The sequence below is a fragment of the Paenibacillus paridis genome (genome assembly GCF_006345825.1).
In the GTDB taxonomy this organism is placed as follows: domain Bacteria; phylum Bacillota; class Bacilli; order Paenibacillales; family Paenibacillaceae; genus Pristimantibacillus; species Pristimantibacillus paridis.
Genome location: NZ_VCIX01000053.1, coordinates 1 through 57,671, shown reverse-complemented (window position 1 = coordinate 57,671; position 57,671 = coordinate 1). Strand labels below are relative to the sequence as shown.

Here is a 57,671-nt window from a genome sequence, read left to right as displayed (position 1 = left end):
TGGAAGAGTGCTGGTGCCCATTAGAGGAATTTTCGAAGCTTTAGGAGCCGATCTGAAATGGGACAATGCCGCCAAAACGATTACAGCCATCAAGGATAATCGCATCATTGTGCTGACCATCGGAAGCAGTACAGCTTACGTAAACGGAGTGGCGGTTACCTTAGAAGCTGCACCAACGATCTTAAATGCAAGAACAGTCGTACCCCTTCGTTTTATTGCTGACAGCTTGAATAAAGAAACGAATTGGAATTCAGCTACTTCGACGGTAACGATCAACAGTGCTGCATAAGCAATGGATATGCAAATAGAGGCTTTCCTCAAATCAATCGCGGTTCGTTCCGATTGGTTGGGGAAGCCTCTTTTACTTAATAATGAGCTCTGAAATCTAGAAATTAGCAAAGTTGACCTTGAGGCCTTTAGGCACGGACAGCGTCAACTGCATCTCTATCCGATCCGAGGCGAAACCTCCATCTCTGTGATCAGGCGAGCCAATCATCACATACATCGTAGTGCCAACGATTTCGGTTTTCATTATACGGTTATCCTGCCGCTCCAGCTTGTCCGGTGACCAATAACGAATTTGGCCGAGCAGTTGCAGTTCCTTCGTGTCCGCCTCGGAAATCTTCACCTGAGAGAGCGCATGCACGCTAATCTGCTCAATGCCAGCAGGCACCTTCACAGCCTTTGTCTCGATAAAAGCGGAGCGCTGCGTCATTTTCAGTTCCCGTTGCAGCTCATCGTATAAACCCGTTGACATTAAGAAAGCAAGCCCGAGACTGGCCATACCTATCACTCCGACAAAAAAGACGCTCAGCCAATCGTAGCGCACGATCGCCTTTTCGCTTTTTGAAAACTTAAGATACAACAGCAGCTCAAGACCCAGCATGATGAAAACGATGGGCGCGACCCATAACAGCACCTCATAAGCATTAAAATCCTGCCAAAGCGATACAGCAAGCGCGGTACCGATGAGAAGCAGCGTAATGCCCATCGATATGGAGCCCACGCGCCAGGTTCTCACAACAAGCGGACGGTTATCTGCCAAGCTAGTAGTCATACCGGCATTGTTCAACGAGGCTCCTCCTCACGCTTGGCTAAGAGCGTTGGAGGCAGCTCTGGCGGTTTGCCCCTTCTCTCTCCCACCGATGACTTGCTTCCAAAGGCCAGCCGCAAACCGACAATAATCATAATAAAAGCAACAACCGCGGTTGGAATCATATATTTGACCTGCATGTACTGGGAGTAAAGCTCCCTGGAAAAATGTGAAGTGACCTCGGCTGCAACCCGGTCCAGCAAATAATAAACCCCAAAACCAAGCAAACCAATGCCAAACCAGCGCTGATAGGGAACCAGCTGCGTCAATACAGGCTCATCGGTAAGCGTCTGATTCTCGTAACGGGAGGTCTGCTGCACCGCATCAAAAAAGGCAAAGCACCAAAACAGCGGCAGTAGAAAAAAGAACAGGGATAAGCGCATATTGTCCAATATGAAGATAGCTAGGAGAAAGCCGCCCATGAGCTGCAAGCCTCGCTTCTGCAAGCCCAAATACAGATGGCCTGCGCCTGGGAATATTGATAAAGCGATCGCCAGTACCTTGCTTTTTTTCCCGGAGCCGATAAACGTTTCCATGTCCTCAAAGATAGCCCGGTCCTCAAGCCGCTCTCCGCGCTGCTTGGCATGGAGCTGACTGATCACATCAAACATGCTGTAGATCCAAATCACAGGCAGCACAAACAAAAAGACAAGCATCTCGGCACGGTGAATGATTGCGCTCAAGAAGATAACAATCGCCATCCAGCCAATAAAGGAAATGAGAATGGTAATGCCGCGCTGCATTAATCCAAGGCTCATATGCCCAAGTCCGGGTACAAGCGAGAACATAATCGTTCTTGTTTTTTCCCGCTGATGCTCCATTTGTAAAGGCACAAAGCCTGGGCCAAAATGGTCTGGCGGCTGGTCGAATGGGTGATGCGGATTAGGATAGGGGTTCAAGTTTTTCCCTAACAGCAGCGTAAAAACCATATCAACCATGTTGATAATCCCCGACATAGCGGCGACAAACAACAGAAACATGACAAGCCCATCCTCAACATAGCCGCTAAATATGGATATTACTATTAATAAGCCTATGGGGCCAAAGAACGCTCCCCCGTACAAAATAGTACGGAACGGCCTTCCTAAATAGGCGTGTCCTGCGCCTGGAATAAAGGAAAGCAGAAATGCCACTAATGGGCTTTTGTTCATCGTCGGTTCATTCCTCTCCGATTTTCATTTATTTAAAGCGAGATGCTTTCAGACCGTCCAGCCAGGATCCGGTTTGATCTACGATTTTGTCCGACCACGATATCGAAGGCCTGCCTACAGCTGGCGGCGGGACCGCTACCTGCTCATGTTCACTCAAATCAAGCTGAGCCAGCTTTTGAGAGAAGGAGGCAAAGGTTCCGCTGGCAAGCAGCAGCAGCGTAATAGAAGCTGCGATCGTATAATGGGTAGCCGGATGCTGAAGCCACAAACGCAGGCGGGCAGAATTTTTCCGAGATGCTTGACCTGCTTTCTCCGCTTTCCCTTCTTGCTCAAGCGGCTCTTGCTCGCTTATCAGCTGTGCAACAACTCGTCTCTCCATCTGCGCAAAGTCAGGCTGCGAAGACAACGGCTCATTCTCGGCCGATTCCATCATGCCAATAAACAATTGCAAGCATTCATCGCAAGCCGTCAGCTCCCGCTCCACTTGCTCGCGGTCAGCCTCAGGCAGACGATCCTTCAGGTAAGCAAGCATTTGCACCGGTGACACATGATCATTCCTCATTCAAAATCCTCCCTCCGCCAATGGCGCTTCATCCAGTTTCTAGCTCGGTAAAGCCTGGACTCCACGCTTTTGCGCTCCAGTCCCGTTTCAAGAGAAATCTGTTCATACGACTTGTCTTCCATATAATAAGCAACGACAACCTCGCGATAGTTATTCGGCATTTCATCCACGCGCTCGCGAATCTGCCGCCTATCTGCTTGCTCGATCGCTATCAGCTCGGCCGCCGGGTTAGCTGCAAATTCTTCCTGCAGCTTTTCCGACATCGCCTCGCTATCGGCCAGCTCCTCAGGCCGCCGCGCTTTGCTTCGCTTGAAATCAATTGCTCGATTGACGGCTATGCGGTAAATCCACGTCTTCAGCCCTTCCAAGCGGCAATCCGGGAGGGAGCGATAAATTTGCAGCAGCACTTCCTGCGTAATATCCTCCGCGTCATGCGGCGAATGCAGCACTGCGAAGACCGTTCTATATATATAAGGACCATAGGCCGTTACGAAAGGGCCATAATGCTCGGGCCCGCCCTTCTGTACCGCCTTGATCCAATCCTCTTCTTGAATGTCGCTCCCCTCCTTCCCAACCTAATAGACGTGTGCCCGTCCCTTTTCCCCTGCACCTATTCGAAAAATAATTTTCGCAAGCGCGAAACAACGCCCCATCCACGCGCAAAACCCCATCATTCGTAAAATGAATACGAACGATGAGGCTCTCGTCTACTATTTTCTTTTCTAACTTAAACGCCTGCCGGCATGAAATCCGAAGCTACACGCTTAAGGCTTGCTTAAGCTCTTCAGGCGAGCGGTCCCACCACTCTAGGTTATGCTCAACCAACAGCTTCTGTAGTGCGCCCTTCTCCACTTCGCCAAGCTCACTCAGATTATAGCGTCTCTTCAGTGATTGGTCGAGCTTGTTCACGTGATCAGGTAGAATTTTCCATCCGCGGCGCGCTTCCGAATCAATCAGCATCTCGCATGCGGTCGCTCCTGCATAGAAAGAGCCTTCCTCATTGCGGTCGACGGCTACCCATACGATCCAGCATTGGCGGCCATTCGGCGTATCTTCTTTGTTCGGCGTAAACTTAATGCCGCGTTCCACCTTGCTCTTCGCATGCATTGCGCCTACATCGATATAAGCAACTCCGTCATCAATGATTACACAAGAAACGGCGCTCAAATCGATCGTACCCGCTCCAAAACCTTTATGTTGTTTGCTGCTCACGACATTGAGCGACAGTGATTTCTTTTCTTTCTTTTCCGGCTGAGCCGGCTGTCCTTGTTCTTCCGTCATGCGTCTTCACACCTTCCCCATACAATAATTCCATTTTAGCTAATAATCCTTGAAAAGCAAACATATACATGCTTTAGATGCTTGTCAACGGGAGGGAAACGTTCAATGACTCCACGCTATTTCAAAAGATTTTTGCTCGTAATACTCGCAGTCGTCATGCTCGGCTTGTCTGTGCGGTACGACTTCGGGACTGCTTGGCAATCCCAATATACTTATGCCTTCGCCCCTGCCGCCAATGCCAAGCCAGTGTCTGCCCCTGCTCCAAATTCGGCCAAGCCGCCCGTCGTGCAGGAGCCGAACACGGTAATGACGCCTAAACCGCAAGAGCTCAGCAAACGCGTCGTTGAGTACCATATCAGCGTCCATTTGCTGGACGATGCGAAGCAATTAAACGGCGACCAAACCGTGACCTGGACAAATCCAGGCAAAAAAACAGTATCCGAGCTGTACTTCCACCTCTATCCGAACGCCTTCCATTCGGACAAGACGACCTTTATGAAGGAATCAGGGGGCAAGCTTCGCCAAGACAAAGCAACGATTAACAGCCAAGGGTATATGAAGCTGCTGACGCTGGAGACGCTTAACGGCGAGAGCCTGCTGCCACGCCTGCAATACGTACAGCCGGATGACGGCAATGCCGAAGACTTCAGCCTGGCGAAAATCCGCTTGCCGGAGCCTGTGGCTCCAGGGAAATCTGTCACGCTTCATATGGGCTATGAGGTGAAGCTTCCGGAAGTTTTTGCACGCATGGGCTATTCCGGGAATTTTGTCATGGCAGGCCAATGGTTTCCCAAAATTGCGGTGTACGAAACCGCCGGCACGCGCGGCCGGGCAGCGGAAGGCTGGAACGTCCACCAATATCATGGCAACTCGGAGTTTTACAGCGACTTTGGCATTTACAGCGTTCGGATCAAAGTACCGGAAGCGTATACGGTTGCGGCCACTGGCTTCCAGACCAAACCGATTGAAATGAAAGATCAGGTGAAGGTTTACCAATTTTATGCCGACGACGTGCATGACTTTGCCTGGTCGGCATCGCCGGACTTTGTATATGAAGAGACCGCCTACTCCGATACCGGCATTCCCGGCGTACGCATAAAGCTTTATCTGGACCCGGCACACGCCGCCCTGAAAGACCGTTACATGCATGCTGCCAAGTCAGCACTGTCGAGCTATGCGAAATGGTACGGAGAATATCCATACAGCACGCTTTCTATCGTCGTGCCTCCAAAAGGGGCAAACGGTGCCGGCGGCATGGAATATCCTACGCTCATTACCGCATTCGCGGCCGAGAAGGATAATCCCGGCTATGATCTGGAGCGGACGGTCGTTCATGAGATTGGCCACCAGTACTGGTATGGCATGGTTGCCTCCAATGAGTTCGAGGAAGCTTGGCTCGATGAGGGCTTTACCTCCTATGCGGAGGATAAAGTAATGGAGACTGCTTACGGGTTGGAAGCGAACCTTCGCACGGAAGCCAGCTACATGACTGACCCTGCACCGCTCAAGCAATCGTCATGGACTTATGGCAGCCACTCGCAGTATGCCGAGAATGTTTACATGCGGGCAAAGCTGGTCCTCATTGGCATTGAGAATCAGGTTGGCTCCCGAATGATGCAGAAGATATTGCGCACCTACTTCCAAAAGTATAAGTTCAAGCATCCATCCACCTCGGACTTCCAGCGCGTAGTGGAGCAGGTCACCAAGACTAAATGGCATGACTATTTCAGCCAATATGTATATGACGATCAAATGGCCGACTTCTCCATTGAGTCGATCCATGTGCGCCCGGTCATACAAGACGGGAACTCGCTCTATGAATCGGTCGTCCTTGTCAAGAAAAACGGCGGCAGCAATGGCGAAATTAAAGTCGTCATGCAGTTCACCGACGGCAGCAAAGTAACCAAGCTTTGGGGCGCCGAGGAATCTCATATTCAATATACGCAGGTGCATACCGCTCCGCTTGAATGGGCGGTCGTCGACCCGGATTACAGCAACGTACTCGACAATAAGCTCATTAACAACTATATGCAGGCACAGCTGCCTGAAGAAAAACGTACAAGATGGAGCCTAGGCGCCGTCAAGCTAATCGAAGGGCTTCTCGGTTCGCTTAGCTGGTAAGTAATTGCGTTCAAGGAGCGATAAACCATGAAGATCTATTTGAAGCAAGGCTGGCGGCTAACGGTAAAGCATTTTTATCTGGTTATTTTATTATTTCTCTATCAACTGCTTTGGGGCTTTTTTCTCTATCGTTTCATTGATTCAATCGTATCTCCGCTGCTGCGCCGTTATCCAAGCGCCTATCCTTCCGACACGGCAGCTCAGTCCTTCCTTACGGAAGCCCAGTTCCAGCTGTTCAAGACCGATCTCATTTCCCCTTATGTCTGGATGCTAGGCAGTCTCCTGCTCATCCGAATGCTGCTGACGCCCTTATTTAATGCCGGACTCTTCTACTCGTTAAATCAAACAAGAGCCGACGAGGGAACACGATTCCTGGAGGGGATCCGCAAAACCTGGAAGCCGGTGGTCCTGCTATACTGGATGGAATCCGTTCTTTCCCTAGCTCCCGCTTGGTGGCTGCTCCCGCGCGCGCTCAATTCGCTTTTGGAGAGCAACTCCATTCCCGACCTTTTGCAAAATGTTCTGCCTGGCGCAGCCATATGGCTGGTGTGGGCGACAGTGCTTCATCTGTTATTTTTGGCCATGCAGCTAGGAGCAGCCTCTGGAGAAGGGGTATTCCGCTCCTTATGGCACGCCCTTCGGAACTTCCTCGTGTACGCGGCCATATCGCTTATTATGTGGGGGATTGGAGCTGCTGCGGGGCTTGTGGTCACTAGCTTATCCATGCTTTGGGCGGGCCTCTTCGCGCTCATTCTCCATCAAGGCTATCACCTCGTCCGTACGTTGATGAAGGTATGGACGATTGCAACACAATACGAGCTGCTTCAATCCAAATAAGTACGAGGCAGCCGTCCCCTCTAACCCCCAGCTCGCTGGGGATCAGAGGGGTTTTTTATTTTTAAATAACCGCAACTAAATGAAGGCAGCACTGTATAAATAATTGGTAGAAATTAAACAATGGAGGAAACCTATACATGATGCGTAAAAAACTGATTATTATATCTATGGCCTTGCTCCTATCGGGCGGTTCATTAGTTGCAGCTGACAAATTATTTCAAAAGGTAACATTCGTTTATAATAACAAGACTTCATCTGAAGAAGCTTTATTGGTAGATGATAAGGTCTATATCAACATCCGTTCCCTCAGTGATTCCCTGCAAGCTTTCATTCAATGGAAGAACAGTGAGAAGAAGCTCGTCATCCAAAAGCCAAATGTCCATATGTTTCTAATGAACGAGAAGCGCACGATGTTTGGTCAAGTGGATAAAGGCACCGTCCAGAAGTTTTTGGTGCAAGCGCAAATCGATAATTTAAATGTGGCCTTATCCGAGTTCAAGGTTACTCTTGTCGATCCAAATGACAAAGAAACGACGATTGACAGCCGCAGCCAATCCGATGACGACTTCAAGGAGTTCCTTGAGAAGGACACCTTCTGGTTCAGCTCCAAGGTTATTTCGTATGATTTCAAGTACGCAGGCAAATACAAGCTTCGTTTCTACATGGAACAAAAGAACGGTGATCCGCAGCTGATTTCGGAGAAAGTCATTACTGCTAAGTAAATCATGTCCAATCTGCAGGAGGCCGTTCTCATGAACGGTCTTTTTTGCGACCTCTCTCGTGCAAATAACCTCCAGCATGGCCGGAGGTTATTTGCATGAGAGTTTTTTAATATTTGATGCAAAAGGTTAACCTGCCGCCTTTTATAGGCTTTAAGACGAGCATGCGCAACAAGGCCGCAAAAGGACAAATCGGTATATTTTACATCAAATCCACATAATTAATGAAATTGAGACGTGAATATTAGTCAGAAAGCACTACATACGTGTGTTTATATTACAGAAAAAACGATTAAACGAAGCAAATAGTCAAAAGGTTACATGAGAATTATTAGAATTTGCCAGTAAAGGCAGGAGATCATTGAAAATAATCGAATATTTCTCAAAGCAATAAAAAACAGCCTAATTCCCTATGGGGAAACGGGGGAACCACTTTGGGTGAATTGATTCCGACGTCTGATCATTTGTGCAGCGCCTGAGGAATCATAGGGAGCCTTCAACCGAACCCCACAGCTAACCTCGTCGGCCTTGGAAGGAGTTTCACAATTGAAAAAGGTTACTGCACTACTTCTGGGTCTCGTTCTCGTACTTGCTTTCCAAGCAGGCAGCGCGTTCGCAGATTCCAAACTAAACGGAGTTATTAATGATGTTATTGGTTCTCCGTACAAGAGCGGCGGAACGACAGCAAAAGGCTTTGACTGCTCCGGTTTTACGGGCTTTGTGTTCGAAAAACTAGGCATTGAGCTTCCGCGTACGTCCAGCTCGCAAGCGAAAGCAGGCACGAAGGTCGCTAAAGCCGACCTAATTCCGGGAGATCTTGTGTTCTTTGACACCGTTGGTGGCAATAACAGCACCGTATCCCACGTAGGCATTTACATTGGAGATGGCAAGTTTGCTCATTCGTCCTCCAGCAGAGGCGTTGTAACCGACAAACTGAACTCCTCCTATTATGAAGACCGTTATGTGACTGCTCGTCGCGTCATGGATGACGAGTCTTTCCAAGCACTTGCTAACGGATAATAGAGTGACCTATTCCTTCTCATCAAAGGTTAACAGGTAGACTCATCCAGCAAAGCCGCAGTTTTTTGTCCTGAGACGACAAATGACATGCGGCTTTGCTGTTTCATTTCAAGGCTGCCGCGGTAGTTGAAAGGAGCTTTGCTTGATGTATTTATTTATTCATCGCAAGGATTTGCGTACAGCAGATATGCGAGCGTTTGATTACTTGAAGAAGCAAGACATGCCTGGCATTCACTTGCTCATTATAGATCCAAGGTTGACTGGGGGCAGCAGGCTAAGCAGCCATAGCGGCCGAAACTTTATGGCGCAAGCCGCTTCCTTGCTGCAAAGCTACTCCAATGCGGATAAGGAGCTCCATGTGCTGTATGGCGAGCCCAAACCGATTGTTGAAGCCCTGCTGCAGGCCCACCCCATCGAAGAAGTCGTCGTCCATGCCGATTATACGCCATACGCCCGTGAGCGGGACGGGCAGCTTCAGCAGGTTACCCGCCGATTGGGACGCCGCTGGATGCCAATTGCGGATGCGCCGCTAGCTGATATGGAAGCTTTCCCGGCATTTGCGCGCCGAACGGAGCCCTACAAAGTATTCACGCCGTTCTATCGCATGTGGAGCAGCTACATGCAGCAGTGCTACAGCCCAATGAGCCATATCACCATTCAAGAGCTCTCAACGCTTCATGAACTCAGCAGCAGTATCGCGCAGCAGTTTGCACTGCCTGACTCCGTCTCTTCCGCATTAGGCGAAACAAATGTAGAAGGAACGCCTAAATCGCTGAACAAGCTTGAACGCTTCATCCGCGAGCGCCTCGCCTCTTATGATGATAGCCGCGATGCCTATGCAAAGAACCACACGAGCAATCTTTCCCGCTTCTTAAATACGGGGGCCATCTCATCACGTTATGCGTTCGAGCAAACCCAAGGATTGCCTGGTTCCGAAGCTTGGCATCGCCAGCTCGCTTGGCGTGACTTCTACTTGTACCAAGCCATGTACCATGAAGATTTCTTCCGCTATGAGCATCTAACGGATATGTCGGCCTTGTCGGATGCCCACTTGGAGTCATGGAAAACCGCTGCAACAGGCATTCCGATTATTGATGCGGCTATGACGCAGCTGAATCGGACAGGTGAGCTGCCTAATCGCCTGAGAATGGTCGTTGCGATGTTCTTGACCAAGAACCTGCTTTGCCCCTTCACGCTGGGAGAAGAGCATTTCCGCCATCATCTGAGTGATTATGATAATACGCTTAACCGTGGCGGCTGGCTTTGGTGCTCATCGCTTGGCTACGATGCCGCGCCTTATTTCCGGATCATGAACCCAGCAACGCAGTCTCAAACTCATGATCCCAGCGGAAGCTACATTCGCCGCTGGCTGCCTCATTTGGCCCCGTTGTCCGATAAGGAAATACATCTCCCCCAAAGCGGTGCCATTGTCGATCTAAAAGCCTCGCGCGCTCGTGCGATTGAGGTGTACAAAACCATACTCAAGTAGCACACTTGAACCCTAATTAGAATACGCCTCGTGCAAATGACTTTTTATATTTAGTTACAAGGTGAAACGGCTGTCGCAGTCCTCTGGCGTCGCAGCACGGTTCACTCCGAGAAATATAGAGAAAGGATAACGAAATGATATCCTCTCCTATATTTTAAATAAACCTCGCTAACCGCTTTTGAATCAGCGGACGCGAGGTTTTTTTTACATTATTTATAACATTCTCGTCTTTTACTGGCATATCCGTATAATGTCTCTCTCACGACTGCTGCCTCAGCTGCAATATAGTGATCAGCAGCCTTAAAGCTAAGAAGACTTGTTTAACTTTGCTTAAAAGCTGTGCGCTGACCCTGTCTCCGACCAAGCACAAGCATGGCAACAAGAAGCAGAAGCAGGAGAGCGACGAGCGCACATATGAGCCACAGCGTAGACTGAACATGGTATTGATCCATGAACCAGCCGGTTAGGCGAGGGAAGATTGCACCGCCAAGCCCACCGCATGCAACGAGAAGACTCGTCGTCCTTTCGGTCATTCCCGGGATGAGCTCATTGGCATAGACGAGAGCAATCCCGAAAATACCGGAGAAAAACAACCCGCTTAACGCCACCATAGCCAGCAGCCAGCTCAACTGCCCCAGCATAGCCATGCCTACAAAAATGACAGAAGCTCCTGCAGTTGCGATCAGTAAGTAACGGGCATAACCCATCCGGTCGGCAAGCACACCGGCAAAAAGACGGCCTAGCACCATAGTGCCCCAGAAAAGGCTTAGCGCAGCAGCCGCACTGGATTCTCCGAGTCCCGAACGGGTAGTCAGAATCGCTGGCAAATAATTAGAGAAACTCATTTCCATGCCTACGTAAATCATAAAAAACAACGCCGATAACAGCAAAAAAGGCAGTGCTTTCCGCGGATAACCAAAAAAAGCGGAGACTTTCTCCTTGTCTGCATTAGGCAATGCCTGCGGTGCTGCTGTCCCATTCTGTTCAGCTTTACCGCTCCGTGAGACAAAACCAAGCTGCTCGTCCAGCTCTCCGAAGGACAACGTCAGCCATAAAACAAAGGTGATGCCTGCCATTGCCGCTAATATAGGAAAAGAAACCTGCCAGATTTGATGTTGGATCAGGTAAGCTGCGGCAATCGGGATCAATAACGCACCTACCCCAAAAAAGATTTCCAGCCTACTCATAGCGGAAGCCTTCCCATTCTTAGCCATATCAATAATCATAGCTCCCACTACAGCTTCTGTCATGCCAAAGCCAACCCCCGCGAACGGAGCAATGGCCAGCATCCATCCCCACGGAAGAAGAAGACTGTAAGCTGCCTCACTTACCGTTAGTACGCCAATAGCGAGCAATACAGCACCGCGCTTACCTATTCTGGCTGTAATGGAAGGAGCAAGCAAGACACCGACTAAAAATCCTAAAAACTGATTCATGATCCATTGGCCGCCATCTTTATAAGATAAGCCGTAATGAGCGATCAACTGCTCCAGAATGGACCCGCCCACCACATGAGCAACCCCTATTACCAAGTAGGATAAGCAGCCAATCCAAATTAATTTCTTCATTCTCGTGATTCTCCTTATGAACGCACCATCCACTTGCGTCAATCTGTTATAATAAATCAATTTCATTCGTCTGATACCTAATGATAACCCTACAATATGCGGAGGCTTTTTCTCTATGGACAATAACCAAAGCTCCACCCATTATAATCGAAATCCGCTCGTCATGACCATATGCCCGCTGGAGCTTCATCATGCGGAGGAAATATGCAGTTGGTCCTATCAGGACCTCTATGCTATTTATAATTGGCCTTCATGGGTGCAAATGCAAAAGGACGGAATCGAATTTGGCGATCCCGTCCTGCGCGCTGCGCAATATGCTGCTGTTATCGATGACCAGCACAGGCTGGTCGGTTACGCTCAATTTTTCCCCATTACGGGCGTCACAAGGCTCGGACTTGGACTAAGGCCGGATCTTTGCGGAAGAGGCCTTGGCTCTGCGTTCACCCGCTTAATCGCTGCGGAAGCATTTCTGCGCAAGCCAGAGAACGAGATTGATCTGGAGGTGGTTGCTTGGAATATCAGGGCTGTACGGGCTTATGAACAAGCCGGATTTCAAATTACGGATACGTATACACGCTCTACGCCACAGGGCGAGTCCACATGTCATTGCATGGTCTATGAAGCTAGCAGGAATTAGAGCCGTTGAGCCCCGCGTTCCGTATCCTTTAAATCCATAAATAAAATGAGTCCCGGCGCTACCAACACCGAAACGGTGCGAATCCAGGCATACGAATCCAAATCGGTGTATGCCCGCGAGACGATCGCCCGTCGATTCTCATTCAGCTGTACCAAATTGGGAACAAAGTAAGGACGCCAGCTCCAATTGGCCCCGCGGTACTGCTCTTCTCGCCGCCAGTCCTTATCCGTTTCACGGCAATAGTTGGAGGAGAGCTGAATGCCGTCCTCGTTGCATAGGTAGACCCGAATACAATGATCATAAAGCTCCGGCAGCAGTTTTTCGATCCATTCGTCCTTCTGTTCCGAGCAGCGCGCCTGCTGTACCAGCTCAACGAGCTGCTCCGCCAAGCGCTCGGATTGCCGCTGCCAGTACCGTTCGGTTCCTAAATAATGAAGCAAACGCTGCTCCAGCTCTGCTTCGATTACAAGAGCAAAACAATCCGGCTCCATAAACTCCGGCTCCGCGCGCGCGAACATGAAGCCCTGTACGTAACGTGCCCCGGCTTGAATCGCGCGTGCCAAATCCTCACGCGTCTCGACCCCTTCGACAAGCAGAGAAGCCCCTATTTGCTCAGCCAAGTCGGAGAAGGAGCGCAATACGCCAAAATAACCGTCATGCGTCGCGCTTTTCTTGATCATATGAATATCAATCTTGAGCAGGTTAGGCTGAATTTGCGCAATGCGGTCCGTATTGCTATAACCGCTGCCTACATCGTCAATAGCAATGATGCAGCCTCTGGAGCGATAAATGTCAACAACGGTCCGCAGCCGCTCCATAGAACCAAGGAAAGATTCCTCCGTGATTTCTATGACAATCCGCTTCGGATCAATCCCATATCTATCGAGCAGCGATAAGGTATAAAGCTCGCCGTTCTCCTCATATCGGTATATCCAGGATGGCTTCAAATTAATGAACAGCAGCGGCTGCTCCTGCATGGAGGCCAGCTTGGAGAAGGCTTGTTCGCGCAGCAGCCGATCTACCACAATATGATCCTCTTCCGGAACTTCCTCATTGCAGAAAAAAGGCCCAAGGCTGCGCACGGCATTCCCTTTAACTGCGCGGCCAAGCACCTCATAGCCTATAATGCGTCTCGTATCCATTGCTATGATAGGCTGATAAAATGCGGCTAGTGTTTCACCGTTCAAACCAAGCGTTTTCGGCAGCAGAAACGATGATTGGCACTCCTTCATAGCGGTCTCCTCTATGTTACATATGCGTTAATTTATCTGTCATACTTATTGAGTAATATTGTAATAGAGTCGACATAAATTGTAAAGATCCGACATCTCTACTTCCAATAAAAGAAGGAAATTGTCGAAATTTAGATTAAGCGAATAATTTGTGTCACCTTATCGCCCTGTGAAACTTCAATAATATGATGCTTGTTATTATAGGCAATGACACCTTCGCCCACTTCGATGACCGGGTTCTCGCCCAAACCAAAAAAAACATCGTCAGCCAGCGCTTCCATTACTTCATGACGGTCATCGCTTGGCAATACCGCCCATTCCTCAGGCTCCATCTCAAAAAAAGTATAGCTCCCCTCAATTTCGGCAACTGCAGCTGTCAAATCCTTCAAAATATCCGCGTACTCCCTAGCATGTCTAACTCCCATTTGCCTGTTCCACCTTTATCATCGTCAATTTTTGTACACATCTCTCTACTATTCTACCGCATTTTATCAATTTTTAACGCGATTGCCTTCAAATCATTCCATTTACTCTAACTTCAGAATACCCATCTGACGATAATATAAGAAGTAGAGAAATGTCGAAATCGTATTGGACGGGGTGTATGATGAAAAATTCAACAATTATTGGTCTTGTGCTAGGATTAGTCGCTGTACTAGGAGGCATGGTTTTAAAGGGAGCACACCTCTCATCTCTTGCAAACCCTGCTGCTTTTATGATTATTATTTTGGGAACCATCGCATCGGTTATGATTGCATTCCCAATGTCAGAGCTCTCCAAAGTCGGCAAGCTGTTCAAAATGGTATTCACCGAGCAAAAGCTGCCTCAGCGCGATGAGTTAATTCAGCGCTTTATGGAATGGGCTTCCATTACCCGCCGCGAGGGCTTGCTCGCCCTTGAAGCAAAGGTGGATGAAATCGAAGATACGTTCCTTCGCAACGGTATGCGCATGATTATTGATGGAAACGACCAAGACTTCGTACGCGATGTTCTGCTGGAAGATATTGCAGCAACCGAGGATCGCCACAAAGCAGGCGCTTTGATCTTCACGCAAGCAGGTACATATGCTCCAACGCTAGGGGTACTCGGTGCGGTGGTCGGGCTCGTTGCCGCGCTTGCAGATATGAGCGACATGAACAAGCTTGCCCACGCCATTGCCGGAGCCTTTATCGCTACGCTGCTTGGTATCTTTACAGGTTATGTTCTTTGGCATCCGATTGCCAATAAACTGAAGCGCATGTCCAAGAAAGAGATTCAAATTCGCCTGATGATGGTTGAAGGGCTGCTGTCCATTCAATCCGGCGTATCGACAATCGCCATTAACCAGAAGCTGTCTGTTTTCCTTACGCCTACAGAGAGATTGAAGATGAGGGAGAAGGAGGAAGGCGCCGTTGAGCAAAAAGCATAGGCATGAGGAACATGAGGAGCATGTTGATGAATCTTGGCTGATTCCATATGCTGACTTGCTGACGCTCCTCTTGGCCCTCTTTATCGTGTTATACTCCATGAACTCGGTAGACGTTAAGAAGTTTGAAGAAATGTCCCAAGCCTTCAGTATTGCGCTTAGCACGGGCAGCGGCGTCCTTTCGGAGACCGCAATTGTCAAAACCGGCGAAGACGATGGGAAAAAGCAGGATGACACTGGCGGCGTTATCGACTCGAAGGAGGATCCTACGGACGAGAGCAATGATTTGTCTGCAGAGGAGAAAGCCCGGGAAGAGCTGATGAAGCAGGAGCAGAAGGATCTTGAGGATCTTAAGAAAAAAATCGACTCGTATATTGAGAAAAACGGCCTAACCTCCGATCTGGAAACGAAGCTCAATCTCTCTCAGCTCATGATTACGATTAGCGACAATGCGTTATTTGCACCCGCCCAAGCGTCCGTTAAGCCCGAATCTAAAGAGCTCGCGATCGCGATCGGCAAGATGCTGCAGCAATATCCCGATTACGAGGTCGTCGTATCCGGACATACGGACACCACGCCAATCTCGACCGTTTTCTTCAAGTCCAACTGGGATCTAAGCTCCATGCGGGCCATTCGTTTTATGGATATTTTGCTTGAAAATAAACAGCTGAAGCCTGAACGCTTCAGTGCAATTGGTTACGGCGAATATCGTCCGGTTGCTGATAACAAGACGGTTGCGGGCAAATCCAAAAACCGCCGCGTTGAGGTATCTATCATGCATACCTATGCTGATCCGAAGAGCGCGCAATCGATTTCGGTGAAATAACAAGATCGAACGGATATCGTCTTCTATGACAAAAAAACCTGAGACAGCACGCAAGTAGCGTGTAACCTCAGGTTTTTTTGCTGCTATTTCCAGCCATTATATTTATACCGGCTCGTAGCTTAACGTTTCAAAGAGCTCGTTCTTCTCCGCTTCACTGAGATCCCGCCATTTGCCGACTTGCAATCCGCCTAAATGAATATTCATAATCCGTTGGCGCTGCAGCCTTCTTACGTGAAAGCCAAAAGCTTCACACATCCTGCGGATTTGGCGGTTGCGCCCCTCCGTCAGAATAATCCGGAATACCCGGTCGGTCACTCTCGTCACCAAGCAAGGCAAAGTCATGCTGCCAAGAATATGGACGCCCGTCGCCATCCCTTTCAGGAAGGCTTCTGTTACCGGCTTGTCCACCGTGACCAAATATTCCTTCTCGTGTTTGCCTTCCGAGCGAAGAATCGGATTAACGATATCTCCATCATTGGTTAGCAGGATTAACCCTTCCGAATCCTTATCCAGCCTTCCAATAGGAAAAATCCGCTCCGTATGGCCAACAAAATCGACAATGTTTCCTTTAATATGCAGTTCAGTCGTGCTGGTGATGCCTACTGGTTTATTTAACGCAATATAGACATGGCCCTTCTGCTCGCCAATCTTACGCCCATCGACACGTACATCGTCGCCTGGCTCCGCCTGGCTGCCCAATTGTGCCGTTACTCCGTTAATGGTTACCCGGCCGCTGTCTACCAGCTTATCTGCCTCGCGTCTCGAGCAATATCCTGTTTCGCTAATAAACTTATTGATTCTCAAAGCTGATTCACCCCGTTGTATGTACTGCCAGCTCGGCAATTTTGTCCGATGGATAATACTGAATGGCTGCCGCGCTACCGCCTTCTGCTGATGTTGCTGCTCCTAGAGCTTGGAATGCAGCAAGCCGCATAGCAAAAGCAACTGCCTCCCCCTTGATCGCACGGTATTTGCGCAAAGGACCGACCATGGCGTATTGTAGGCCTTTCGATACCCAAGCACCAAGAGCTTCCCCCGGACGCGCCTCCGAACGCTCACCCAGCAATAGCGAGGGCTGGAACACCTGAATGTGCGGTATGCTTAGCTTAACAAGCTGTTCTTGCAGCTCACCTTTCACCCTGCTATAAAAGAATGCAGAATCCGTAGAGGCCCCCATAGCCGTGACGACGGAAAAAAGCGCAGCATCGGTCCGTTCTGCGAAAAGTGCCAAGGAAAGGGGATATTCGTAATCGACCTTCCGAAATGCTTCTTTTGTTTTGGCAATCTTGATCGTTGTGCCTAGCGTACAGAATACCATATCGGCTTTAACCTGTTCCAATGCAAGCGCCATGTCATCCAAAGATGCAACGATCACCTCTACCTTGGCAAGCTCACTCGGGCGGCCCAATCCTTCCATAGCTACCGGCCTTCGAGATAAAACTGTAATTTTGCTTATCGACGAGTCCGCAATCAGCTGCTTTAACAAAGCCCTGCCAATAAGACCGGTTGCTCCTGCAAGCAAAGAAGTATAACCCGCTGATTCAACGGTCAACGCGCTGCCCTTATGGGCCCGTTCCATCATATCTGGTTCCAATGCCAAGTCTCCTACCCCCTTCCGCTTGCTCAGCAGGCTTCCGATCTTTTCTTATTGTCCTAGTATACCGCTCTCGGGCTCTTCTTTCAAAGCAGGAAGCTGCAAATGCACCGTTGTGCCAACATTAACCTGGCTTTTGATATCCATCGTTCCGCGGTGGCTGTTAATAATACGCTGGCTGACCATGATGCCAAGTCCCGTTCCCGTTTCCTTGCCTGTAAAAAAAGGATCGCCAATCTTCGGAATCATCTCGTCCGGAATTCCCACGCCCTCATCCGTAATCGTAATGGATATATATTCACGTTTGTAAGTGATATAAATATGAATCGTGCCTCCGCTTGGCATAGCTTCAATGGCATTTTTGAGCAGATTAATAAACACCTGCTTCAATTGATTCTCCTCGCAGGAAATAAGACAAGCTTCCTCAGTGAAGGATATCCGAAATTCAATATTGTGGAGCAGCGCTTCGCTGTTCATCAATGCAATAACATCCTGCAGCACATTTCTGACGTCCTTGGCCACAAATCTTGTTGCTTGCGGCTTCGCCAGAATAAGAAACTCGCCTACAATTAGATTAATGCGGTCAAGCTCCGAGAGCATAAGCGTTACATGAGAGAGCGTAAGCTTCTTGCTTTCCTGCTGCAGCTGCAAAAACCCGCGCAGCGTCGTAAGCGGATTGCGAATCTCGTGGGCGACTCCAGCGGCAAGCTGTCCCACTGTAGTCAGCTTCTCTGATCTGCGAAGCAGCTCCTCCATTTTGTTCCGGCTGCGCATATCTCTTGATATGCTTGCGAATGCACGAATGGTCCCGTCCGAATCACGGATCGGCGAGATGGTTACGCTCACCGGAATCAATTCTCCCGTTTTCGTTACGCACATTGTTTCCTGCGCGGGAAGGGCCTTTCCCAGCAAGAGCTGATTCAGCATATGCCTCATCTCCGCGCGATGCGTATCGGGAAGAATCGGGTAAACGAGCCCCGTAGCCTCTTCCTCCTCATATCCAAAGAGCAGCTCAAAGGCGCGGTTAACCTGAATGATTTTCCCATCGAGATCATTCAGATGAATAGCATCGCTTGTATGGTTAATAAAAGACTCCAAATGTTCCTTCATGCGTCGATTTTCCTCGAAGGCACGCCTAAGCTTATTCATATAGATGCTTAAATTTTGCGACATCGCGTTCACTTTAAGCGCCAGCAGGCCAAACTCATCCTTTCGCTTAATACGGATCGGCTGCTGAAACCGTACGGAGGACACCTCGTTGACCTTCCATAAAATATCTTTTAACGGCCTAATCATAACGCCCACCATCCAGTAACTGATGATGAGCACCAGCAGCATGGTTATCCCCGTATAAATCAAGCTGTCATTTCGCTTCTGGCTGATGAGCTGTTTAATGCCGTCACTATCGTACACAATGCTAATAATGTAGTTGTTATCCAGTCCCGTTGCATAATAGCTTCGAAAAAAAGACTGTTCATTTATCTGCATTTTGCGCAACAAAAAGCCCGAACTCTTCACATTCGAGAAAAGAGAATAGTCGCTTTGGGAATCCATATAGGTGTAGGTGCCAAAAGGGATGGCTAACGTATCTTGCTCAAACACGGTAATTTCCTTTATATTGGGGTTTAATGCTTTTACGATATCGAAAAGCTTGTCCGGGCTTAGCTGCTCCCCTTCTATAGACGAAGAGCCTTTCACCGGCTTTCCGCCCAGTGAGGAGAAAAAGCTTGCCACATGCATAGAAGTGTCCTGCATCGAGCGGCGCGCCTGCTCTTTCATGCCCTCGGTCATCGAGTATTCGCTTAAAATATGATGAAAGATAAAAAACGTCAACACGATAAGTGTAATCAAGACGGAAAACTTCATCTTAATCGACAATGAATGACACATCCTTTTGCCCATGAACATTTTATTAACAGCTTATGCACATTATCAACAGAAGCTGTGCACAGCCCTGAATAAAATGTTAGTATTTATGTGCATATCACACGAGTTATCCACAATGTTATCCACTACATGTTAACAACAGAATATTTGTTCGTTGGATATTCATAACCATTCAAAGGAGTTATTAAGCATGATTAGAGAACAAGAAGACCAGAATTGGATGCTGGAAGCCATCGCAGAAGCCAAAAAAGCAGAAGAAATCGGCGAGGTTCCCATCGGTGCCGTTATCGTCAGGCATAATGAAATAATCGGGAGAGGCTACAATTTGAGAGAAACGCAGTTCGATCCGACCGCGCATGCTGAAATGGTGGCCATACGCGACGCTTGCGATCGCATCGGCGCTTGGAGATTGCTTGATTGTACGTTGTATGTCACATTGGAGCCTTGTCCGATGTGTGCCGGGGCTATCGTTCAATCCCGAGTGAAACGTGTTGTTTATGGAACAACGGATCCAAAAGCCGGTTGTGCCGGAACACTCATGAACTTACTGCAAGAGCCCCGTTTCAACCATGAAACGGAGCTCACTAGTGGTATTTTACAGCCGGAATGCGCGTCTCTGTTAAAGCAATTTTTCCGTCGGTTGCGGGAGAAATAACATTCCTACAGATTGTCGCGGCGTATCGTGATATGAGTTAGCTCATTTCTTTGTATATACTGTAACGCAACAATAAGTTGATCGGCCTCTTCGCTAATCGCCAGAACATCCGGATCTGTCAAACTGCCGCGTGCTTCGGCTATTTCATGAAGCTTTAGCCGCAGCGACTGCAATTGTTTAAGCAAGTGTTTTTTGTCCATAGCTCGCTTCGGGGCACGCTCCTTATCTAGCACTCGTGTGGTAATGGTTCTATTATACTCGGAGTCCAATAAGGAGTTTGTAAAAACTTGTCGACGGACGTAGACAATTTTCGGGCATTATTCGACAAAATGAAGTCATTTATTCCAATTTATAGTTCTTTTATACTAAAAAAATCGATCATAATTTGGTAATGTTTACTCAACACCATAGGGAGGACTAGTTAATTGTGAGCATATATTTATTGATATTGATAATCATAATCAATTAGTATATACTTAACTTAATTACTTATTTATAGTGGAGTGCATGCCTAATGAGTTCTGCCGATAAGCTTCAAACCTTTTTGACGCTGGCCGATTGCCGCTCTTTTACGGAAACGGCTAAGATCCTTTATACCTCACAGCCCACCGTCAGCAACCATATCCAGCAGCTTGAAAACCAGTATGGCACCCCGTTGTTCAACCGTTCTGGAAAAAGCGTTGTTTTAACGCAAAAAGGTAGAATCTTGTATGAATATGCTTTAAAAATTACATCCTTGTACAAGGAAGCCGCCAATCGCCTTCAACATGATGCTCCGCAGACGCTCAACATCTATGTCAGCAACTATTTAGGCGCATATGTGCTGCCTGATCTTATTAGTCGCTTTAACGACAAATATCCCGAAGAATCGTTCCATTTACATACGTGCGACTATGTCGAATTACAAAATAACCTGTTGCAAAAACGAACCAACTTTGCCATTATGCCTCTTTACGATACTGATGATTACATTCAAGATGGCTACGAAATTGAACCGCTGTTTGTGGAGGAGATGCTGCTCGTTGCTTCACCGGAGCACCCTTGGAACAAGCGCAAGATGCTGTATGCCAGAGACTTGAATTACAAGCGGCTGCTCGTTCCTGACAACGACTTTATTCAGTCCAACCTGATTCAAGCGCTGAAGCAGAGTCAAGTAAACGTTGAGATCGTACATAAACCTAGTCTCGAAGCCATTAAGGATGAAGTTCGGCGTGGCGATCATATTGCCTTCCTTCCCTATTATGCCGTAAATAAAAGCCTGTCGAATGACGAGCTTATCACCCGTCCTGTGGCAGGCCTGCAGATTAAAAGAAGCAATGGCTTCGTTATTCGCAAGAACACTAAGCTTAACGAGCTTGAGCAATCCTTTTATACCTTTATCAAACAAGCCTTTTAATTCATGATCATGGCATTGGCAATCCAATTCTAAAGCAAAGAGCAGGTGCATTTTATGCACCTGCTCTTTGCTTTTTTACCGGCCAGAATGGGGCGAAAACAGCCCTTCACGTCCACATTTATGAGGATAAATCCATTTGTATTATAAGTAGGTATGAAGTAAAATTATTTAAAACAAAATTCATAAAGCTCGATGAAATGAATATAAATTCGGAAGTCGGGATGTGCCTTTGTGTATCATAAAGCACTCCTTCGCTTCTAATTCCATGGATTTCGTAGCAAGAATCTACTGGCGGCAACCTTGTGCCGCCCAAAGCCGTCAAAGAAGATACGAAGAAGATTCTGCGAAGATAGTCCTTACTCATAGAAATAGGCCACTCGAATGGAGCTGATCGTATGTTATTGACCTCCCTAACCAAAGATCTTAGTTATACGCTCGTGCAAGGCGATTTACATACTGAAGCAAGCTCGGTTGCCTATGACTCCCGCGAGGTAAAGCCAGGCGGCGTATTTGTTGCCATTTCCGGGTTCACCGTAGACGGCCATCGGTACATAGATAAAGCTATAGAGCTAGGCGCAGCAGTCATCGTACTGGAGAAGGCCGTGCCGGTCGCGCCGGGCGTAACGGTGCTTCAAGTTGCCGACACGCGCGAAGCGCTTGCCCTCATTGCAGCTAACTTCTATGACCGTCCCACAGAGCAAATGAATCTCATCGGCATAACCGGAACGAATGGCAAGACATCGACTACGTATTTCCTAAAATCCATCTTTGAACAGACCGGAACATCGCTTGGCATTATCGGAACGATTGGCACCGTTATTGGAGACAAAGTGTTCGCTAACAAAAATACGACGCCTGAATCCCTTAATCTCCAGCAGATCTTTGCTGAAATGATTGACTCCCACACGAAACATTGCGTGATGGAGGTTTCTTCGCATGCGCTCAATTTGAACCGCGTAGCGCATTCCAGCTTTAATACAGGCATTTTTACGAACCTGACGCCCGATCATTTGGAATTGCACCATACGATGGAGGAATATTTTGAAGCGAAGGCCAAATTATTCGCTATGACTACGGACTATAACATTATTAACGCCGACGATAAGCACGGCCAAATTCTGATTGACCGTCTTAGAAATCAGGAGCCGAAACTGCTGACCTATGCCATCGAGCAAGAGGCTGACATTTTTGCAACGGATATCTGCTATTTTGCTGACTATACCACCTATACAGTAAATACACCTAAAGGCAGCATCTCCATTAAGGTGAATCTCCCGGGCGCCATCTACGTATATAATAGCTTGGCGGCTATTGCTACCGCTTATTGCAATCAGTTCAGCCTGCAGCAAATCGCAGATGGTATTGCTGCGGTTGAAGGCATCAAAGGCCGGCTGGAGGTCGTGTATCAGGATGAGGAAACAAAAATCATCGTTGACTTTGCGCATACGGAAGACAGCCTAGAGAAAGCCTTAACGACGATTCGTCCTTTTGCCAAGGGTAAAATTATCCTCGTATTCGGGGTCTATGCAGCGGATGGAGAGTCTGGAGTAGAGAAACGCAGAGCGATGGCCAAAGTAGCTGCCACATTCGCGGATTTCTCTGTCGTTACCTCGGATAATCCAAAGATGCAGGACAATACGATGATTATCCGGGAAATTGTAGAAGGACTAGAAGCATATGACGGAGCATACGAAGCGGTTGTCGACCGAAGAGACGCCATTGCTTTCGCAATTGAGATTAGCCGGAAAGACGATGTCATTCTCATTGCGGGCAAAGGACATGAAACCTCGCAAATTATCGGGAAAACAGAAATTCCCTTCAATGAGGCTGAAATCGTCAGAGAGCTCAAACGAAAAAGAAATGTGACAGCGGATTAAACAATAAATTAAATGAAAGGTATTGCTTATGTGCGGTTTTGTAGGATTTGCAGACAGTCGACCGGACGTTGATCAAGTATCCATCATTAAGGATATGATGGATACCATCGTTCATCGAGGACCAGACAGCGGCGGCATCTACTCCGATGAAGAAGTTACTTTCGGATTCAGGCGTTTGAAAATTATTGATATGTCTGAGGTGGCCAGTCAGCCGATGTACAACGAGGACAAAAGCTGCGTGCTTGTCTTCAACGGCGAAATATATAATTACCAAGAACTCAGGGAAGAGCTTCTACAAAGAGGGCATACCTTCGTAAGCCATACGGATAGCGAAGTTATTATTCATGCTTACGAAGAATACGGCGTCGAGCTTCTTCCGAAGCTCCGGGGCATGTTTGCTTTTGCTATCTGGGATACGAACAAGGAGACGATGTTCCTCGCCAGAGACCACTTTGGCATCAAACCGCTTTATTACACTCAAAACACATCGGATAAATCCTTCCTATTCGGTTCGGAAATCAAAGCCTTCCTCAAGCAGCCCGCCTTTAAGAAAGAAATGAACAAGGACGCGCTGAAGCCCTATCTCACTTTTCAATATTCCGTGATGGATGAAACGTTTTTTAAAGGGGTCTACAAACTGAAACCCGGCCATTATATGATTTACAACAAAGGCTCGCTTTCTATACAGCCTTACTGGAATGCAAGCTTTGAAGCGGAAGAGAACAGTCTTTCCTACTACGTCGACCAGATTAAAAGCACGATAAAGGATTCCGTCAATTATCACCAAATCAGCGATGTAAAGGTTGGCTCCTTTTTATCCGGCGGCATTGATTCCAGCTACATCACGGCCTTATTGAAGCCAAACAAAACGTTTTCTGTCGGCTTTCAGGACTATGAGGGAAACTTTAACGAAACGAATCTGGCCAAGGATTTATCCGATATCTTGAGCATAGATAACCATAAGAAGCTAGTTACGGCTGACGAATGCTTCGAGATGCTGCCAACGATTCAATATCATATGGATGAACCTCAGTCGAATCCCTCCTCCGTTCCTCTATACTTTCTGGCAGAGCTAGCCAGCAAGCATGTGACGGTTGTCCTCTCCGGAGAAGGGGCAGACGAAATCTTCGGCGGGTACGATTGGTATGATACGACACCTGCAATGAAAAAATATAAGAAATTGCCTTTTGTTGTGCGGCGGCCGCTCTCCCTAATCAGCAGCAAGCTGCCCAAAAACCGAATCACCTCCTTCGTCAAAAAAGGGGGACAGCGGGTAGAGGAGCGTTTTATCGGACAGGCCCATGTCTTTGACGAGGCGGATGCGCTATCCTTACTGAAAGACGACTACAAGCAAGGACCTTCTGTCAGGAGCATTACCGATCAGGTTTATAAGCAGATACGCGGCAAGGACGATATTACGAAAATGCAATATGTCGATTTAAAGCTTTGGCTTCCCGGCGACATTCTCCTTAAGGCAGATAAAATGAGCCTTGCTCATTCGCTTGAGCTGCGCGTTCCCTTCTTGGACAAAGAAGTAATGGCGCTCGCTTCAAAACTGCCCACGGGGCTCCGGGTTCATCAAGGCCAGACCAAGTACGCCTTACGCGCAGCTGCGAAAGAAGTGCTGCCAGAGGAATGGGCAAATAGGCCAAAGGTCGGTTTTCCCGTACCTATCCGGCACTGGCTGCGCCAAGAAAAATATTATAAACTCGTAAAGGAGATGTTTGTCTCCGACCGGGCCAAGCTTTTCTTCCATACGGATGAGCTGCTCAAGTATTTGGATGGCCACTTTGCGGGTAAACAAAACTACGCTAGATATATTTGGACGGTGTACGTATTCCTTATTTGGCACAAGACGTTCTTCGAGCAAGCGTGAACGAGGGATGCCAATACTTTGGCAGATTCAGCCCGTTGCGCACTGTAGCACCTAAAACAGCGATACAGTAAAGGGAACTCAACATGAAGAGAATCGTAAAACTACTGATATTACTAGGTATTATTTTTTTCATTTATACTTTGTTTAACAAAGATGACACTAATTCTACAGAGAAAAATAGCACGGAGCAGCCTCTAATAACTGCCGCTCCGACACCGCAGATCAAGCAAGGCATCGTAACTATCGTCAACACGGTTGAAGCAACCGGACAGCCGATTCCAGGCGCTGTGTTTACGATTACGGCAGATGCCGGCGCAACGGTTATCGAATCCCTTACGACCGATGCGACGGGCCGAGCAACGTCAGGTTTGCTTGATTACGGAACAGACTATACAATGAAACAACAGAAAGTAAGCGGGCCTTACCCTATAGCAGAAGAGGAGCATTCCTTCACTTTAGATTCACCTAACTTGGAGATCTCGGCTACCAATCCGATGCCTGGGTATATCAAGGATTATGAGATGGCTGCTGACGGGTCGGTCGTGATTAAGAAGGTCTATCTCGACGTCGATACGGTCATGCAGAAGCCTGAGCTGCCTAATGGATGCGAGATCACTTCGTTAACGGCTGTTCTGAATTTCTACGGCTATGAAGCTAATAAACTAGAAATGGCAGATGTTTATTTGCCGAAACAGCCGTTTTTCTCCAAGAACAATAAGCTTTATGGCCCTGACCCGTACAAAGCCTATGCGGGAAATCCTAGGGAGCTTAAGGGAGGTTTTTTCAGCTTCGCCCCTCCCATTGTTGACGCGGCTAACCTTTATTTTGAAGCTGTTGGGCGCAGCAAACCTACCGCTGATATAAGCGGAAGTACGCGGGAACAAATCATCGAGCAGCTCAATCAAGGGATTCCTGTTGTTACTTGGATCACGCTTGATCTCACGCCGCCCAAAATCAATTATGCCTGGTACTTCAATGACACTGGCGAACACTACTCGGCCCCGGTTAACCTGCATGTCGTGGTGTTAAACGGCTACGAGGACGGAATCGTGCATGTCATGAATCCGCTCAAGGGACAAGTCACCTACGATGCAGACACTTTTTTCAACAGCTATGACGAAATGGGCAGCCATGCTATGATTGTGGGTAATTAAATTAATTCAAATAAACACTTCAATAAAAGTAGGTTGGACAATGGAAGCTAAAAGCTTAGGTATCATAGGCGGTATGGGTCCCAAAGCCACATCCGTATTTTTCGACATGATTATCGAACAGACCGCAGCAGACCGAGATCAAGAGCATATTGACATCGTCATCCTCAATCATGCGACTTTGCCAGATCGAACGGGTGTGATTTTGAGAAATGAAGGCGCACGTTTTCTCGGAGCCGTTGCCAAGGATTTGAAGCTGCTCGAAGCAGCCGGCGTGTCCAATATCGCTATCCCATGCAATACATCGCATTATTTCTATAACGATATGCAGCAGATGACGAGCATCAACATCATTAATATGGTCGACGAGACGCTCAAAGTCATATATGAAACGTATGGCGAGCATTGCAAAGTCGGTATTTTGGCCACAAATGGTACGGTCAGCAGCGGTGTTTACCGTAAAGGCTGCGATCATTACCAAATGCAGCTCCATGAGCCTGACGCTCCTATTCAGGAGCATGTGATGGACATCATTTACAATAAGGTTAAACGCAATTTGCCTGTTGAGCCTTCCGAATTTGAGGGGATCATTCGCCACCTGCTTGATCATGACCAGTGCCAATGCGTTATCATCGCCTGCACGGAGCTATCTTGTATCCCCATTCAAAGTGAGGTCTCAGACCATTGTGTAGACGCAATGGCCGTGCTTGTCCAAAAATCAATTGAGCTTTCCGGCAAAAAAAGTATTACCCTATAACACTAGGTATGCTTACACAAATTATGATTAGACAAGAATGCACATAAAAACGCCAGAGGAAGATTCTCTGGCGTTTTTTTTCATGCAAAGATCGATGCTGGTTTAAATCAAATTTAGCTCTACCTGAATGTTTCCACGAGTAGCTCTTGAATAAGGACATACCTGATGGGCAGCTTCAACCAACTCTTTAGCCAAATCAGGCTCAACGCCTGCAATCGAAATATCCAGCTTCACTCCAAGCTCGTATCCGCCGCCATCATCCTTACCGAGCGTAACGTGAGCCGTGACCTCTGTTTTCTCTACCTTAACCTTTTTCATGCGGCTGACAACGTTAAGCGCACTCTCGAAACATGCAGCATACCCCCCTGCAAAAAGCTGCTCTGGGTTCGTCGCTCCTCCTTGACCGCCAAGCTCTTTAGGTGCTCGTACGTCTACATTCAAAATATTGTCGCTGGATACCAGCTTGCCATCCCGTCCGCCTGTTGCCGTTACTGTAGCCGTATATAATTTTTGCATGTTTTATTCCTCCGATTTTTTTTTTGTTATGATGCTCAGAAGCTAGCTGCCTCACTTCATTCCCTTTTGTCTTCTCTAATGCATGAAGACATCTTGCTTTCTTATTACCCAAATCCTGATGTTCTATTCTTTAATGCAACATACGAGAAAAGCAATAATTAAATTTGATACAATTAAGTTTTATAAAATATAATATAATGCATTCAACTAAGCTTGTCAATCTCATTCTCGGTTAAAAACAAAAAAGCGGCTCACACCCTTCACAGGGTCAGCCGCTAATACCGTTATGACTGTACAATCTCTTCATTCGTGTTTTTGCCTAAACGCTTATTTAAGTAATCACGATTTGCTAAAATCCGCTCATCCGTTGGCCGGAATTGTGCCGCTTTTTCATTATGCTCATTCGCCGTTTCATACTCGCCAATACGATCATAGCATACACAAAGCTGCAAATTTGGCAGCCACGTAGAGCAAGCCAGATTTTCAAATCCCCAGTTTTCCTCATTCCTATCCACGCTTAACGCCTGCTTATACCAGTAAATCGCAAGCTTATAGTCTGCCTGCTGCAAGAAATGGTAACCTAATCGACAGCAAAATTCAGGTCGGGGCCGATCATAATGAAATGAACGAAAAATGGAATCGACCATATTCCGGGTTTCCTTCAGCTCATTGTAACAATCCGCAAGTCTGCTGCAAGAGGCGACGTTATCCTCAATCCAGCCTTTTCCGGTTGCCAGAAATTTATCATAATATCGGATAGCCGCTTCAAATTTAGCATGATCCTTAAGCTCGTTGGCATAATAAAACAAATCGCGCGGAGAAAATATCTCCCCTTTGGCCAATCTCTGCTCATAAATATTTAAGTTGCGGTCACTATCATGATGAATACTGCTATGGGTGACGGCTGCATCGCTATGATAGATATTCCCATACACTTCAAGATACTCATGCACCGGACCGATCCATTGGAAAGCACGTTCCCGCTTTACGATTCGGTTTCGTCTTAATTTAGATGTTACATTGCCGAATTCATCGAAAGCCAGATGATATTCCATCGAGACCGAATCAACACCTGGATCCAAACTTTTCTTTAACGCAATCAGTTTCTGTTGGTCTGTCTCCTTCAGGATGTCATCCGCATCCAGCCACATGATATAAGACTTAGTCGCCAAAGAGAAAGCAAAGTTGCGGGCTGCCGCAAAATCATCGATCCATGTAAAATGCTCGATACGATTTGTAAACTCGCCCGCAACCTGCTTTGTTGCATCCGTAGAACCTGTGTCCACAATAATAATTTCATCGGCGATGCCTTTCACAGAGGAAAGGCACCGCCCTAACGTATCTTCTTCATTTTTGACAATTAAGCACAAGCTGATGGAAATCAACAAAATCACACTCCTACGAGTCGATAAGATTGATTCATCATATTCCCATACTTTTGTCCTGTTACTGTCACTTTATTAACTCAATCGAATAATGGTTAATGCTGCGCCCGCACTTCCGCCTAGCAAGGTTGCAGCTCCTAATAAGCCGAATAGCTGCAACGTAATCGTGCTTCCTGCCGCTAAAGTAACTACAATATCGTTATTAAAAGTTGAAAGGCTAAGCACCGGCGCAATCGTAGACGCGGTGTTTGCCACTCCATTAATAAGAAGTCGCGTGCTGACAAGCAGGGCTGCCGTCGTGTTTACTTGATAGCTAATAAAGTATCTTCCGGCATTAACAACCGTAAACGTATCATTTGCTCCGTTAACCGTCACGTTAGCACTTAAGTTCTGGGAACTAGGAAGCGGAACATTGGTTCCTCCAAGAACAACGGCAATAATTCCACCGGTCGTATTGGCTGCAAACGCTGAATCAGCAGTCAAGCTGGTACCTGTTGCTCCCGTTCCACCTGTTGCTCCTGTTGCTCCCGTCGCCCCTGTTGCTCCTGTTGCTCCTGTTGCCCCAGTTGCCCCAGTTGCTCCCGTTACTCCCGCTGTTCCGGTTGCTCCTGTTCCACCCGTCGCTCCTGTCGCTCCCGTTACTCCTGCTGTTCCGGTTGCTCCTGTTCCACCCGTGGCTCCTGTTGCCCCAGTTGCTCCCGCTGTTCCGGTTGCTCCTGTTCCACCCGTGGCTCCTGTTGCCCCAGTTGCTCCCGCTGTTCCGGTTGCTCCTGTTGCTCCTGTCGCTCCAGTTTCACCCGTGGCTCCCGTTACTCCCGCTGTTCCGGTTGCTCCCGTTGCCCCAGTTACACCCGTGGCTCCGGTCACTCCTGCCGTGCCTGTCGCACCTGTTCCACCAGTGGCTCCTGTTGCTCCAGTTACGCCTGTCGCCCCCGTTGCTCCTGTTCCACCAGTGGTTCCGGTCACTCCTGCTACACCTGTTGCTCCCGTTACTCCAGCCGCGCCTGTCGCACCAGTTTCACCAGTAGCTCCTGTAGATCCCGTTGCTCCTGTCACACCTGCCGTGCCTGTCGCACCAGTTCCACCCGTAGCTCCCGTCACTCCAACACCTGTTGCTCCGGTTACTCCTGTCGCTCCCGTTACTCCAGCCGCGCCTGTCGCGCCAGTTTCACCAGTAGCTCCCGTTGCTCCAACTCCTGTTGCTCCGGTTACTCCTGTCGCTCCCGTTGCTCCTGCCGTGCCTGTGGCACCTGTTCCACCAGTGGCTCCGGTCACTCCTGTTGCTCCTGTTGCTCCCGTTACTCCAGCCGCGCCTGTCGCACCAGTTTCACCAGTAGCTCCTGTAGATCCCGTTGCTCCTGTCACACCTGCCGTGCCTGTCGCACCAGTTCCACCCGTAGCTCCCGTCACTCCAACACCTGTTGCTCCGGTTACACCTGTCGCTCCCGTTGCTCCTGCCGTGCCTGTCGCACCTGTTCCACCAGTGGCTCCGGTTACGCCAGCTCCTGTTGCTCCAGTTACGCCCGTAGCTCCCGTTACTCCAGCCGCGCCTGTCGCACCAGTTTCACCCGTAGCTCCGGTCACACCAGCTCCTGTTGCTCCAGTTACGCCTGTCGCTCCCGTTGCTCCTGTCACACCTGCCGTGCCTGTCGCACCTGTTCCACCCGTAGCTCCTGTCACGCCAGCTCCTGTTGCTCCAGTTACGCCTGTCGCTCCCGTTGCTCCTGTCACACCTGCCGTGCCTGTCGCACCAGTTTCACCCGTAGCTCCGGTCACGCCAGCTCCTGTAACTCCTGTCGCTCCCGTTGCTCCTGTCACACCTGCTGTGCCCGTCGCACCAGTTCCACCCGTAGCTCCCGTCACTCCAACACCTGTTGCTCCGGTTACGCCTGTCGCTCCGGTTGCGCCAGTTACGCCCGCTGTTCCTGTCGCGCCTGTTGCACCAGTTCCACCCGTGGCTCCTGTCACACCAGCTCCAGTTGCTCCTGTAGCGCCAGTTGCACCGCTAGCCGCTAACAACGTGTAATCTGGTGAAGTGCCTGGCGTGCCTGTTGGCGGAGCCGTATTGACGATATACGTGCTGCCATTAAACGTCACCACTTGACCTACCGGATAGCCTGGCGCTGCCAAAGGATCAAAGATCACAATACCGCTTAGACCAACGCCTGTTGCTCCAGTTGGACCAGTTGCTCCCGTCACTCCGACCCCAGTTGCTCCAGTAACACCAATTGCTCCTGTCGCTCCCGTTACGCCTGCTGTTCCAGTTGCACCTGTTGGACCTGTGGCTCCAGTGGCTCCTGCTCCGGTTGCGCCAGTAGCGCCAGTAGCACCTGTTCCTCCAGTTGCACCACTTGCCGCTAACAGCGTGTAGTCCGGTGAAGTGCCTGGCGTACCCGTTGGCGGAGCCGTATTGACGATATACGTGCTGCCATTAAACGTCACCACTTGACCTACCGGATACCCTGGTGCGGCCAGTGGATTAAAGACCACAATACCGCTTAGGCCAACGCCTGTTGCTCCAGTTGCTCCAGTCACTCCGGCCCCAGTAGCTCCAGTAACACCAGTCGCTCCTGTAGATCCCGTAACTCCTGTTGTTCCAGTTGCACCTGTTGGACCAGTCGCTCCCGTGGCTCCTGTTCCGGTTGCCCCTGTGGCACCTGTTGCTCCAGTGGCCCCGCCACCGGCTAACAGCGTGAAATCTGGCGAAGTCCCTGGTGTACCCGTTGGCGGAGCCGTATTAACGATATACGTGCTGCCATTAAACGTCACCACTTGACCTACCGGATAACCCGGTGCTGCCAGTGGATCAAAAGTAACAATACCACTTAGGCCGACGCCCGTTGCGCCCGTTGGTCCGGTAGCACCCGTTACCCCCGCTCCGGTTGCTCCGGTTGCTCCCGTTGCACCACCTGCAGCTAGTAGGGTGTAGTCTGGTGAGGAACCCGGTGTACCTGAAGGTGGAACTGTATTTACAACATATGTGCTGCCATTATAGGTAACCACTTGGTTTAACGGATAACCTGGTGCTGCCAAAGGATCAAAAGCAACAATGCCGTTTAAGCCTACGCCCGTCGCACCCGTTGGGCCTGTAGCTCCAGTCGCGCCCGCTCCAGTTGCCCCTGTGGCGCCTTTTGCAGCAAGCAGCGTATAATTAGGCGAGGTATCGGGATCTCCCGTTGGCGGTGCCGAATTGACAACGTATGAGCTGCCATTAAACGTCACAACCTGCCCCAATTGATACCCTGATTCAGCCGCTGGATCGAATGCTACAATACCGTTTAACCCAGCTCCGGTTGCTCCCCTAGGACCCGTAGCCCCCTGTGCGCCAACCGTACCCGCTGGGCCATTTGCCCCTGTTGCACCAGTTGCTCCTTGAGTACCAGCAGCACCGGCCTCACCATGATACCCTCTGTAGCCTCTAGGGCCTCTGAAGCCTCTCGGACCTCTTCTTCCTTTATAGCCAGGAGTAGGCTTTGGCTTTGGTTTCGGCTTTGGTTTGGGATGCGGGTGAGGATGGTGCCCATCCAAGCAATTAAGCGCTTTTTTGAGAATAACGATGGAATCCCTAACATCGTTTTGGGCGCTTTGAATTTGATTTCTGCGAGTTAGTCTTTTGGCTTTACGCAACTCGATAATTGCTAAATTTATTTTGCGCAGGCATCTCGCCCGGTGTTTTGCCACTCCTACCACCTCCGTTAAGTTTTTAAAGTACGTTTTTTGCTTAATTGTGTATTTACAATGTAATCACATGAAGACACTGCTTCATGAATTTGGCTTTTCGCATGGTTTAAGCGCTTCGTCTTAATAAGGCCTTTTGCCGTTTGCAGCTTTTGGATCGCTTCATTCAACCTTTTGGTTTGAACTTTTTTGTTCATGAATGTTTTCTCGCCCTCCCGCTCATGTAGTAAAAACCCGCTATGCTAAGACAGAGATATATAATAGCTAAATCAGTCTATGTCCAAATCTGGTGTCGAGCACGGTATATACCTAGTTGCGCAAATAACGGACAGGCAAAAAATGATAAATTAAAAAATTTACATAGGCCAATGTCGTTATTTAGCAAAAAAAGACCCCAAAGGATTTCTCCAATGAGGTCTTGCCAGCAAATACTATTCCATTTCAGGGATGTCCGCTTCCCGATCTCTGACTTCCAATATAGAAGGCAGCTCCTTAAAAAATACATCCACCACCATAGGGTCAAAATGACGCCCCCGTTCAGCCTCAATTAACTCAAGTATGCGATCGAGCTTCCATGCCGGCTTATACACGCGAGAACTCCCTAATGCATCAAATACATCTGCAAGCGCCGTGATTCGCCCGTACAGATGGATATCCTCTCCCATAAGCCCCCTAGGATAGCCCGATCCGTCCCACTTTTCATGATGCTGCCAAGCGACTATTGCCGCGGCCTGCAGAAGCTGCCTTTTGGAGTTTCGCAAAAACTCATAGCCAATATCTGCATGCTGCTTCATTTGTTCGAATTCTTCTTCCGTGAGCTTTCCCGGCTTGTTTAATACAGAATCAGGGATAGCTACCTTGCCAATATCGTGCATAGGAGAAGCGCTTCGCAGCATTTCCGCTTCCCACTCACTCATTCCTAAACCTATTGCCAAGATATAGGAGTACTGAGCTACTCGTTTTACATGATTTCCCGTTTCCTTTGAGCGGCCTTCCCCGATTTTTCCCATTGCCAAAATAATCTCTTTTTGCGTTTCAATAATTTCCTGATGCAGCATAATCGATTCTAGAGACTTCCCCGAATAGGATGCAGCCAGAGTTAAATATTCCATATCTTGCGTTGAAAAGGTTTGGGCTTGAGTTAATTTATTAATTGCCTGATAGGCGCCCATCACCTCGCCTTGGTTGTTCCGAAAAGGGATGGTCATAATCGATTTTGTGCGATAGCCCGTTTTTTTATCACTTTCCGGGTTGTGCCGCGCGTCTTCATAAGCATCATCTATAAAAATAGGCAGTCCCGAGCTGATCGCTGCACCTACCAGCCCGCTCCCGTAAGGAATCCTTATTTCCTTTATTCCATGGGCTACCACGGTAAACAACTCCGCGTGAGCGGCATCAATAAGCCATACTGTGCAGCGGTCTGCCACAACCATCTCTCGGCCCATATTTGCCATTAGAATAAGAACGGATTCTAGCTTTTTCTCAATCGCTATTTTTGCGGTATATTCAAAAATAACCTTTAACATCTGTTCGGGAGATAAGTCTAATTTAAAAGAATGGGAATCATGAGCGCTGTCATGCATGTGGGGACTCCTCCGGCCGTTCATTCTCAATATTCCTAAACAATATTCGCTTCCGTCGCTATAATTCCTGCTATTCTTACATCTTTAGAGAGTTTTTTCGACAAAAAATGCAGAGCACTCTAAACAAACGGCCTGAAATTGTTTTTCGCTGCCTTCTCAGCTTGTAAATCTGGGTTCTAATCTTGCACTCTTTACTCTTCTCATGATAAAATAAAAGTTGCTGCGCGTCCGTAGCTCATCCGGATAGAGCAAACGTTTCCTAAATTGCAATTCATGCCTTCAATGGCTATCACGGCACGCTTCACTTACAACATCGAAACCCTTTACTGTCACGTAATTTTTAGTATTTTTGAGGGTATGTTTGTGCGAGGCGCTAGCTGGCAAGGTTACCCCTTTCAACGTGGCTCCGTAGCTCAACGGATAGAGCAACCCTCTCCTAAAGGGTAGATGTCAGTTCGATTCTGGCCGGGGCCGCCATTTTCCAAACCTTTCAGAACCTTACTGTTGTATGGTTCTTTTTTATTTTTAATGAGGATATTCTAGCTCGTCACTGTTGTGCACCAAGGATAGATTGAAGGATAGCAGGAAGCATGGTAAAATTGCTCCAAGAGTCGACACCGTTCGGGTTTACTGGGGAGTATGTTTATGGGATCGAAATCCACTAAATTTCCAATGAAAATGATGACCATTTTTTTGGCCATATCGCTTTGCACCGCATTCGTTTTCGCCATTTACTTTCAAGATGTGAACAAATCCAAAGATAATATCAGTATGGAGATTCTACAAGACAAGTCAGGAAAAATGACCTTTTTCGATGTTGAAGTCAGCGATCAATTCGTAGCTCTGCCTGGCAACTATTCCAAGGTTGGCTATTCTCCAGTCCCGTTATGGTTCAAAATAAAAATAAACCGGTATAACGCGGATGAAATCAATTACCTTACCATCAATAACCCTCTTTTTGAAGATGTAACGATTTACATCCCAACAAGTAACGATTACGAAATAAAGCATTCCGGGTACGCGTATAAGAGCAATTCCGATGAAATCAGCTATGTCTACCCCGCATTCAAAATCCCCCCTCAATTTGATCATAATCAGTACATATACATGACAAGCAAATCGTTATACGGACAGAACTTTATTGCCCAGCTCGCAAATGAAGATCTCTTTAGGAAGACGAGCATGATAAACGTCTGGGCGGGGGGCATCTTATTCGGCGTTTTGGTGGCATTGTTTTTTTATAATTTGGTCACGGGCTTAGCCATAAAAAACAAAACTTTTATAAAATACTGCTTTTATGTGTTCACCACATTGCTGTGGAATGCGGCAATGACGGGACTTTTAAACATTACGGGCTTCAAGTACGCCTATTGGATTGTGGAATATTCTACAGGCATCGGCATTCTCATGTCGCTTGCCATCGCCATGTTTATGAGAGCAATATTTCAGACCCAAACCAAGTTCCCCAAGATCGATGTTTGTTTAAAGCTGCTCATTGTTTACTTCCCCCTTACATTATTGCTGTTTTTTTTCATCAGTAAAGAGCTGGGAGCATTTGGTGCGAGCGCATCTTCTGTGGTGTTTGTATTGTATTTCATAATTATGTTTAAAGGAATACGGAACAAAAACATTCGTTCGCCGCAACTCATAACGGCATGGCTCTTGTGTTTTTTGTCGGTAATCCTGTTTTATTTGATGGTTTTCGGATTGATACCTCAAAGTTACATTATGATTTATTACTTATTTTTTCTTTCTTGTGCCTCTGCTACCGCCTTTGCCCTGTCTCTCGCAGAAATCATTAATAAATTAAATGCAGAGAAGCAACGCAATCAAGTTCTATTTGAAAATTCCGAAATTCAATCCAGGCAGTTTGAGCTTGCTTTCATACGGGCACAGATGGATCCGCATTTTGTTCACAACACCTTGAATGTTATAGAAGGGATTATTGCTGAAAACAAAGAAAAGGCGGGAAGCTTGGTCAACGATTTATCCCATTATCTCAGAAATATATTCGATTACGGCAACTCGGAAAGATTTATTTCTATCCATGAGGAGTTGGATGCTGTCAACTTTTATGTTCGCATTGAGCAAGCAAGATTCCCGAACAAAATAGTTGTCAACTATAAAATTGATCCAAGTATTCAGTTGAAGGTGCCGCGCTTTGTTATTCAACCCTTGGTAGAAAATGCAATTAAACATGGAATACGTAAAAGGAAAACTGTAGGAACAGTCACGATCAGGGTTAAAGAGCTTGAATATGGGTTCTTGATAGCGGTAGAAGACGACGGTGTCGGCATTGAAGACGCATATAAACTGCTTGAATACTCGCCGGGCAAGGGCATTGGACTAGCCAACATAAACGCGCGGCTTAAGGCCGAGTATGGAACACAGCTTCATATCGTTAGCGAGAAGGGTAAAGGAACCGCGGTTCGTTTTGACGTACCCATTAAGGAGCAGACATGAAAGTTATTATTGTAGACGACGAATATTATGCGCTGCGGAACTTGAAGAACAAGCTCCAAAAAATTGCGGATGTCGAAGTCGTTGCGATGTATGAAGATCCTGCGGCAGCCTTGGAAGAACTGAACAGCGTACAGCCTGACCTTGCATTTCTAGATATTGAAATGCCAGAGATCGATGGCATAAACTTGCTCGGGATGATGTTCAAAAAAAGACCGGATATGGATTTTGTTTTTACATCCGCTTACCATGCCTATGTGACAGACACGCTTGAAACAAAAGCGTTGGATTTCCTCGTTAAGCCGGTGAAATTCGAACAGCTTTATGTCACCTTGGAAAAAATAAAGAAGATTAGAAGCAAAAGCGGCACGGGACACAAAATGGAAATCAAGTGTTTTGGCGATTTTGCCGTATTTATAGACGGGAAATTAATCGACGACAAGTGGCGAACCAAAAAAACGGAAGAGCTTTTTGCCTATTTGCTATGCATGAACGGCAAGTACGTTTCCAGAGACAGAATCATTAATGACTTGTGGCCCAATCTGGAGATAGATAAAGGTTATGCAAACTTATATACGACACAATATAACTTAAAAAAGCGATTCGACGCATTTGGAATCCACCATTTGATCAAGAGCAGACTTGGGAACATTTGGCTCAACACCGAAGACATTAAAATGGATTTGCTCGATTTTGATCACTTCAGTAAAAATTATAATGCAGATAAGAGTAAAATAGAAATCCTGGAGCAAATGGTGGAGCTGTACAAAGGCATGCTATTTGAAACTAAGCTTTATTCATGGGCATTAAGTATACAGCAACCTTACGAAGTAAGGTTCGACAATGCATTGAATACTCTGATTCAGTTTTATAGGGAACGCGGCGATACGAAAAAAGCCGGTTACTACGAAATGAAAAAAATAATCTAGATAAAATGAAATCTCCCGCACGCTGTGACCAGGTGCGGGAGATTTCATTATTACATGCCATGTCTGTCTATGAACTTACTGTATGACAAAGATATACGTCTTTTGACTGCCGTCCTGTGCGGTTACGATTAGCCTATCGGTGTTTCGCAGATTATCGTGTGTAATCTCTGTATTGTCCTGATGATAAGCTTTATAGCTTCCATTCAGCGGTCCGATAACAGCATAAGTGAAGCTGCCATAATACGTATACAGAGGCACGGTAATCGTTCCCGCGACCGGATCAATTTGATAGCTGGACGATAGCGAGGTCAAAGTAACATCGTTGTACAGAATAAGATAATCCGCAGTAGACGAATTTTGTGCAGTAACACGTACGATCATACCTGAAGAGATATCGGACGTCTCATCGGTTACAGGTACCAAGTCTTGATCCAACACGCTTGCGGCAGCGTGCGGGGATAACGTTAACCCGCTCAACAACTGACCTACGGTCAGAGCGCTTGGAACCGAAAGGCTGCTCCCACTCACATTCCCGTTCACATTGGTCAAAACCAACTTAGCGTCGCTAAGCACTGGCGTTGGTACCGGTGTTGGTGCCGGTGTTGGTGCCGGCGGCGAACAATACCATTGTGCGGCATAGGATGTGTCTTGAGCCGGCATCGTGCTTGCCATCACAGGGGACCAACCGGTGAAAGAACAGCCTGACCTCGTTACGGTTGGCGCCTGTATGGCAGCGCCGTACTGAACTTGAGCTTTGGAGCCACCAGCACCTCCATTTGCATCAAACGTCAAATTGTAGCTGTTACGTGTGTAATAACGCACGGTCGTGAGGCTTCCATCGGCTGCAACCGTACTCGATGCCAATGCTTTGCCACTGCTGTCATAGGCTGTGCTATGGTCATAGGTAAAGCCGGGATACAGCTGGGTCGCTGGTTCCGCAATTGCGCCGGTTGTGCCTTGGAAGCTTCCCGTGCCGACTTCAACGTAAAGCGAGGTGCTTCCGAGACCCTGCAGTCTGTCCGAAACACGGTAGGGCATATCGTTCCGTAACTTCCAAGTTGCTGTATAAGTAGTGTCGCTTGACGGCATCATGCTTGGAATTGCCTGTGACCAGCCAGCAAAGGTATAACCCGGCTTGGAGAAATTCGGTACTGCACTGCCCGGTATCGCTGAAAAGCTTCTGGCTGAATAAACGATCGAAGTTCCGCTCGGGTCGGCATAGAAAGTCATTTTGCGCGTGGCAGGCAAGTATTCGTAGCTCAGTTTCGATAAACCGGTTCCGGCTATTATAATGGTTCGTGTTGGCGGTGTATCATATCCTTCGATTTTTATCGGTTCCGGTGAAACAGAAGCTCCTGCCGTACCGGAAAAGGTGTTTTTTTTCTTGGTGGTGCGGTCCCCTGTATTGGGATCGACCGTAATGTAATCGACTAAGTAGGGTATATTGGTGTGCGGTGTCCATTGCGCATAAAGCGTTATATTTCCTGATGGCATAGTGTCAGGAATGATGTAGGGCTTCGTTCCTGCAGCATCCAAAGCCCAACCCTTGAATGTAAACCCAGTCACTTTGGGCACGTTTGTTAATCTCTTTTCTTTTTTGACTGACGCTTTGACCGGCAGGACAACCCGACCGAAACTGTACAATTGAATTTCGTCTGATACTAGAACATTAGGATTCAAATGGATAGAGCCGTATCCGCTCTTGTACCAGGTCAAATCAATATTGCGCGAGTAGGGAAGGGAATTTAAACCCGTTGTTGAGCCCTTCCACGTTACGGTCATCCTGCTGGTTAGAATATCATCCGCGGCTGTTGGCGATACGGTTACACGGGATGTCTTCGAATCGTACGTAAACTTATTATTATTGAAACTAATGGTGTAATTCTCAGGACGATCTTTACCCGTAATGATTTCGCCCGTTATCAGATTCAAATCTTTCAGCTTAAAAGCGTCATCGATTGATGGGAAGGTTTTCCCCTCAAAGGCGACAAAGGAAGGCGCTTCTTTTTCTTCATAGGCGAAATCGATGAAATGACCAGTCGGCGTGCCGGCTCTATAAAGCGGCCAGTACTCACTATAAAAGAGGTCGGAATACGAGATTGACCCGCCGAAGATCTGCGCCCCCCACTCTGCCTCCACATACATGCCGATTTCCAGAACCAGCGCTCCTAACGTTTTTGCCTTTGCCGAAGATGAGATCTCGTAATAGAAATACCCGTAGAGCTGAAGGTAAGCACCCCCCTCTGCCGTGATCCCGACACTATCCAATTCGACATGGAACAAACCTGCTGCCAAGTCGAGACGAATCCCTGCTTTTAACCCCAGCGTTCCCATCACATAGAAATAAAAGTCATAGGTGCCGTCGCCTGGCAAGTCTACCGTTCCGAAAGAAGGCGACCCTTCGCTGAGTTTAAAGCTGGCTGTATATCTTTTCGCGGATTCATAGCTGAAGCCGATTCCCAAGGCAATATTCGGATTCATGCTAATGACAAAATTCCCTTTAAAGTTGATATGAAGGAGACCCATTAAAAGGTGTTTGTCGTATTCGAAGATTTCTTCTTCAACAAGGTCAACCCAATCCGTCTCGTTCTCCAGCATGGCTTGATAGCTTTCCACCAACGTATTGACGTTTACCGTGGCCGGTGTGGAAGGAGACTGCTCCAGAACCGCTTTCAGCTGTGCCTTGATGTCTACTTTGTTTTTGGCAGTATTCCAGATATTCGCGTAAGCGTCAAGCGGAGTATCCGCTGCTACAGTGCCGATCTGCGCAGAAGCGTCAATGCTTGTAAACGTGAAGGCGTCCAGGTTGGCGCTTGCTTGATAATCCTTGGGATACGGAAGATCGAAAAGTCCCAGATCAATATATCCCCATACCGTGTTGCCGTTCACGCCCACGCTCAAGGCGATTTCTTCCGTAAATGCAGCGTTCATATGGATAAGGATATCGTTTTTCGCACCTGTCGAAACTTGAATATCGCTTGAAACTGCGAGATTAAGACGCATACCAGATTTCCCCTGAAAATGGGATAACGTCGTGCCAACGTTTGCTGAAACCTGCAAGTTATGCAAAGTGACGTCCGCATTCTCTTCTCTCGGATCCAAGGAGAGGGTACGGACTTCCGGTTTTTTGCCGTTCCGCAAGGGTGTTGGTACACTGGCTGCGCTCAACGTTTTGAAGCTATCGGTTTGCAAAGCGGCGGCTGACAATTGGTTTGCTGCTTCATCGACAAAGCCGCTTGCCAGCGCTTGTCGCTTAATTTGATTCTCCAAAGCAGTGATCTCAGATTGCGACAACAGGTCGGCTCCGTCAATCGTTTCCTGCTTATAGAAATTAAGGGCGTGAGTAATGTCATCTTGTGTCGCATCCGTATAAGCAATGACATACTGATTCTCTGAGCTTGAGATAGACGTCACTTTCCCGTAGCCTGAAGAAGCTCCCGTACGCATATTGACGAGCGCAAGGTAGTCCCCGACTCTAGCAACGGTAGCGGCGTTAAGACCCATAGGCGCATATTTGGCGTCGGAATAATCCATCGACGCCGGAGCGACCGTGATGGAGCGGTTCGTCCTGTCCCCATCGGTGTCTGACGCAGGATCGACTGGCAGCACGTTCGGTTTAAGCAGAACGTTCATCGGGTTTGCGCCGGTGTAGGAATAGATATTCCCGTTGATCGCAGTAATCGCAACATAGGCGATATCTCCATCATCGGACGTATTCAAAGTGCGCAGATCGGGGCGGGTCCCTTCATAAACGGAGACGGTATCGCCCACTTTTAAACGCGTATTTCCGCCATATCGAAAGCTACCACTCGCAGCAGGGGACGGGTTCTGCCCCGATCCACCGCCAACGTTTGCGCTCATTACAGCGATCGAAGGGGAAGCCACGGATACGCCATTCTGACTCATCTGAGAAATATCGGAAAACTTTAAATAAATCATGTAAGGATTTAGAGGCAACCGCATGACCTCTTGTTTGGCAATACTAAAAATATAATTTCTGGTTGTTGCGTCTTTGCCTGTAAAAGTAAGGCTTGTATCATTCAAAGTGATTTGATAGGTGCTGCCCTCTTCGAATCCACCATTTTTTGCTGCTACAGTAAAGCTGCCGTTCGAGCCGGTTACCGCAATTCCTGCAAAATCAGAATTGGACGGAGATTTGAATGTCATGCCGGCTTGAACGGCCGCCGCCGTCATTTTACCTGTAGAATCTTTCACCGCGATCTTAAAGTTTGGCGCCTGCTCCATTGCATATGCATTCGGAGTGATTTTCACAGCATCATCAGGCGATGCCATATAATTGGCATACAAGGTTATGTCGCTCTTGACGGTATCGTGTTTCATTACCGGTTGTGTAAATGCACGATCTTTATACCAGCCATTGAAAATGGAGCCCTGCTTGAATGCGAGTGGAAGCTGATTCAGCGATTCGCCTCGATTCAGACTCAAGCTGTCGATCGGCGAGCCGCCGTTCGGGTCAAACGCAACCGTATAGGTTATGCTATCGCTGGCCCTCGCGACTTTGTCCATACGCATAAAAAGCGCAGCCGCTTCAGCGCGAGTCGCCTTTGAACGCGGTTGGAAACTGCCGTTTGTATCTCCAGTAAACAAACCGGCTTGCCAAAGCTTTTCCGCCGCATCAACCGCCCATGGAGAAATGTCGGATATGTCGTCAGGCGTCGACGTGCTATCGTTTGCTTGATAAGGAATTCCATCGCTTTCAAAATACTTTACTGTCAGCGTTGCCATCTGTTCTCTCGAAATAGCGACGTCCGGCGAAAATCTGTTGCTGCCGGTTCCACTTGTAATGCCGCTTTCGATTGCCCATTGCACATAAGGCGCATACCAATCGCCCGGCTGCACATCTATAAATGCGGAAGTTTTGTATTGACTTGCATCTACTTTAGCGATTCGCCCAAGCACAGTAACATACATGGCACGACTCATAGTTGCGTCCGGCGAAAAGAGATCTTTGCTTGTGCCGCTGAATAGGCCATTCTGCTTGACATACATGACCGCATCGTAGAACCAGGCCGAGGGTGTCACGTCCTCAAACAAGCTTTGAGGCGCGGGCTGCGCAGTCGTTTTGGTTGCTGCCACAGGTTCGACAGAAGTCGGTGAAGCAGCAGAAATCCCAGGAGTGATTGCGGTTAAGAGTATACAAGAAAATAGCAACAGACTTAATAGGCGTTTATACAAGTTCAATTTTCCTCCTCATAATCTTTCAACTTGCAGTCAATTACTGATCTTACAAGACGGATCTAAATGGAATCTGAACACAGTTCAGACGATTGCGAAGTGGAAAAATGGGGGGATGGGGTCAACGTGAGGACCCGAGTTAAAAAGCATTCCCGAGCCCGATACTTCATGTAAATTCCGCTGCATTCAAAAGTTGGATATAGTGAAGGCAGTCGTTTCAGCCTAAATAATTGCTAGTAGCGGAGCCCTTTTTATTGTTTAGGTCATAGGTAGGTTGACTACAGAACATTTGTTCGCATATAATGTCCTTGAGGTGATTAACATATGGCTATGCCGTTAACCGAGTTGAATGACCCTGCTCTCCACTACCCGCCATCAATTGAAGATATCCAGCTGATACAGGAATCCATTGTGCTTCCGCTAGCACTCATTGTTGTTGAGCGCAATCGACGCGAGCTGGATCGTAAAGCGCGGGCGCTGCGTTCTATTTTTGCTAGGGCAGCAGATCTGGTTATGATGCAAATGAAAGCCGACTTAACCCTGAACACCCGGTTGCTGATCCGCAGCGGAATTACCGTTTGTAAGGATAGCCATTCTAACGGCAATGTTAGCTATCGCTATAATTGTCGTGGATTCGAAGAAACCGCAGCCTTCTCCCACGAATACATACGCAATGAAATCAATAGGCGAATATCTGCTTATAATACTGGCATTTTCACGAAGCCATGAATGGTTTGCCTCTTAATAAGAACAGCCTCTACTACGGCCGTTCGTTAATCTTAAAGTCTCGATATAAGGCGAGGCTTTTTTTGTTTGCTTTGCCCGATATGCCAGACTTCGACAAGAAAGGCGAAACAATCAATTAACATCTTCCATTCCAATCTGCTATACTACAAATAGTTTCATATCGTTCTACAAAAGTTACATTTTTCACCAACACAAACCAACAAAAAACTTATTTCATTACGCTTTGAGGAGGCAATTAGCATGGGGATTAATTTCAATTCAGGAAGGCCATCCAACAACCTTGGAGGCCAAGGCGGTATCCAGCAGGGCGGTATTCAGCAAGGCGGTATCCAGCAAGGCGGTATCCAGCAGGGCGGTATCCAGCAAGGCGGTATCCAGCAGGGCGGTATCCAGCAGGGCGGTATCCAGCAGGGCGGTATTCAACAGGGCGGTATTCAACAGGGCGGCGGCCAGCAAGGCGGTTTTCCGGGCGGAGCGCCCAATAACGGTTTCGGTGCAGCACCCGCGCCTCAAGCTAGCCCAGGCGGGGGACTTGTTCTTACCAAAGGACAGAAGCTGGATTTGACCAAAGGCAATGCCGGTCTTGATTTCCTGAAAATCGGACTTGGCTGGGACACGAATACGCTGCAGGGTCAGAGCTATGATTTAGATGCCGAGGTGTTTTTGCTAGGCCAGACTAACACAGTTCCATCCTCCAGCCATATCGTCTTTTACAATAATATGGTTAGCCCGGACGGCTCCATCCGCTATAAAGGGGACAACCGCGACGGTCAAGGAAGCGGCGACGATGAATCCGTTGAAATTCAATTGTCCCGAGTATCGCTTGATATTCAAAAAATTGTATTTACGGTAACCATCGATGAAGCTATCCGTAAAAATCAAAATTTTGGACAAGTGTCCAATGCCTATATTCGTATCGTGAATCAAGCTAACGGATCAGAGATTTGCAGATTTGATCTATCTGAGGATTATTCCACTTCCATCTCCATTTTGGCGGGCGAGGTCTACCGCCACGGAAATGAGTGGAAGTTCAACGCTATCGGCACTGGCTTAACGCTAGATTTGGCCGGTATCTGCGCTCACTACGGCGCAATGTAATTCATTTTTTTTCATTTACCGCATTTCATTTCCCTATCATTGGAGGTAACCCGTTATGCCGTTTCAATTTCAAGTAGAACGCGAGCTGTTCCTTAAAGCAGAGGGTCAAGGCCATTTCTTTGCCAAAAAAGGATCTATGGTCGCTGATCAAGCCTATAACAGTAAATTTAAATATTCCAAACGACTATTAGGAACTAATTCCGGAAATGTTATCGGCCAAGTCATTAATCACGGCATGCGTAAAGTAACGGGAGAAAACCTCGAAATTATGGAGGTTGAGGGGCAAGGCACGGTTTACCTTGCTGACCAAAATTCACATGTAACGATCATCAATTTGGAGCAAGGCGGCCCTTGGCAAAGCGTTAGCGTCGAGAGCGAGGATCTGCTTGCATTCACAGAAACTTGTCATTATGGCGTAACGATCATTGGTTCAGGCGTTCTTTCCCAGCGCGGCTTATTTACGTCTAAGCTGACCTATAACGGCCATGGCGCACAGGTTGCCGTCAAGACGAATGGTAACCCATTAGTGCTGCAAGGCCCTTGTCGTGTAGATCCCGATGCCATCGTTGCTTGGACAGGCTCTGCCCCTAAGGTTAAGATTGACGTGAACTGGAAAACATTAATCGGCCAAACCTCAGGCGAGTCCTATATGTATGAGTTCAGCGACCCTAACCAAGTTGTCATTGTACAGCCATTCGAGCGTGAGAGCGGCGTAAAGTTCGGAATGGATGATAAACGCTACCAGCCTCAGGAACAAAGCAGCGCTTTTGGCAACACTTTTGGAGGAAACCAAGGGCATAACCAAGGACAGCTGCAAGGACAAGAAAGCGGCGGTCTCGGCGGAATTATCGGTAAATTTTTGAAGTAACTAGCTATTCATTCATATGCTTAGGATTGAGTCGGACCTTGCCTAGCGGCAAGGTCTTTTTCATAGGCAATCCCTGCTTTAATCCGCAAGGATTTGGAAATCTGTAACCTTAACGACGCTTGCTGCGTACAAAAAGAAAGGCAGTCAACAAAATTACAAATGGTTTTGCATATTCTGCCCTAAATATCTTAAATCAATAAACAAGGGGGTAAACATATGAAAGCCGCAGGCACAATGCTTCTCGTTACCGCAATTATTGAAGCCATTTTGGGTATTCCTCTCCTGGGCGGGTCGATTGTAATTTTGTCAGGATACACGGTTCTATTTGCGACACTTGTTCTTCATATCGTAACCTTAGTATTTTGCTCTCAGCATAATAAACCAGTCGTAGGCAGTGTTTTGGGCATCATCACCTCAGTTCTTGCTTGGATTCCAATTCTAGGCATGATCATGCACCTCGCGACGGCAGCCATTCTTTTCTGGGCAGCATCCAAGAAGGACAACTATCCGACATCTCCGTACCCGCCTGCTCCTGGCAGCTTCTAATCAAACATAAGGGCTGTCCTCGCAGTTGATTTCCTGCTGGACAGCCCTTCATTTGTTACATCTGAACTTCACGGTTGAGCCCACTTACCATATTCCTTCTCCGGCAAACGCTCAGAATCATCCCCATCGCCATTAATTCAAGAATGCCACTAACCCCTCCATAAGATACAAATGGCATGTTAAGATCTGCAATCGGTACGATCCCTAGTGTCATTAAGATATTCCAAATAAATCGAAAGCTAATAATGGATAATATGGAGAGTCCAATCGCCCTGGCATACGGATCTTTTAAGCCTCTGATGGCACTGAACGATTTAAATAGAAATAACAAGGTCAACAATAACAATAGACTGCCGAAAACCCACCCAAAACTATAGATGATATAGCTAAACACCATATCGCTGTGCAAATAACGCATCTTGTCATTTAGTACCCCAAAGCCATGTCCCCACATGCCTGCATTCAGAACCGCATCAATGGCGTTCTGCCGTTGATATCCCAAGCCTTCCGGGTCCGTCCACATAAAGAAAGAAGAATACCGCTCAAATGCATTTTGAATCCGATATCCCGAAGACAGCATTACACCTATTACAATAAAAAGAAAAGATGCCATTCCTGCAAAAAACAATTTGTACGCCTTAACAACAACTAACAATAAAAACGTAAGACCAATCCCGTAACCAATAAAATCAAAAAAAGAATTCCCTTTCATATACAATAATGTTGGCACCACAATGTAGATCAAGCTCATCATTATGAGCTCTCCCACATTACGGTATGTACTCCGTTTTATGTTCCTTTGTCCTAACAGCATGCCGGATGCCGCAATCAGAAAAAGATAAGTAGAAAGGGCATAGATATCAAAGGCAAAACCACCGACTGCTATCCATCGCTTTGCGCCATTAATTTCAGTTCCAATAACCGAACAAGCTAACATTAACGTTATGGACACGAAATAAAGATGCCACGAGTATTTCCTTATTTTCCGATAGTCCAGAAAGCAAATAACAACAAGAAGTAATACGCCTATCCCTGAATAAAATGCTTTATTAATGAATAAATAGCCATAAAAATGACTAGGTATCCCACTGTCTTGCCCGCTGTATCCAATCTGCAGCGCGTACATCACAAGCAGCCCTATTCCCACCATAACCGCTGCAATCACGGCCAGGCTCCATTCCATGACCGGTTTATGAGCAGCATGCAGCTGCTTGCCAATTTGATCTGGATGACCCATCTGGTCTAATGCCTGCCGGGTAGCCTCTTCATGACTCAACCCTTCGCTAAGCTTATCCTCCACTAAATCCTCCAGATGACTCTTCATCTCCAATTGGATATCGGGATGCACATCTTTAGCCTTTACATGGCTACATACTTGCTCAATGAAAGAGTCGACGGATTTCGGGCTATTCTGTCGGCTCATGCTTGGCCCTCCCCGATTACCCGATCCACGGTTGTGCGAAATAATGTCCACTCCTGTTTCTTTTCCTCGAGTTGTCCTCTCCCCCGCTCCGTAATGCGATAATACTTCCGTTTACGGCCGCCTTCCTCGTTCCAGTAAGACTCAACGAGCTGCTCAAGCTCAAGGGTATGCAGGATGGGATATAACGTCCCTTCTTTAAACGTAAATACGCCGCTAGAGCTCCGCTCAATTTCCTTCGTCATCTCATAGCCGTACATTTCCTTGCGCTCCAAAAGTGTCAAAATCAAAATGACGGTACTTCCCTTCATAAGTTCCTTATTAATTTTCACAATGGCCTCCTCCTATGTATCGGAAATCTATACATCGAATATCTATGTATTAGTATATAGAGGCTTCCCTAATAAAACAAGCCGCTAGAAACGTATACGATCCTATTCTTCAAAAAAAAGAAGCATCCTTTAAAAAGGAATGCTTCTGTTTCCTACCGGATTACAGCCCCGTTGGGAGCTGGAACATTTGTGTTAGCTCATCCAGCGTAATCGCATCAGCCGGAATTTCTTCAAACGTTGGTTTTTTGTTGATATCCGAATAAATCACGTCAAAGTGCATGCCGAGCTTCACTTTTTGGCCGCTTGCCTCATCAGAAGCCTCAAAGTTCAGCTTGCCTGCTTGATAGGACAGGTACCCGTCGGAAATAGCGGCAGTCGCTTTAAGCGTATTGATTTTGACGTTGTTTTTCAACGTATCCAAGATTTCTGCTTTGTTCGCTTCCAGGTCCGTTTTAAACTTCTCGATATCCGCTTTCTCAAGCGTCAATGTCTTCAAAGTCGCTTCATTCTTCAGAAGCACGTCAAGCACCTCAGGCAATGCTTTATTGACAATCGTGTCAACGGTTTGAGGATAATTGCTCTCGTTAATTTCAAACGCTACAACCTGATCTGCTTTGTAATCTGCAGGCAAGCCCGCATCTTCCGCTTTAGGCTGGCTAAAATAGGTCTTCTCGTCAAAATTCTTCAGCAATACTTCGCCAAGTTCCTTGCCTAGCTTCTGCTGCGCTTCTACATCAATCTCAGCGGCTCCCTGCTGCTCAGCGAGCTCCTTGAGATCAATCTTAATGAATTTGCCCGTGATCGTCTCAGGCAGCGGCAGCATCGGAATTTGCGGCACCTTCACATATAACGTTTCTTCCGTCATAATCATCGGTACCGTCAGCTTCATCTCCATGTCGCCTGGAATGACAATTTGCATATTCATATCGGTTCGCATAGGATTTTTCTGGTAAACGGCATCCACGGTAATTGCAGCATCCTTAAGCATGCCCACGATCGCTGCTGTAGCAGCCATATCGCCCTCAATCGCCGCATCCTGCGGAATTTCTAATTCGTCCAAACCAAATGACATTTTTAATGCATATGAGTCCGCCTCTGAAATCTTCGTCATAGCGGATTGCAATGCTGCTTTAGGCGGTTTCCCGGAGCTGCAACCTGCAATGACCACTAAAATAACGGCTAACAAAAGAACCGCTATTTTCTGTACTTTCTTCATGTAATAAGTTCCTCCCCTATCTTTTTATGAGCACCTCCATTCTATACTAAATAAGCACCTTTTAGAAGTTATATCCAAAAAATCCCGTTTCGATTTATCGAAACGGGACGTTTGATCTATTCATTTTCAGGACCAAAGTATCGATTTATGAACCTTCTGGATTATGATGGTCCACATGATTGCGCTGCTTCGTTTTTTTCGATCCAGATAACGGCGCTTGCTGTCCGCCACCGCTATTTTGTTTGGATTTGCCGGAATTCGGATTGCTTTCGGGTACAGGAATGCTATCTGGCTTTGACAAGCTGAACTCCTCCTTTAATCTTTCTGGTGAAGCAAATCGGTTGGCTTATCGTGGTTCAGCGCGTCTTGGTGACGCCGGTCGTTTTTATCCTGCTGCAACTGCTGTGCCTGATGGCTATTGACTGCCTCATGATCCAGAGCCTCTACCACATTCGTCAAATTTTTATCGGCAAACCCTTTGGCTTTTGTCATAAGTGAATGTCCCCTCTAAACATGCGTCAAACGCTGCAGCGCCTGCGCACATTCATGCAAATGTCTGGTGTAATCTTGAATTAACTCTTGGATGATTTCTCCTCGTTCGTCAACCGATACCTTATCCTTCTCTACGTCGATCAACTCGACCTTCACTTCACGGCTGTCTACATACGTTACTTTAAAATCGAATGAATACATTTGATGCCCAGCGGTTTCAATCGTCACACGCAGTGCTTTCGCATCCGCCTCATCCGGAAGCACTTTGCAGCGGTCTGCTTCGTTTAGTGTTTCCGGCAGCGTATGCCGCCAAGCATCTGCCAAATTTTCTTGATTCATTTGCAGTTCATCTGATTTACCCATTTGATAAAGCACCTCCACAACGTATAACATGCGAAGAGCGACTTTATTTTATACGAAGCCAAACATAACAAAAAAAGCCCAAACGCTAAGCGTCTGAACTTGTCTGATTAAAATATGGAGGAGAGAGTGGGACTCGAACCCACGTGGGCTTGCACCCTAACAGTTTTCAAGACTGCCCCGTTATGACCGCTTCGGTATCTCTCCACATGTAATTGTCACAAGAAAGATTGTACCACAGGTCAAAATAAAATTGCAACTCTATTTTGACCGTGTGGCAAAAAAATTTTACAGCTTGCTTGCTTCAATCTTGCTGATTCCACCCATATAAGGACGCAGAACTTCCGGTACGATCACAGAACCGTCTGCTTGCTGGAAATTTTCAATAATCGCTGCAAAAGTACGGCCAACAGCCAGACCTGAGCCATTCAAGGTGTGAACGAACTCCGGCTTGCTCTTCGTATCCCTGCGGAAACGAATTCCCGCGCGGCGAGCTTGGAAATCCTCGACATTCGAGCAGGATGAAATTTCGCGGTATGTACCTGCACTCGGCAGCCATACCTCAAGGTCATACGTTTTGGCTGCTGTAAAGCCCATATCGCCCGTACAAAGCGTCAGAACTCGGTAAGGCAAGTCTAACAGCTGCAAAACCTTCTCCGCGTTAGCCGTCATTTTCTCCAGCTCGTCATAAGAATCCTCAGGCTTCGTCAGCTTGATCAGCTCAACCTTATTGAATTGATGCTGACGGATCAAGCCGCGCGTATCGCGTCCTGCGGAACCTGCCTCTGAACGGAAGCAAGAGCTGTATGCAACAAAATATTTAGGAAGCTCTTCCGAAGTCAAAATCTCTTCGCGGTGCAGATTCGTCACTGGAACCTCAGCCGTTGGAATAAGGAAATAATCCGAATCCGAGATTTTGAACAGATCCTCTTCAAATTTAGGAAGCTGGCCGGTGCCGACCAAACTATCACGGTTGACGATATAAGGCGGCAGGATCTCTTCGTAGCCGTGCTTGTCGCTGTGCAGGTCCATCATAAAGCTGATCAGTGCACGCTCTAGACGAGCGCCTAAGCCACGGTAGAACGTAAAGCGCGAACCCGTTACTTTCGCCGCACGTTCGAAATCGAGAATACCAAGCGATTGTGCAAGCTCCCAGTGCGGTTTAGGCTCGAACTCGAAGCTCGGCACTTCCCCATGCTTGCGAAGCTCGACATTGTCCTCCTCGGACTTGCCCACCGGAACACTTTCGCTTGGAATGTTAGGAATGGCTTGCGTTAACTCCTCCACTTGAACGTCAAGCTCGCGAAGCTCATCGTCCAGCTCTTTTATGCGATCGCCGACTTCCCTCATTTCAATAATGAGCGATTCAGCGTCTTCGCCTGTTCTTTTGAGCTTAGCAACTTCCTGAGACACCGTGTTACGGCGGCTTTTCAATTGCTCGGTTTCTTGGATGAGATCACGGCGCCTTGTATCAAGCTTAGGGAAATTAGCAATAAGATCGAGTGAAGCCCCCCGATCTAGCAGTGCTCTCTCAACCTTCTCAAATTCATTTCTCAATAATTTAACATCCAGCACGACTCAAAAGCCCCTCTCTGAAGGGAGTAATTTTATTATTGTAAACGTTTATGCTTTGCTTGCCGCTGCTTCTTTCACCATATCGACGAAATAAGCATGCAGTCTATGATCGTCCGTCAGCTCCGGATGATAGGAAACCGCCAGAAGATGGCCTTGCCTTGCCGTTACGATCTCGTCCCGGTAAGTGGACAATACGTCAACAGTCGAACCAACCTTCTTGATTAAAGGCGCCCTTATAAACACTGCTCGTACAGGCTCATCGATACCTTTAACCGATAAATCCGTTTCAAAGCTTTCCTGCTGGCGGCCAAAGGCATTGCGCGCAACAGTCATGTCCATAAGACGAAGGTGCGCGTCTTCTTGTCCTTCAATTTCGTCTGCTAATACGATAAGCCCTGCGCATGTGCCAAACAACGGTTTGCCTTGCGCGGAGAAATCCGCAATAGCTTCCATAAAACCGTATTTCCGCATTAGTCTACCGATGGTTGTGCTTTCGCCGCCAGGGATAACAAGTCCCTGCAGCTCATCTAGCTGCTCTACCCGCTTAACGGCGACCGCCTCAGCGCCCGCCGCTTCCAAGCTTCGTATATGCTCTGCCACTGCGCCCTGAAGCGCAAGTACACCTATCTTCATCGCTCTGTTCGCCTTCCTTTACGGGCAAGGGCCGGCAGCGCAATTCGCGCGAAGCCGGCACCTGCATATTACATCTATTAGATACCGCGGTCTTGCATGCGCTCTGAAGAGTTTAGCTTGGAAATTTCGATCCCCTTCATAGCAGCTCCCAAGTTTTTCGATACTTCAGCAATTAGCTTGTAATCTTGATAGTGAGTTGTTGCTTCAACGATAGCGCGAGCGAATTTCTCTGGATTCTCGGATGTGAAAATACCAGACCCAACAAATACGCCGTCTGCTCCAAGATGCATCATCAATGCCGCATCGGATGGTGTAGCAACTCCGCCTGCCGCAAAGTTAACCACTGGAAGCTTGCCTGTCTCATGAACGTTAAGAAGCAAGTCATAAGCTACCCCGAGAAGCTTAGCTTCATGATAAAGCTCGTCCTTCGACAAACCTTGAATTTTACGAATTTGACCATTGATCAAGCGAAGGTGACGAACAGCCTCTACGATGTTGCCTGTTCCTGGCTCGCCTTTTGTACGAAGCATTGCTGCTCCTTCTTGAATACGGCGCAATGCTTCTCCAAGATCTTTTGCTCCGCATACGAATGGAATGGTAAACTCATGCTTGCTGATGTGGAACACTTCATCTGCTGGCGTAAGCACTTCACTCTCATCGATATAGTCAACGCCCATGGACTCGAGCACTTTAGCTTCTACATAATGCCCGATACGAGCCTTTGCCATAACCGGAATAGAAACAACTTTCATAACCTCTTCAACGATTGTCGGATCAGCCATACGAGCTACTCCGCCAGCTGCGCGAATTTCGGAAGGGACGCGCTCAAGCGCCATTACTGCTGTTGCCCCTGCTGCTTCTGCTACTTTTGCTTGCTCGGCGCTCATAACGTCCATAATGACGCCGCCTTTTTGCATTTCTGCCATGCCGCGTTTTACGCGCGATGTACCTGTTTCCATGCTTCAAATCCTCCTATTTTCATCCAATAAAATGTATATTACCGCAGTTGTTCTAACCATTGATTTTACAGGAACCAAGATTAATCGACAAGCCTTGATTTACTTTATTTCCTTGTTTAGTACTCGGATTAGAACAAATTGACGATTCCGTTAAACAATCCAGCGAAAAAATCTCCAATTGCGCGGAACATCAGGCGGAACCAGCCTGCCTTCTGGCCATCCTCCGTCGTAATGAGGTTAACGGTACGAGTAAGCTCTTGCTTGCTCTCATCGTCCGTGTATTTGTAAGTGACTGTACCCACGACGGTTCCTACAGGAATAGGTGCGACAAGCTCGGTATCAGGCTTCACTTCACTCGATACAACCTCAATTTTTGGCTCAACGCCTTTTTTAACCATGAACGTAATATCTTTATCGGTGACAACCGGCAATGATTTTTTCTTGCCCTTCTTAATCTTGACCGTTTTCACTGTTTCTACCACTGATTTTGGAGCGAGCACCGTTTTTTTCTCAAACGTCGCGAATCCGTAATCGTACATCTTCGCTGTTTCATTGAAACGGGCCGACTTCGACGAAGTATCCATAACCACGCTAATAAAGCGCTGCTCTCCGCGTTTCACCGTACCTGTGAAGTTATATCCAGCAGCATCGATGAAACCGGTTTTCATGCCATCCACGCCTTCATAAGCCAAATGCTTCAAACCTTTTTGATTTACATTCGTACCCAGCATCCAGTTAATGTTAACGATTGCTGTTTTATCACGCTCGCGGAATTTATATTCCTGCAGCTTTGAGTATTCAAGAAACTCCGGATGCTCTCTCAAAATAATTTGGGCCAGCTTAGCCATATCTGCCGCAGAAATAACCGTTGTCTCTGATAAACCTGTAGCACTTGTAAATATAGCCGTTTTCAAATCAAGCTGTTTGGATACTTCATTCATTTTAGTAACAAAGCCCTGCTCACTTCCCGATATTTTCGAAGCAAGCGCAATCGTTGCATCATTGGCGGAACCTACTGCCATAGCGCGATATAAATCCAAAACCGTATGTTGATCGCCTTGTGCTAGAAATACCGATGATCCGTCTGGTGGCGTAGAAGCTGCTTCCGCACTGGTTGTAATAACCTCGTCCCACGATAAACGCTCATTCGAAATTTCTTCAAGAACGATATATTCCGTCATTAGCTTGGTCATGCTTGCTGCAGGAAGCGGTTCTTCTGAATTCACTTCATACAAAACTTGACCGGAATCCGCGTCAATTAAAATAGCCGCTTTAACTTGCAAGCCTAAAGTATTTTCCGTACTGGGCCTTCCTTCATATCCATTTGCCATAACTACCGCAGAACCAAGCGACAGCATTACCATCCATACCGCCATACTTGCAGCGATAACCGTCTTTAACCGAACCGGCCTTACCTTATCCTTCAACGTCGTCTCCCCTTTTCCCACTTGGTTTGTCCGTTGTTAATTGTAACATATCAAACCCTCACAATTAAACCTCTAGTAGGTCGTAGAGAAATGAGTAATCCTTCATAAAAAAAAGACAAGGATTAGCGATTCGCTCGCCTTTCCTTGTCTTGTTCTAATGCTATTCAAAAAATAAGAATTATAGAGAGTAGTTCGGAGCTTCTTTCGTGATTTGCACATCATGCGGATGGCTCTCACGAAGGCCTGAACCTGTAATACGAACAAACTGCGTATCATTCTTAAGCTCGTCCAGTGATGCCGTACCGCAGTAGCCCATACCAGAACGCAAGCCGCCCAGTAGTTGATGCACCGTATCGGCAAGTGGCCCTTTGTAAGGTACACGACCTTCAATACCTTCCGGTACCAGCTTATTCTCATTCTCTTGGAAGTAACGGTCCTTGCTGCCTTCCTTCATTGCGCCAAGAGAACCCATGCCGCGGTAAACCTTAAAGCTGCGCCCTTGGAAAATTTCCGTTTCGCCTGGGCTCTCAGCAGTACCAGCGAACAAGCTTCCGATCATAATCGCGCTTGCTCCCGATGCGATTGCCTTCGTAATGTCGCCGGAATATTTGATCCCGCCGTCTGCGATAACCGGAATGTTGTATTCGCGGGCTACGCTTGCGCAATCGTAAATCGCTGTAATTTGTGGAACGCCGATTCCTGCAATAACGCGAGTCGTACAAATCGAGCCTGGACCGATACCCACTTTAACAACAGAGGCGCCTGCTTCGATAAGGTCACGAGTCGCATCACCAGTAGCAACGTTTCCTGCAATGATCGTAAGATCCGGATAAGTAGCACGCAGCTTGCGAACCGCATCCAGAATGTTGATGTGGTGTCCATGTGCCGAGTCAACTACGAGTACATCAATGCCGGATTGTACCAATGCTTCCGCACGGTCCATCGTATCCTTGGAAATTCCAACCGCTGCTCCGCAAAGCAAGCGTCCGTGCTGATCCTTTGCCGCATTCGGGAATTGGATCGCTTTCTCAATGTCTTTAATGGTAATCAGACCTTTGAGCGTATTGGATTCGTCGATCAACGGAAGCTTCTCGATCTTATGCTTCTGTAGAAGCACTTCAGCTTCCTGCAACGTCGTGCCGACAGGAGCCGTTACCAGGTTGTCACGTGTCATGACTTCGTTTATTTTAATGGAATAATCATGTACGAATCGCAAGTCGCGGTTAGTCAAAATGCCGACAAGCTTCTTGTCTTGATCAACAATCGGTACACCCGAGATGCGGTATTTCCCCATCAGCTCTTCTGCGTCATAAACATGGTGATCAGGTGTAAGCGAAAACGGATTTGTAATTACGCCGCTCTCCGAACGTTTTACGCGGTCAACTTCCTCCGCTTGCTGTGCAATCGACATGTTCTTATGGATAATGCCGATACCACCCTCACGCGCTATTGCAATCGCCAATGCGGCTTCTGTAACGGTGTCCATGCCTGCGCTAATGAGCGGAATATTTAGCTTAATCTTCTCGCTTAATCGAATCGAGATGTCAACTTCCCTAGGCAGCACTTCTGATTTGCGCGGAATAAGCAGGACGTCGTCAAACGTTAGCCCTTCTTTGGCGAATTTCGTTTCCCACACGAGTATGTTCCTCCCTTAATTTAAGTACGTCTCACATATATTATTAGCAATATTAGCAGAGGGGGTATGGGCTGTCAAGGCTGATAAATAGCTTTGTTACATCCACTTTATGCCCCAAATGACAGATCGAATTAACGCTATTTCTTTAGAAAAAGTCAGGCAAATACGTCGTTCGTTCGGGAATACGGTCTTGTAAGCGTTTAATCCCAGAGATATCGCCTTGAATACGACCGATTTGGGATAATTGCAGCGGACGGATATAGCCCATTAACATGGCCGTAAACGAGCCAATATTGAGCTTAATTGCATCTAGTTTCCTCTCATTTTCATCCTGCCTGCTTAAAGTTGCCTTTCCGGATGCAGCTATGCGCAGCAAATAACATCCATCATTCCAAGGGGCAAGCTCATCTGAAAGCTCAATCGAAAGTTCAATATCCTCGCTTGCAGCTTCAAAATCATACTGAGATATGAAAGCCTCGGCATCTACAATGCGAGCCATGAAATACGGGATAATCTCCTGTTTAATTCTTGGATTCGATAACAAATACGGAAGCATATCATCGGAAGGTACGGTAATCGTTACTTCCTTAATCATGGAATCATGCTGAGCAATAAACGACCATAACGCTTCTCTTGCCTGTTCATTTAAATAAATAAGCTCATGTACACTTAATCGATAATCTTTAACTTCATAGATCAAATAACCAAGAGCCGAACCGCTTTTATCATAATATAAAACAATCTGTCCTGGCTTTCTCGCATTGATGCGATATTTCCACCAAAACTCCGTTCGAACCAGAGAACCATTGTACTTTGAAGCATAGGCTTCATAAAGTTCATTCAATTCGTTGAGGCTCCCGCCAAAACGCTCGATGTGCCCTTCATACTTGCTTCGCGCAGGTAATTGTTCTGCGTTTATCGTATATATTTTATTTTCAGTATACGTTTCCCAGCCAAATTTGCGGTAAAATTCAAACGCAAACGGATGCAGGAAGGAAATGGTCTGTCCTTTAGACCTCATCTCTTTTAACGATTGGACCAAAATCCGTGCCACTAAGCCTTGTCTTCTATACTCCGGCCATGTCGCAACTCCGGCAAGTCCTCCCATAGCAAATGGCTTTCCACCGATAAAAGTTTGCAGCTCCAGTACTGCCGCTTGGGCAGCCAGTTGCTGGTCTACATAGGCAGCGTACCTTACAGTCGGCTCAGCGTCGAACTGCTCTTTGGACCGCTCCAGTTCCTCCGCGGACTTCTTGAATTGAAAAGCAAATTGCGACAGTGCCATGCTCTCCTCAAATTGTTCAATACTCATATGTTTGATTTCAATAACTTTCTCCATTTCATCTACCTCCTTATTCCTTATTGTCTTATCATACCGAAAAACAACAAAAAAACCTATCGCATCACATGCGATAGGTCTCTCGTGCTTGGCGACGTCCTACTCTCCCAAGACCCTGCGGTCTAAGTACCATTGGCGCTGG

General features: G+C 47.4%; 50 protein-coding genes, 2 tRNA genes, 1 pseudogene and 1 riboswitch (1 of these 54 running past the window's edge). Of the genes and pseudogenes, 22 read left to right on the top strand and 31 right to left on the bottom strand.

The genetic code is table 11. The features are described from left to right. Window positions 1-289 carry the 3' end of a CotH kinase family protein gene (locus FJQ58_RS01485; protein WP_238403701.1) on the top strand. 1,598 nt of this gene lie to the left of the window's left edge, so the window shows 289 of its 1,887 coding nt (coding positions 1,599-1,887); its start codon lies beyond the left edge, outside the window; it ends in the stop codon at window positions 287-289. A 96-nt stretch (window positions 290-385) separates the two neighbouring features. Here FJQ58_RS01485 and FJQ58_RS01480 read toward each other — a convergent pair whose 3' ends face one another. The 5 genes from FJQ58_RS01480 to FJQ58_RS01460 all read right to left on the bottom strand — a co-directional run bounded on the left by FJQ58_RS01480 (window position 386) and on the right by FJQ58_RS01460 (window position 4,087). Then, window positions 386-1,072: a hypothetical protein gene (locus FJQ58_RS01480; RefSeq protein ID WP_139990678.1), complete on the bottom strand. Its 687-nt coding sequence runs from the start codon at window positions 1,070-1,072 to the stop codon at window positions 386-388. Next, window positions 1,069-2,244: a hypothetical protein gene (locus FJQ58_RS01475; protein ID WP_139990677.1), complete on the bottom strand. Its 1,176-nt coding sequence runs from the start codon at window positions 2,242-2,244 to the stop codon at window positions 1,069-1,071. Before FJQ58_RS01475 ends, FJQ58_RS01480 begins: the two co-directional genes overlap by 4 nt. Before the next feature lie 28 nt (window positions 2,245-2,272). After that, a complete protein-coding gene (locus tag FJQ58_RS01470; RefSeq protein WP_139990676.1) occupies window positions 2,273-2,806 on the bottom strand; it encodes an anti-sigma factor in 534 nt (177 codons plus the stop codon). Further along, entirely contained in the window at window positions 2,803-3,342 is a 540-nt protein-coding gene (locus tag FJQ58_RS01465; protein ID WP_139990675.1) for a sigma-70 family RNA polymerase sigma factor, read from the bottom strand. The genes FJQ58_RS01470 and FJQ58_RS01465 overlap by 4 nt, the downstream gene beginning before the upstream one ends. 220 nt (window positions 3,343-3,562) lie before the next feature. After that, on the bottom strand, window positions 3,563-4,087 hold the full coding sequence (locus FJQ58_RS01460; protein ID WP_139990674.1) for a YwhD family protein: 525 nt from the start codon (window positions 4,085-4,087) through the stop codon (window positions 3,563-3,565). 105 nt (window positions 4,088-4,192) lie between these two features. Between FJQ58_RS01460 and FJQ58_RS01455 the strand changes: the two genes are divergently transcribed. The 5 genes from FJQ58_RS01455 (at window position 4,193) to FJQ58_RS01435 (ending at window position 10,273) form a co-directional block, all read left to right on the top strand. Then, complete coding sequence (locus FJQ58_RS01455) at window positions 4,193-6,208, top strand: M1 family metallopeptidase (protein ID WP_139990673.1); 2,016 nt, start codon at window positions 4,193-4,195, stop codon at window positions 6,206-6,208. 27 nt (window positions 6,209-6,235) lie between these two features. Then, window positions 6,236-7,045 (top strand): hypothetical protein, encoded by an 810-nt coding sequence (locus tag FJQ58_RS01450; protein ID WP_139990672.1) that lies wholly within the window; start codon window positions 6,236-6,238, stop codon window positions 7,043-7,045. A gap of 137 nt (window positions 7,046-7,182) precedes the next feature. Further along, window positions 7,183-7,767, top strand: coding sequence for a copper amine oxidase (locus FJQ58_RS01445; protein ID WP_139990671.1), 585 nt, complete (start codon window positions 7,183-7,185; stop codon window positions 7,765-7,767). 386 nt (window positions 7,768-8,153) lie between these two features. After that, window positions 8,154-8,307, top strand: a riboswitch (cyclic di-AMP (ydaO/yuaA leader). Window positions 8,308-8,310: 3 nt separating this feature from the next. Continuing rightward, a complete protein-coding gene (locus tag FJQ58_RS01440) occupies window positions 8,311-8,784 on the top strand; it encodes a C40 family peptidase (RefSeq protein WP_139990670.1) in 474 nt (157 codons plus the stop codon). 145 nt (window positions 8,785-8,929) lie between these two features. Continuing rightward, window positions 8,930-10,273: a cryptochrome/photolyase family protein gene (locus FJQ58_RS01435; protein ID WP_139990669.1), complete on the top strand. Its 1,344-nt coding sequence runs from the start codon at window positions 8,930-8,932 to the stop codon at window positions 10,271-10,273. A gap of 320 nt (window positions 10,274-10,593) precedes the next feature. Here FJQ58_RS01435 and FJQ58_RS01430 read toward each other — a convergent pair whose 3' ends face one another. Next, window positions 10,594-11,841, bottom strand: a complete 1,248-nt coding sequence (locus tag FJQ58_RS01430; RefSeq protein ID WP_139990668.1) for an MFS transporter — start codon at window positions 11,839-11,841, stop codon at window positions 10,594-10,596. Window positions 11,842-11,956: 115 nt separating this feature from the next. Here FJQ58_RS01430 and FJQ58_RS01425 point away from each other — a divergent pair, with 115 nt between their 5' ends. Then, window positions 11,957-12,478 carry a GNAT family N-acetyltransferase gene (locus FJQ58_RS01425; protein ID WP_139990667.1) on the top strand — a complete coding sequence of 174 codons (522 nt, stop codon included), beginning with the start codon at window positions 11,957-11,959 and terminating at the stop codon, window positions 12,476-12,478. On the opposite strand, the gene FJQ58_RS01420 is transcribed toward FJQ58_RS01425, so the two are convergent. Together FJQ58_RS01420 and FJQ58_RS01415 are read right to left on the bottom strand one after the other, a co-directional pair. Continuing rightward, on the bottom strand, window positions 12,475-13,710 hold the full coding sequence (locus FJQ58_RS01420) for an EAL domain-containing protein (RefSeq protein WP_139990666.1): 1,236 nt from the start codon (window positions 13,708-13,710) through the stop codon (window positions 12,475-12,477). The two genes, FJQ58_RS01425 and FJQ58_RS01420, sit on opposite strands and share 4 nt — an antisense overlap. 131 nt (window positions 13,711-13,841) lie before the next feature. After that, window positions 13,842-14,135, bottom strand: coding sequence for a hypothetical protein (locus FJQ58_RS01415; protein WP_139990665.1), 294 nt, complete (start codon window positions 14,133-14,135; stop codon window positions 13,842-13,844). 182 nt (window positions 14,136-14,317) lie between these two features. Between FJQ58_RS01415 and motA the strand changes: the two genes are divergently transcribed. Both motA and FJQ58_RS01405 read left to right on the top strand, forming a co-directional pair. Further along, a complete protein-coding gene (gene motA / locus FJQ58_RS01410; protein ID WP_139990664.1) occupies window positions 14,318-15,118 on the top strand; it encodes a flagellar motor stator protein MotA in 801 nt (266 codons plus the stop codon). Continuing rightward, window positions 15,102-15,941: a flagellar motor protein MotB gene (locus FJQ58_RS01405; RefSeq protein WP_139990663.1), complete on the top strand. Its 840-nt coding sequence runs from the start codon at window positions 15,102-15,104 to the stop codon at window positions 15,939-15,941. Before motA ends, FJQ58_RS01405 begins: the two co-directional genes overlap by 17 nt. A gap of 102 nt (window positions 15,942-16,043) precedes the next feature. Here FJQ58_RS01405 and rluF read toward each other — a convergent pair whose 3' ends face one another. The 3 genes from rluF to FJQ58_RS01390 are packed head-to-tail and all read right to left on the bottom strand — an operon-like array spanning window position 16,044 to window position 19,413. Further along, window positions 16,044-16,745 (bottom strand): 23S rRNA pseudouridine(2604) synthase RluF, encoded by a 702-nt coding sequence (gene rluF, locus FJQ58_RS01400; RefSeq protein WP_139990662.1) that lies wholly within the window; start codon window positions 16,743-16,745, stop codon window positions 16,044-16,046. A gap of 7 nt (window positions 16,746-16,752) precedes the next feature. Further along, the gene (locus tag FJQ58_RS01395; RefSeq protein WP_238403697.1) at window positions 16,753-17,541 is read right to left on the bottom strand and encodes an NAD(P)H-binding protein; all 789 of its coding nucleotides are present in this window, start codon (window positions 17,539-17,541) and stop codon (window positions 16,753-16,755) included. A gap of 45 nt (window positions 17,542-17,586) precedes the next feature. Beyond that, the gene (locus FJQ58_RS01390; protein ID WP_238403695.1) at window positions 17,587-19,413 is read right to left on the bottom strand and encodes an ATP-binding protein; all 1,827 of its coding nucleotides are present in this window, start codon (window positions 19,411-19,413) and stop codon (window positions 17,587-17,589) included. A 199-nt stretch (window positions 19,414-19,612) separates the two neighbouring features. Here FJQ58_RS01390 and tadA point away from each other — a divergent pair, with 199 nt between their 5' ends. Beyond that, the gene (gene tadA / locus FJQ58_RS01385; protein WP_139990661.1) at window positions 19,613-20,077 is read left to right on the top strand and encodes a tRNA adenosine(34) deaminase TadA; all 465 of its coding nucleotides are present in this window, start codon (window positions 19,613-19,615) and stop codon (window positions 20,075-20,077) included. Window positions 20,078-20,082: 5 nt separating this feature from the next. Here the strand turns inward: tadA and FJQ58_RS01380 are convergent, their stop codons facing one another. After that, window positions 20,083-20,277: an aspartyl-phosphate phosphatase Spo0E family protein gene (locus FJQ58_RS01380; RefSeq protein ID WP_139990660.1), complete on the bottom strand. Its 195-nt coding sequence runs from the start codon at window positions 20,275-20,277 to the stop codon at window positions 20,083-20,085. 314 nt (window positions 20,278-20,591) lie between these two features. Here FJQ58_RS01380 and FJQ58_RS01375 point away from each other — a divergent pair, with 314 nt between their 5' ends. The 5 genes from FJQ58_RS01375 (at window position 20,592) to FJQ58_RS01355 (ending at window position 27,134) form a co-directional block, all read left to right on the top strand. Further along, window positions 20,592-21,473, top strand: coding sequence for a LysR family transcriptional regulator (locus FJQ58_RS01375; RefSeq protein ID WP_139990659.1), 882 nt, complete (start codon window positions 20,592-20,594; stop codon window positions 21,471-21,473). A gap of 395 nt (window positions 21,474-21,868) precedes the next feature. Further along, window positions 21,869-23,350, top strand: coding sequence for a UDP-N-acetylmuramoyl-L-alanyl-D-glutamate--2,6-diaminopimelate ligase (locus FJQ58_RS01370; protein ID WP_139990658.1), 1,482 nt, complete (start codon window positions 21,869-21,871; stop codon window positions 23,348-23,350). Window positions 23,351-23,378: 28 nt separating this feature from the next. Further along, window positions 23,379-25,226, top strand: coding sequence for an asparagine synthase (glutamine-hydrolyzing) (asnB, locus tag FJQ58_RS01365; RefSeq protein WP_139990657.1), 1,848 nt, complete (start codon window positions 23,379-23,381; stop codon window positions 25,224-25,226). Window positions 25,227-25,309: 83 nt separating this feature from the next. Next, window positions 25,310-26,380 carry a C39 family peptidase gene (locus tag FJQ58_RS01360; protein WP_139990656.1) on the top strand — a complete coding sequence of 357 codons (1,071 nt, stop codon included), beginning with the start codon at window positions 25,310-25,312 and terminating at the stop codon, window positions 26,378-26,380. A 40-nt stretch (window positions 26,381-26,420) separates the two neighbouring features. Further along, complete coding sequence (locus FJQ58_RS01355) at window positions 26,421-27,134, top strand: aspartate/glutamate racemase family protein (RefSeq protein WP_139990655.1); 714 nt, start codon at window positions 26,421-26,423, stop codon at window positions 27,132-27,134. 102 nt (window positions 27,135-27,236) lie between these two features. On the opposite strand, the gene FJQ58_RS01350 is transcribed toward FJQ58_RS01355, so the two are convergent. The 5 genes from FJQ58_RS01350 to FJQ58_RS01330 form a co-directional block, all read right to left on the bottom strand. Next, window positions 27,237-27,650 carry an organic hydroperoxide resistance protein gene (locus FJQ58_RS01350; RefSeq protein ID WP_139990654.1) on the bottom strand — a complete coding sequence of 138 codons (414 nt, stop codon included), beginning with the start codon at window positions 27,648-27,650 and terminating at the stop codon, window positions 27,237-27,239. A 284-nt stretch (window positions 27,651-27,934) separates the two neighbouring features. Then, on the bottom strand, window positions 27,935-29,035 hold the full coding sequence (locus FJQ58_RS01345) for a tetratricopeptide repeat-containing glycosyltransferase family 2 protein (RefSeq protein ID WP_139990711.1): 1,101 nt from the start codon (window positions 29,033-29,035) through the stop codon (window positions 27,935-27,937). Window positions 29,036-29,110: 75 nt separating this feature from the next. Next, complete coding sequence (locus FJQ58_RS33140) at window positions 29,111-32,716, bottom strand: BclA C-terminal domain-containing protein (protein ID WP_274382309.1); 3,606 nt, start codon at window positions 32,714-32,716, stop codon at window positions 29,111-29,113. Between the two features lie 14 nt (window positions 32,717-32,730). Then, the gene (locus FJQ58_RS01335; RefSeq protein WP_139990653.1) at window positions 32,731-32,910 is read right to left on the bottom strand and encodes a hypothetical protein; all 180 of its coding nucleotides are present in this window, start codon (window positions 32,908-32,910) and stop codon (window positions 32,731-32,733) included. 234 nt (window positions 32,911-33,144) lie between these two features. Then, on the bottom strand, window positions 33,145-34,296 hold the full coding sequence (locus FJQ58_RS01330) for an HD domain-containing phosphohydrolase (RefSeq protein WP_139990652.1): 1,152 nt from the start codon (window positions 34,294-34,296) through the stop codon (window positions 33,145-33,147). 402 nt (window positions 34,297-34,698) lie between these two features. Between FJQ58_RS01330 and FJQ58_RS01325 the strand changes: the two genes are divergently transcribed. The 3 genes from FJQ58_RS01325 (at window position 34,699) to FJQ58_RS01315 (ending at window position 37,685) form a co-directional block, all read left to right on the top strand. Then, window positions 34,699-34,773, top strand: a tRNA-Arg gene (locus FJQ58_RS01325). Window positions 34,774-34,941: 168 nt separating this feature from the next. Further along, window positions 34,942-36,759, top strand: a complete 1,818-nt coding sequence (locus FJQ58_RS01320; RefSeq protein WP_162341244.1) for a histidine kinase — start codon at window positions 34,942-34,944, stop codon at window positions 36,757-36,759. Beyond that, a complete protein-coding gene (locus tag FJQ58_RS01315) occupies window positions 36,756-37,685 on the top strand; it encodes a response regulator (protein WP_139990650.1) in 930 nt (309 codons plus the stop codon). The genes FJQ58_RS01320 and FJQ58_RS01315 overlap by 4 nt, the downstream gene beginning before the upstream one ends. A gap of 75 nt (window positions 37,686-37,760) precedes the next feature. Here FJQ58_RS01315 and FJQ58_RS01310 read toward each other — a convergent pair whose 3' ends face one another. Next, window positions 37,761-42,881, bottom strand: coding sequence for an InlB B-repeat-containing protein (locus tag FJQ58_RS01310; protein ID WP_162341242.1), 5,121 nt, complete (start codon window positions 42,879-42,881; stop codon window positions 37,761-37,763). A 324-nt stretch (window positions 42,882-43,205) separates the two neighbouring features. Here FJQ58_RS01310 and FJQ58_RS01305 point away from each other — a divergent pair, with 324 nt between their 5' ends. The 4 genes and pseudogenes from FJQ58_RS01305 to FJQ58_RS01285 all read left to right on the top strand — a co-directional run bounded on the left by FJQ58_RS01305 (window position 43,206) and on the right by FJQ58_RS01285 (window position 46,140). Next, window positions 43,206-43,610, top strand: a complete 405-nt coding sequence (locus tag FJQ58_RS01305) for a YhjD family protein (protein ID WP_139990648.1) — start codon at window positions 43,206-43,208, stop codon at window positions 43,608-43,610. Between the two features lie 555 nt (window positions 43,611-44,165). Further along, a pseudogene (locus FJQ58_RS32775) lies at window positions 44,166-44,726 on the top strand (TerD family protein); the annotation flags it as partial. A gap of 55 nt (window positions 44,727-44,781) precedes the next feature. Then, window positions 44,782-45,594, top strand: coding sequence for an AIM24 family protein (locus FJQ58_RS01290; RefSeq protein ID WP_139990647.1), 813 nt, complete (start codon window positions 44,782-44,784; stop codon window positions 45,592-45,594). 216 nt (window positions 45,595-45,810) lie between these two features. Continuing rightward, window positions 45,811-46,140, top strand: a complete 330-nt coding sequence (locus tag FJQ58_RS01285) for a hypothetical protein (RefSeq protein WP_139990646.1) — start codon at window positions 45,811-45,813, stop codon at window positions 46,138-46,140. 55 nt (window positions 46,141-46,195) lie between these two features. On the opposite strand, the gene FJQ58_RS01280 is transcribed toward FJQ58_RS01285, so the two are convergent. The 13 genes from FJQ58_RS01280 to FJQ58_RS01225 form a co-directional block, all read right to left on the bottom strand. Further along, the gene (locus tag FJQ58_RS01280) at window positions 46,196-47,614 is read right to left on the bottom strand and encodes an FtsW/RodA/SpoVE family cell cycle protein (protein ID WP_139990645.1); all 1,419 of its coding nucleotides are present in this window, start codon (window positions 47,612-47,614) and stop codon (window positions 46,196-46,198) included. Beyond that, on the bottom strand, window positions 47,560-47,892 hold the full coding sequence (locus FJQ58_RS01275; RefSeq protein ID WP_139990644.1) for a PadR family transcriptional regulator: 333 nt from the start codon (window positions 47,890-47,892) through the stop codon (window positions 47,560-47,562). Before FJQ58_RS01275 ends, FJQ58_RS01280 begins: the two co-directional genes overlap by 55 nt. Before the next feature lie 160 nt (window positions 47,893-48,052). Further along, window positions 48,053-49,108 (bottom strand): hypothetical protein, encoded by a 1,056-nt coding sequence (locus FJQ58_RS01270; RefSeq protein WP_139990643.1) that lies wholly within the window; start codon window positions 49,106-49,108, stop codon window positions 48,053-48,055. Window positions 49,109-49,253: 145 nt separating this feature from the next. Next, window positions 49,254-49,409 carry a small acid-soluble spore protein P gene (locus FJQ58_RS01265; protein WP_139990642.1) on the bottom strand — a complete coding sequence of 52 codons (156 nt, stop codon included), beginning with the start codon at window positions 49,407-49,409 and terminating at the stop codon, window positions 49,254-49,256. Window positions 49,410-49,423: 14 nt separating this feature from the next. Beyond that, complete coding sequence (locus tag FJQ58_RS32485) at window positions 49,424-49,600, bottom strand: hypothetical protein (RefSeq protein ID WP_202915188.1); 177 nt, start codon at window positions 49,598-49,600, stop codon at window positions 49,424-49,426. Window positions 49,601-49,615: 15 nt separating this feature from the next. Continuing rightward, window positions 49,616-49,963 carry a hypothetical protein gene (locus tag FJQ58_RS01260; protein WP_139990641.1) on the bottom strand — a complete coding sequence of 116 codons (348 nt, stop codon included), beginning with the start codon at window positions 49,961-49,963 and terminating at the stop codon, window positions 49,616-49,618. Between the two features lie 115 nt (window positions 49,964-50,078). Continuing rightward, window positions 50,079-50,167 (bottom strand) — tRNA-Ser (locus FJQ58_RS01255). A gap of 81 nt (window positions 50,168-50,248) precedes the next feature. Then, complete coding sequence (gene serS, locus FJQ58_RS01250; protein ID WP_139990640.1) at window positions 50,249-51,535, bottom strand: serine--tRNA ligase; 1,287 nt, start codon at window positions 51,533-51,535, stop codon at window positions 50,249-50,251. A gap of 48 nt (window positions 51,536-51,583) precedes the next feature. After that, the gene (gene pdxT, locus FJQ58_RS01245) at window positions 51,584-52,168 is read right to left on the bottom strand and encodes a pyridoxal 5'-phosphate synthase glutaminase subunit PdxT (RefSeq protein WP_139990639.1); all 585 of its coding nucleotides are present in this window, start codon (window positions 52,166-52,168) and stop codon (window positions 51,584-51,586) included. 77 nt (window positions 52,169-52,245) lie between these two features. Beyond that, window positions 52,246-53,127, bottom strand: coding sequence for a pyridoxal 5'-phosphate synthase lyase subunit PdxS (gene pdxS, locus FJQ58_RS01240; protein ID WP_139990638.1), 882 nt, complete (start codon window positions 53,125-53,127; stop codon window positions 52,246-52,248). A 128-nt stretch (window positions 53,128-53,255) separates the two neighbouring features. Beyond that, on the bottom strand, window positions 53,256-54,554 hold the full coding sequence (locus tag FJQ58_RS01235; RefSeq protein ID WP_238403688.1) for a D-alanyl-D-alanine carboxypeptidase family protein: 1,299 nt from the start codon (window positions 54,552-54,554) through the stop codon (window positions 53,256-53,258). A gap of 178 nt (window positions 54,555-54,732) precedes the next feature. Continuing rightward, window positions 54,733-56,190, bottom strand: coding sequence for an IMP dehydrogenase (gene guaB / locus FJQ58_RS01230; protein WP_139990637.1), 1,458 nt, complete (start codon window positions 56,188-56,190; stop codon window positions 54,733-54,735). 145 nt (window positions 56,191-56,335) lie between these two features. After that, complete coding sequence (locus tag FJQ58_RS01225; RefSeq protein ID WP_238403686.1) at window positions 56,336-57,529, bottom strand: GNAT family N-acetyltransferase; 1,194 nt, start codon at window positions 57,527-57,529, stop codon at window positions 56,336-56,338. Window positions 57,530-57,671: the final 142 nt, after the last annotated feature.

What these genes read in the sequence shown, in the direction of transcription:
- FJQ58_RS01470 (WP_139990676.1), bottom strand. Translation starts at nt 2,806, where the DNA reads ATGAGGAATGATCATGTGTCACCGGTGCAAATGCTTGCTTACCTGAAG.
- FJQ58_RS01360 (WP_139990656.1), top strand. Translation starts at nt 25,310, where the DNA reads ATGAAGAGAATCGTAAAACTACTGATATTACTAGGTATTATTTTTTTC.
- motA (WP_139990664.1), top strand. Translation starts at nt 14,318, where the DNA reads ATGAAAAATTCAACAATTATTGGTCTTGTGCTAGGATTAGTCGCTGTA.
- FJQ58_RS01290 (WP_139990647.1), top strand. Translation starts at nt 44,782, where the DNA reads ATGCCGTTTCAATTTCAAGTAGAACGCGAGCTGTTCCTTAAAGCAGAG.
- FJQ58_RS01380 (WP_139990660.1), bottom strand. Translation starts at nt 20,277, where the DNA reads ATGGACAAAAAACACTTGCTTAAACAATTGCAGTCGCTGCGGCTAAAG.
- FJQ58_RS01475 (WP_139990677.1), bottom strand. Translation starts at nt 2,244, where the DNA reads ATGAACAAAAGCCCATTAGTGGCATTTCTGCTTTCCTTTATTCCAGGC.
- FJQ58_RS01350 (WP_139990654.1), bottom strand. Translation starts at nt 27,650, where the DNA reads ATGCAAAAATTATATACGGCTACAGTAACGGCAACAGGCGGACGGGAT.
- FJQ58_RS01270 (WP_139990643.1), bottom strand. Translation starts at nt 49,108, where the DNA reads ATGAAGAAAGTACAGAAAATAGCGGTTCTTTTGTTAGCCGTTATTTTA.
- FJQ58_RS01330 (WP_139990652.1), bottom strand. Translation starts at nt 34,296, where the DNA reads ATGCATGACAGCGCTCATGATTCCCATTCTTTTAAATTAGACTTATCT.
- FJQ58_RS01285 (WP_139990646.1), top strand. Translation starts at nt 45,811, where the DNA reads ATGAAAGCCGCAGGCACAATGCTTCTCGTTACCGCAATTATTGAAGCC.
- FJQ58_RS01320 (WP_162341244.1), top strand. Translation starts at nt 34,942, where the DNA reads ATGGGATCGAAATCCACTAAATTTCCAATGAAAATGATGACCATTTTT.
- FJQ58_RS01460 (WP_139990674.1), bottom strand. Translation starts at nt 4,087, where the DNA reads ATGACGGAAGAACAAGGACAGCCGGCTCAGCCGGAAAAGAAAGAAAAG.
- pdxT (WP_139990639.1), bottom strand. Translation starts at nt 52,168, where the DNA reads ATGAAGATAGGTGTACTTGCGCTTCAGGGCGCAGTGGCAGAGCATATA.
- FJQ58_RS01315 (WP_139990650.1), top strand. Translation starts at nt 36,756, where the DNA reads ATGAAAGTTATTATTGTAGACGACGAATATTATGCGCTGCGGAACTTG.
- FJQ58_RS01305 (WP_139990648.1), top strand. Translation starts at nt 43,206, where the DNA reads ATGGCTATGCCGTTAACCGAGTTGAATGACCCTGCTCTCCACTACCCG.
- FJQ58_RS01225 (WP_238403686.1), bottom strand. Translation starts at nt 57,529, where the DNA reads ATGGAGAAAGTTATTGAAATCAAACATATGAGTATTGAACAATTTGAG.
- FJQ58_RS01420 (WP_139990666.1), bottom strand. Translation starts at nt 13,710, where the DNA reads ATGAAGGAGTGCCAATCATCGTTTCTGCTGCCGAAAACGCTTGGTTTG.
- tadA (WP_139990661.1), top strand. Translation starts at nt 19,613, where the DNA reads ATGATTAGAGAACAAGAAGACCAGAATTGGATGCTGGAAGCCATCGCA.
- FJQ58_RS01445 (WP_139990671.1), top strand. Translation starts at nt 7,183, where the DNA reads ATGATGCGTAAAAAACTGATTATTATATCTATGGCCTTGCTCCTATCG.
- asnB (WP_139990657.1), top strand. Translation starts at nt 23,379, where the DNA reads ATGTGCGGTTTTGTAGGATTTGCAGACAGTCGACCGGACGTTGATCAA.
- FJQ58_RS01370 (WP_139990658.1), top strand. Translation starts at nt 21,869, where the DNA reads ATGTTATTGACCTCCCTAACCAAAGATCTTAGTTATACGCTCGTGCAA.
- FJQ58_RS01450 (WP_139990672.1), top strand. Translation starts at nt 6,236, where the DNA reads ATGAAGATCTATTTGAAGCAAGGCTGGCGGCTAACGGTAAAGCATTTT.
- FJQ58_RS01430 (WP_139990668.1), bottom strand. Translation starts at nt 11,841, where the DNA reads ATGAAGAAATTAATTTGGATTGGCTGCTTATCCTACTTGGTAATAGGG.
- FJQ58_RS01260 (WP_139990641.1), bottom strand. Translation starts at nt 49,963, where the DNA reads ATGGGTAAATCAGATGAACTGCAAATGAATCAAGAAAATTTGGCAGAT.
- FJQ58_RS01375 (WP_139990659.1), top strand. Translation starts at nt 20,592, where the DNA reads ATGAGTTCTGCCGATAAGCTTCAAACCTTTTTGACGCTGGCCGATTGC.
- FJQ58_RS01435 (WP_139990669.1), top strand. Translation starts at nt 8,930, where the DNA reads ATGTATTTATTTATTCATCGCAAGGATTTGCGTACAGCAGATATGCGA.
- FJQ58_RS32485 (WP_202915188.1), bottom strand. Translation starts at nt 49,600, where the DNA reads ATGACAAAAGCCAAAGGGTTTGCCGATAAAAATTTGACGAATGTGGTA.
- FJQ58_RS01335 (WP_139990653.1), bottom strand. Translation starts at nt 32,910, where the DNA reads ATGAACAAAAAAGTTCAAACCAAAAGGTTGAATGAAGCGATCCAAAAG.
- FJQ58_RS01455 (WP_139990673.1), top strand. Translation starts at nt 4,193, where the DNA reads ATGACTCCACGCTATTTCAAAAGATTTTTGCTCGTAATACTCGCAGTC.
- FJQ58_RS01355 (WP_139990655.1), top strand. Translation starts at nt 26,421, where the DNA reads ATGGAAGCTAAAAGCTTAGGTATCATAGGCGGTATGGGTCCCAAAGCC.
- FJQ58_RS01415 (WP_139990665.1), bottom strand. Translation starts at nt 14,135, where the DNA reads ATGGGAGTTAGACATGCTAGGGAGTACGCGGATATTTTGAAGGATTTG.
- pdxS (WP_139990638.1), bottom strand. Translation starts at nt 53,127, where the DNA reads ATGGAAACAGGTACATCGCGCGTAAAACGCGGCATGGCAGAAATGCAA.
- FJQ58_RS01425 (WP_139990667.1), top strand. Translation starts at nt 11,957, where the DNA reads ATGGACAATAACCAAAGCTCCACCCATTATAATCGAAATCCGCTCGTC.